Origin of the sequence: Celeribacter sp. PS-C1, assembly GCF_019429625.1 — a bacterium.
In the GTDB taxonomy this organism is placed as follows: domain Bacteria; phylum Pseudomonadota; class Alphaproteobacteria; order Rhodobacterales; family Rhodobacteraceae; genus Celeribacter.
Genome location: NZ_JAHXRW010000002.1, coordinates 393,470 through 450,620, shown reverse-complemented (window position 1 = coordinate 450,620; position 57,151 = coordinate 393,470). Strand labels below are relative to the sequence as shown.

Below are 57,151 nucleotides of genomic sequence, written 5' to 3'. Positions count from 1 at the left end.
CGCATCGGGCGAAAAACTGTCTTTCGGCCAAGACGACCTGAAGCTGAACGGTCACGCCATCGAGGTTCGGATCAACGCCGAGCGTCTGCCGAATTTCACACCCTGCCCCGGCAAGATCACGCAATATCACGCGCCGGGTGGTCTGGGTGTTCGGATGGATTCCGGACTTTATGACGGCTATTCGATCCCGCCCTACTACGACAGCTTGATCGGCAAGCTGATCGTGCATGGTCGCGACCGGCCCGAAGCCCTAGCGCGTCTCAACCGCGCACTGGGAGAGCTGATCGTTGACGGCGTCGACACCACGATCCCGTTGTTCCACGCACTGTTGCAGGAAGAGGATGTGCTTACGGGCAACTACAACATCCACTGGTTGGAAAAATGGCTTGAGGCCAATCTCGGCTGACCTGACCCGTCTCTAAAGTTTGAAGGGCCGCGTGTGATGCGCGGCCTTTTCTTTTGCGCTCTCCCACGTCACATTCACCGCCATGAACCACGTCGAACTGACCCCGGAATTGATCCTGCAAGCCTATGCCAATGGCGTCTTTCCCATGGCGGAGTCGCGCGAGGATGAGAGCCTGTTCTGGGTCGACCCGCGTGAGCGAGGCATCATTCCTTTGGACGGGTTTCACATCTCGCGCTCACTGGCGCGCCTGATCCGGCAGGACAGCTATTGCATCACCTTCGATCAGGACTTCATAGGCGTGATGCAGGGCTGCGCGGATCGCGACGAGACCTGGATCAACGACATAATTTTCGATCTTTACACCGAACTTCACGAGATGGGTTTCGGCCATTCCGTGGAACTTTGGGACGGAGATCGGCTGGTCGGCGGCACCTATGGCTTGGCCTTAGGCACGGCATTTTTCGGCGAAAGCATGTTTTCGCGGGTGCCCAGTGCCTCAAAGATCGTGTTGGCCTATCTGGTCGCACATCTCAAGCGCTGCGCGTTCACGTTGTTCGACACGCAATTTCTGACAGAGCATCTCGCCAGCCTTGGCGGGCAAGAAATTCCGCGCGCGGAGTACCGAACTCTTTTAAGCAAGGCTTTGACAACACGCGCAGATTTCACGGCTCACGCAGACCCGTTGACGCCTCAGGAGGTGCTACAGCTCAGAGGCCAGATGTCGTAGCGCTGGTGATCCATAGCGTTCAAGGCCGGGCTGGAAGCAACCATCCAACCGGAAAACACCGGCGCATCGCTGCCCTGTGCGCGCACCACGAGGTAGGCATAGGCATCGCCCGAGGGGTTGTCTTCGGGGTAGCGACAATCGCCGAGAAACACTTCGATCCGACCGAAAACCTCGCCACCACCCGTCTCCAGCGTGAGATCGGCCACTTCGCCAGTCAGCTTGTCGAGCGCGCGCACGGTGGCACCTGAGGCCGAGACGACATTCTCCTGCAACTCTGTCGTGATGTCTTTCAGCTCTTGCTGAAAACCCTCATTGGGCAGGTTTTGCAGATCTTCGAGCGACAGACCACCTGCGCCAAAGCCACCAACCTGATCGCTCTCATCCAGCGGAGTGATGATGATCTCATCGAGACCCGTCTCAAGATCGTCGTTGAAACCGCCGTCTTGCGCCCACGCGGGCGCGCTGAGCATCAGGGCGGCCATGAGGGCCGTGCGACGGATCATTCCGAGGCCCCCTCGTCACCGCTTCCGGTCACGAATTTCAGCAAGAGGTTGATCAGGCTCACGGAGCCTTGGGTGTCCGCGATCACTTGGCCGTCCTCGAAATTGAACATCGAACCGCCGGGGACAAGTTCGACGAAATTGCCGCCCAGAAGGCCTTCGGAGGAAATCATCGCCGCCGTGTCATCCGGCAACGCGACATCGCCGTCGAGTGTCAGTCTCGCTTCGGCGCGAAACGTGTCGCGGTTGAGATCGAGCGCGGTGACAGTGCCGATCTTGACGCCCGCCAGGCGCACATCAGTGCCCGTCGAGATGCCTTCGGCGGATCGGAAAGAGGCGGTCAGTTGATAATGTTCGGACGCGCCGCCTCCAAACCCGGTGATCTGGCCCGCATAGACCAGAAACCCCAAGGCCAGCGCCACAACGCCTGCGCCCACCGCAACTTCTGTCGGATTTTCGGCCATTATTCGGGCCGCCACGCCTCGTAATCGCGGCGCTCAATCGGCTTGGCCTGACGGATCGAGCCTGCAGGCGCATAGGCGGCCACGGTGCCGGTCAGGTTTTCGACGTGCTCTTTTTCCCAAGTCTTGTGCTCAAGCGCTTCGTGACCTGGGTGGTTTGCAAAGGTGTGGTGCAGCCAGCCATGCCAATCCGGGCTGATACGGGAGGCTTCGACATCACCGTTATAAATCACCCAACGGCGGCTGTCGTCTTCATTGCGATAAAAGGCATTGCCCTGCGCATCTTCGCCGACTTTGATGCCGTGACGCCATGTGAAAAGCTGCGTGCCAATGGTTTGACCTTTCCACCAGATCAACGCCCGCAGTGCCGTGTTCAAAATCCCCATGACGGTGTCACCTTTCGAATTTCGCTTGGTTCTTTCTATGAACCATCCGGGCGCAGAGGTCCAGAGGGCAGCCGCTCCCCGCCCCGCCTTTTCCTGCTCAAATTCTCGTGGAAAAGCAAAGCCCCGCCGACGGAGACCGCGACGGGGCTTTCAATTCGTTAGAGCGCATTCCTCAGGAGGCGGTCTTTTCCTTGGCGTCGTCCTCGGAATAGATCATCAGCGGCTTCGCTTCGGAGGTCACAGCCTCTTCATTAACGACCACTTCGGTCACATTGTCCATGCCCGGAAGCTCGAACATCGTGTCCAAAAGGATGTCTTCGAGGATCGACCGCAGACCGCGTGCGCCGGTTTTGCGCTCGATAGCGCGTTTAGCGATGGCGGTGAGCGCCTCTTCGGTGAAGGTCAGATCGGTGTCTTCCAGTTCGAACAGACGCTGATACTGTTTCACCAGAGCGTTTTTCGGCTGGGTCAGGATGGTGACAAGCGCGTCCTCATCGAGATCCTCAAGAGTCGCCAGAACCGGCAGACGACCAACAAATTCGGGGATCAAACCGAATTTCAGCAGGTCTTCGGGCTCGAGCTCTTTGAACAGCTCGCCGACACCTCGGTCCTCGTCATTTTTCACATCGGCGCCAAAGCCCATCGCAGTGCCTTTGTTGCGCTGCGCGATGATACGGTCGAGGCCAGCAAAGGCGCCACCACAAATGAACAGGATGTTCGTGGTGTCCACTTGCAGGAATTCCTGCTGCGGATGCTTGCGCCCACCCTGCGGCGGCACGGAGGCGACTGTGCCTTCCATGATCTTGAGCAAAGCCTGCTGCACGCCCTCGCCCGACACGTCGCGGGTGATCGAGGGGTTGTCGGATTTGCGCGTGATCTTGTCGACCTCGTCGATATAGACGATGCCGCGCTGCGCACGCTCGACGTTATACTCGGACGCCTGCAACAGCTTGAGAATGATGTTTTCCACATCCTCGCCCACATAGCCCGCTTCGGTCAGTGTGGTCGCATCAGCCATGGTGAAGGGCACATCAAGAATACGCGCCAGCGTCTGGGCCAAAAGAGTCTTACCGCAACCAGTCGGACCGATCAGGAGGATATTCGACTTGGCAAGCTCAATGTCACCCGATCCTTTGGCCGCATGGTTGAGACGTTTATAATGGTTGTGCACCGCGACAGAGAGCACGCGTTTCGCGGTCGCCTGGCCGATGACGTAATCGTCAAGAACCTGACAAATCTCTTTCGGCGAGGGCACGCCTTCGGAGGATTTCAGACCCGACGTCTTAGTCTCCTCGCGGATAATATCCATGCACAGCTCGACGCATTCGTCACATATGAACACGGTCGGCCCCGCAATCAGTTTGCGCACCTCGTGCTGGCTCTTGCCGCAGAACGAGCAGTAGAGCGTGTTTTTGCTGTCACCACCGGACGAATTGCTCATCACATTCCCCTGAGCCTCAGGCTCTCTTGCGTTGTGCTTTGACCCATAGGCCCATCGGGGGCCAACCGGTCAAAGAGCGATATTTGACAGAGTGTAGGACAGCCGTTTTTCAGGCACAATGGCAAAATCTTTCTGCCTCACGCCCCGAACCTATGGCTCTCCCACTCAAGACGAGAGGGCGCATCGGCCTCACTTGGCCGAAACGCCCATCAGCTTACTCCGCGAGCGGCGCGCGGTTTTCGACGATCTCGTCGATCAGACCAAACTCTTTCGCATCTTCCGGCGACATGAAATTGTCGCGCTCAAGCGCGTCAACGATGGTCTGGAATTCCTGACCCGTGTGTTTCACGTAGATCTGGTTCAGACGATCTTTAAGCTTTTGCGTCTCTTGCGCGTGGATCATGATGTCCGTCGCCTGGCCTTGGTAACCACCGGACGGCTGGTGCACCATGACGCGGGAGTTCGGCAGCGAGAAGCGCATGCCTTTTTCACCAGCGGTCAAGAGAAGCGAGCCCATGGAGGCCGCCTGCCCCATCACCAGGGTCGACACCTTCGGACGGATGTATTGCATCGTGTCGTAGATCGACAAACCGGAGGTGACGACACCGCCCGGGCTGTTGATATACATGGCGATTTCTTTTTTCGGGTTTTCCGCCTCGAGAAACAGAAGCTGGGCGCAGATCAGGGACGACATGCCGTCATGCACCGGGCCGTTGAGGAAGATGATGCGCTCTTTCAGCAGGCGCGAGAAGATGTCGTAGGCGCGTTCGCCACGGCTCGTCTGCTCGACCACCATGGGAACGAGCGTGTTCATGTAGGTATCAATCGGATCTTTCATCGGGCCCTGCCTGTTGTGTCAACTGATGTGTTAGCTCGGAAGTGTTACCCAAGTCTTAGTAGCGGACCGGAGGGGCTGCAAGAGCACCCGGGTCGTGTCGCGAATTTCAGCGCTCACCTTCTTGTCGAAAACCTGTGAACGCAAACCAGAAAAATTAAATAAAATATATAAAAAACATGTACTTAATAAAAACCTGGACTCAAAAAACCGAGTTGGGAAAAGCGGCAACAGCAGAGGTGTTGCCGCTTTGCCTCAAATTTAGACAAAATTTTTGTAAATTTTTATCGACCTGCGATCATCCCACCAAAGACGGCAAAGCCACCAAGTGATTGTCCCAAGCCAGCCCCGGCACAGCGTTCAGCGGCGACATACCCTCTTTGAGCGCCAAAAGCGCTCCAAAGCCATCGGAGCCGAGATAGCCCTCCCCCATGGGCGCAAGCCCGCAAATATCACCGCGCAACACGGCACCAAGGAAGGTGCCATCGGGCGCAAAGCGGTGCATCCGCCCGCCGCGCGGAGAGGTGATCGCCACCTCGGAGCCATCACCGGCGAAAGAAATAGAGCCCGCGTAACCCTTCATCGCATATTGCTCGGCCATATCGGCCTCCGGCAGCTGGATCTCTTCACCACGCCGATGAAGACCGATCAGCGGCACCACCTCTGTCTCATCGCCCTCCCACTGCATGGCAAAGGCAACCTGATCGTCCAGGCCGATCGCAAGGTGACGGATCGAGTTCTGATGCAGCTCGGGCGCCAGCACATGTTTCTCTTCGAGGGCAAAACTCGCCGAAAGATAGGCGAGCGATGGCTCCATCTCATCAATGTTGAGCTTTTGCCGCCCTTCGCCAATCTCAGGATGGGTGAAAATGCCACCATTGGCGACCACCAAAGTGCCATCAGACAGTGCGCGAATGTCATGCGGGCCAACCCCATGCGTCGAGACCTCTCCAACACGCGCATAGTTCTTGGCCCGATCCCAAATGCCCAACACACCCTTCTTCTCGGCGTAATTGTTCTCCGGCGTCACCAAAAGCGCGCCCTCGTTCACGAACAACCCATGCCCCATAAAATGCCGCCCCTCGGGGGCATCCAAGCGATGCGTGATATTGCCAGTGGCGCAATTCACCACGACGGCAAAGGTGCCCGGGCGGCGGGCGAAAGCCACCGCTTCGGGTTTCGTCGGGTGGGCGGCGGCGGCGTGGCCGCGAGCGGGCAAAGGCGCGCGGAACAGGATTTGGGCCGCCTCGTCCAAACCATAGAGGGCGTAATCGCCATTGGTGTCCTTGGCCGCACCAAGGAAAGCCGGCGATCCGGCATCTGCCCAGCTCAGGCGGGGAACGAGAGTCGCGGCCAAAACCGCCTTGAGAAAGTTACGACGTGTGCTCATGTTTCCAGTTTCTTGATTTTATTGCGGAAAAGTTTTTAGCGTGGGCGGGCCTCAATCGCCATCTGAGGCGTTAAACCCCGCGGAAATACCCAGAGGAGACCCGATCTCATTGGCGATAGCCCCCATCAAGGCGGAGATATTCTGACCGATGATCTCAATCTTCAACCGCCCCATCGGATCGCCCGCACCTTCGAAAGACGGATCGTTCAAACCCTCCGTGAGCGCGATGGTTTTCGCGAAAGCATCCTCGGTCTGCGGCATCTCGCCCGGCGCCAGATTGCGCGCCAGATCGCGGGCCGCTTCGAGTTGCAGGAGCACATTGCGGGCAGACCGTCCGGAACGGCGCGCTTCGGCCCGTTCGGGTCGCGGTTTGTCAAAGGTGCCGATGGGGCGCCCGATACGCTGATCCTTGGTGTTTTCCAGCGACGAGGTGAGCATGGTATAAAGCGCCTGAACGCTTTCCTCTTTCGTCAGGTAGAGCGGCTGAGGCGCCTCCCCGGCCATCAAGAGCGTCTGGGCGAACCCGTCAGGCGCGATCCATTCGTCTTTGATCGCGGCAGCCATACGGTGCAGGTCGTGGGTGATGGCTTGGACGAGGTGGCAGGAATAGCTGTCCTCGGCATAGCCGTCGAACTGATCGTCAAAGAGCATATATTCCAGCGCAAAGAGACCGCGCACGGCGATGGAGGCGTCGGCGAAGGCCTCGGGCGTCTCGACCACCGGATCCTGATCCGCGATATAGCCCGAAAGCGTGCGCGGGATCATGCCCTTTTTGTCGGGCCAAAAGGCGATGGCGAGGATGCGGCCGTTCTTCTCAATCGGCCCCATATGCAGATGTTGCAGCCCCATCCAGGCATCAAAAGCCACGTCATAAGCGGGTTTCACATTGCCCGGCAGGCAATTGGCCTCTGTGACATCCGCCAGAAACGCCGTCGCGACATCAAAGCGGTCCACCGCAGGGATGGTGTGCTGGTTCACCGCGCGGCTAAGCGCCATGTCCAGCGGGGCCGGTTCGGGGATGTCCAAGGTTTGCGCTATCGCGGGCGCCATGGGCACAGACAGCGCCAGAGAGAGGCCCAAAGACAGGAAAGGAACCGTGATATGACGCATATGTATCCCCCTAGAGGCTTTCGAGAAAACGAATGAGTGCGGCGCGATCTTCTGCTGGCATCTCCACCACGGCGTTGCGGGCCCTTTGGGCCTCGCCACCATGCCAGAGCACCGCCTCCAAAAGCGTGCGCGCACGTCCGTCATGGAGGTAGGTCGTATGCCCTGAGACGCGCGCCGTCAAACCGATCCCCCACAAAGGTGCAGTGCGCCACTCGGTGCCGGTGGCGCGATGTTCGGGACGATGATCCGCCAACCCCTCGCCCATGTCGTGCAACAATAGGTCGGTATAGGGCCAAATAAGCTGGAACGAACGCGGCGCATCGTCGGTATCGCTGAGCCGGGCGGTGACATGTTTCGGGGTATGGCAGGCCGCGCATCCGGCCTCGAAAAACATCTCTTTGCCGCGCAGGACCTCTGGATCATCCACGTCGCGACGTGCGGGAACCGCCAAGTTTCGGGCGTAAAACGTCACCAAATCCATGCCGGTCTGGTCGATCTCATCGCCGCGCACATCGCCTGCGCCATGGGGGGCTGCGAGGCAGTCCACCTGTTCTGCCGTGCAATCGCCCGAGGGCGAAGGGAAAAGCGGAGAGGAAATGCCGATGTCGCCGTGAAAGGCCGCAGCGGATTGTTCCTCGACCGTCGGCTCGCCCGCTTTCCAGCCGAAGCGTCCCAACATGGGCGCATCAAAATGCCGTGACCAGACCACGTTGGGCCGTCCTGAGATGCCGTCACCGTCACGATCCTCCGGATCGGCACGCGCGAGAATGTCTTCGGAGGGAATCGCCTCCAAAAGCCCCAGACCGATCATCGGGTTGGCGATGCGGGGGGAAAGCTGCAGGTCGTCGGGCAGAGGCCCGTAGCCCGGGTTGCTGATGCTATAGGTCGGTTGGCGCAGGCTCACCACCTCGCCGCCCGACAGCGTGACGGGGATCTCTCGATAGGTGATCTCCAGACGTCCCTCAGGCGCAAAGCCCACAAGCGCCAGATCCTGCAACTGCCCGCCATAGCTCGGCGCGGGACGCGTGCGCGGGGTGGCGCCCAACCCGTCCAATTGGTGTCCGTCGAGTTGCGCCAGATAAGCCTCAAGTTCGCTCAGAGGCGCGTCGCCTGCGGGCACAGAGAGCCGTAGGAACATCGAGGTGCGGGCGTCATCCGCGTGCTCCGGAGGATGGCCGCGCCCGTCGTTGACGTGGCAACGCTGGCAGGAGCGCGCATTGTAGAGCGGCCCTAACCCATCGGAGGCTTTGGTGGAGGACGGCGAGGAGACCCAGAGCTTGGCAAAAAGCGCATTGCCCAGTTCGAAATCCAGTTTCTTCTCAAAGGGCAGTGTCGCAGGCGGCAAGGAAAACGCCGTGTCATCACCCGGGTCGGCGACGGTGCCCGCGCCGCCTTGGTTGGCCTCGAAAGCTTCGGGATTGGTGAAATCCGTCGCAGGCGCGATCACATCGGCAATCCGCGCGCGCTCGGCTTGCGTGCGGGGCACGGTGGAAAGATGCGGATCGGATGTCGGGAGTTGCTCAGCAGGCGCACCCTGCCCCATGAGGGACAGGGCCAAAAGCAAAGAGGCCTTACTCGGCTTCGTCCATGGATGCCGCATTGAGCAGCGCATAGCCTTGCTCGCCAAGACGGGCGTAGAGGTCGAGCTGGGTTTCGAGAAAATCAACATGGCCTTCCTCGTCGGCGATCAGCTCTTCGAAAAGCGCTTTCGACACATGGTCGCCAACAGATTCACAGTAGCTGCGCGCTTCATTGTAGAGTTTCAGCGCGTCATGCTCTCCGGCGAGGTCCGCCTCGAGCGTTTCTTTCGGGGTTTCGCCGATCCGCAAGGGGTCGAGCTTTTGCAAATTCGGGTGGCCTTCGAGAAAGATGATCCGGTCGATCAGCTTGTCGGCGTGGTTCATCTCTTCGATGCTTTCCTCGCGCGACTTCTTCGCCATTTTCGCCAGACCCCAATCCGCCTGAAGCCGGAAATGCAGCCAATATTGGGAAACGGCTGTCAGTTCCGAGCGGAGTGCTGCGTTCAGGTATTCGATGACCTTGGCGTCGCCTTTCATGGGATTATCCTCTCTTGCGATGTTCTTTCAGCCCGCGCAATTCGGCAGGCACTTCAAAGTTAGCATTCTGACGCATCGAGGAAAGGAAAAGCGACATACACCCGCCGCAATCGGGGGTTTTCCCCAAGGCACGGTAGACTTTGCCGGGCGTGATGATCGTCTCAGGGTCAGATGCCCGCATCCAGTCGATGGCCGCGTGGATGTCGCGGTCTGTGATGGCGTTACAGGAACAGACGATCATGATCTCGGCTCTCGTTGGAGTGGAAAAGGCGGCCTTTCAAGAGCCGCCCCGAAAGGTGTGATTACTGAAAAACAGCGTCGGGGTTGTCGAGGCTGTCGGAGCCTTCAACCTCGATCTCGGAGGCCGAGAGCACACTCACGGCGCGCTCGATCTCGCGAGTCTGGGCAACAAGCGCATCGACCGCCGACATAATCAACTCTTCGCCCGCCTCATTGCCGCGTGCCAGCATCTGATCATAGGAGAAGCCGGACTCTGCGGCCGCTTTGATCTCGGCGAGTTCGACCATCGTGTGATCCAGAGCGTGGCCCAGATCATTCGCGAGGCCGGCGTCTTTCTCGGACAAGAGGCTTGCGAGGCTTTCACCCGTCACCAAGGTGCCATCGACGCGCATGTATTTCCCGAAATAGACATTGTGGATGCCCATGCCGTCATAGAAATGCGAGTTGTGGGTGTTGTCGGAGAAGCAATCGTGCTCTTCTTCGGGGTCGTTCAGCATAACGCCAAGCTTCATCCGCTCGCCCGCCTGTTCGCCGTAAGACAGCGAGCCCATACCGGTGAGCATCGCGGTGATGCCCGCCGCCGGATCGTCCACGACAGCTGCACGCGCGTCGCCGCCTTCGGCCCATTGTGCTTCCATATATTCCAGATCGGAAACCAAAAGCTTGGTCGCGGAGACGAGATATTCGGCGCGGCGGTCACAATTGCCGCCGGTGCAGTCGTCGCCGGTCAGGTAATCGGTGTAAGGACGTGCGCCCGCGCCGTGATCGGTGCCGTTCAGGTCCTGCCCCCAGAGCAGGAATTCGATGGCGTGATAGCCGGTCGCCACATTGGCCTCGACCTCATCAGCCTCATGCAGCGTCTCGGCGAGAAACTCGGGCGTGATCGCGGAGGCGTCCACGGTTTCGCCGGAAAGTTCGAAAGACGGCGTGGCGATGACGTTCAGAGCCGCCAGCGGGTTCTCGTCGGTCGCGCCGCCATAAGACCCATCCACATAGTCGATCAGACCCTCATCAAGCGGCCAAGCGTTCACCTTGCCTTCCCAGTCATCGACAATCGGGTTGCCGAAGCGGAAGACTTCGGATTGCTGATAAGGCACGCGAGCCTCAAGCCATGCGGCTTTGGCAGCGGCCAGCGTCACGTCGGAGGGGGCCGCGACGAAATCCGCGATGGCGGCGTCCAATTCCTGCGCCTTGATCAGGCTGTCGCCATAGACGGCATGGGCCATATCGGCGTAGTTGCTCACCACCTCGGCTTCGCCCGCAAAAGCGGCGGCCGGAAGCGTGGCTGCGATCATGGCCGTCATCATACGTTTCATGTGGTCTTGTCCCTTTGTCTCCCCCGCCTTGGTCCTGTCGGCGGGGCCTTCCAATCTGCGTGTTGTGACACGCTTGGCTCTTTATAGGGAGATTAACTGACTTCTTTGGTCGGATATGTCAATCCTGATTATTTTAATAAGAATAAACACAGGCGGGTAAAGACCCCTGCGCCCCACTCCACATCAAAATTTTCGCTTTTCAGTCAAGTGTTTGGCGGTAACGCCGCAACGCAATCGCCACGACCACCACGAGGATGACCGCAATCGCTCCCATATTCCCCGCCACCTCCGGCAGCCCCCCGCCCTTGAGCATCACCTTGCGCACGAGGCGCAGGAAATGCGTCGCGGGAATCGCCGTGCCGAGGCTCTGCGCCCAGCCAGGCATGGCGGAAAACGGGAACATGAAGCCGGAGAGCAGGACCGTCGGAAGGATAGTGAAGAACGACAATTGCATGGCCTGCATCTGGGTCCGTGCCACGGTCGAGACCAGAAATCCGATGGCGAGATTGACGATGATATAGAGGTTAAAGCCCAGGAAGAACGCCAGAAACGAGCCAGAAAACGGCACATTGAACAGCACCCGCGCTGCAATCAGAAACACAAAGGTCTGGACGTATCCCACGAAAACATATGGCAAAATCTTGCCCAGCATCACCTCGGCGGCGGTCACCGGCGTGGCGATCAGGCTTTCCATCGTGCCTTTTTCCGTCTCGCGCACGATGGCCACAGCCGTGATTAAAATCATCGTCATCGACAGGATCACCGCCAAAAGCCCCGGCACGATGTTGATCGAGGTTTCCTCCGACGGATTGAACGCCCGATGCACCACAAGCTCGAACGGCGGCTCGGACCCCGCCGCAAAGGACAGCGGCCCCGACAGGCTTTGCTTCATCGCGGTGTCGACCACGCCATTCATCGCGCCAATCGCCCCGCCCGCCGCCACCGGATCGGAGGCATCGACGGTGAGCAAAATCTCTGGCCTCACGCCCCGGATCATGTCGCGCTCGAACCCGGGCGGCACAGTCAGGATCACCGTCGCGGTGCCGTCTCTCAACGCCTCGGCGCTCTCTATCTCAGAGGTCACGATACCAATGAAATCAAAGTAGTCCGAGGTGTCCATCGCCGCCGTCAGGCTACGGATGACCGGGCTCTCGTCCGCCACCTCGACCAATGTCGGCAGATTGTGCGGATCGGTGTCGATGGCATAGCCAAAGAGCAAAAGCTGCATCACCGGCATGCCGATCATCATCGCAAAGGTCACGCGGTCGCGCTTCATCTGGATGAATTCCTTGATCAGCACGCCCAGAAATCGGGTCCATGAAAACAGACGGCTCATTGGACCTCCTCCAGCGGCGCGCCGAAATTGTCCTTCGCGCCCGCCATGAGATAGATAAACGCCTCTTCAAGACCCGCCTTTTTCGCCTGCCAGTCATACACCCCACCCGCTTCGCGCGCCGCCAAAGCGTCAAGTGCCGCCTTATCCGTCCCCGACACATGCAGCTCCGCGCCGAAACGGATCACCTGCCCGGCGCCGTCCTCATGTTTCAACCGTTCTTCCAAGGCACTCAGGTCAGGACCTTTGACCACATAGGTCGACAGCCCGATGGTCGTCGGAATGTCTTCTGCGGCGCCGTCGATCAGCTTTTTGCCATAGGCGATATAGGCGATGTGATCGCATTGCACCGCCTCGTCCATATAGTGAGTGGACACCAGAACCGTCACACCTTTGGCCGCCAAACGTCTGATTTCATCCCAAAAATCGCGCCGTGCCTTGGGGTCCACCCCGGCAGTCGGCTCGTCCAAGAGCAAGAGATCGGGATTGTGGATCATGCAGGCGGCCAGCGCCAAACGTTGCTTCCAGCCCCCCGACAGCGTGCCCGCCAATTGCCCCGCGCGGCCCTCAAGCCCCAGATCGCGCACCGCCTCTTCGACCAGACGCTTGCGCTCTGGCATCCCGAACATCCGCGCGACGAAATCGAGGTTCTCGGCGATGGTCAGGTCTTCGTAGAGCGAAAACTTCTGCGTCATGTAGCCGACGCGTTTCTTGATCTCGCAGCTGTCTTTGACGATGTCGAGGCCAAGGCACTGCCCCGCGCCGCCATCCGGCGTCAAAAGCCCACACATCATGCGGATTGTCGTGGTTTTGCCCGAGCCGTTCGGCCCGAGAAAGCCGTAAATCGCGCCTCTTTTGACCTCCATATCGAAGTCATCGACAACTTTGCGGTCGCCAAAAATCTTGGTCAGGCCGGTGACGGAAATGGCCACATCGTCCTTCTCTGGCATGGCTCACTCCTCCACAGCGGCGGAGGCATCCACCGTGATCGGCTGCCCCGGCAGCACGCCCTGCGGGTCGATCACCTCGGCCTCGATGCGATAGACGAGACGTCCGCGTTCGGCTTTGGTGTAGAGGATCGGCGGGGTGTATTGCGGGTCAGAGGCGAGCCGCGTGATCCTAGCGCTCAGCCCCGGCGCGCAGCCCTCGCAGGACAGCGCCACAACATCGCCGGGGCTCAGATCGGCGCGCTCGTATTCCGGCACAAAGAACAGCGCGGTCATCTGACCCGGCGGCAAAAGCGACACCACAGGGGCGCCGCTTGCGGCCACTTCGCCCGCTTCGAAGAACACCTTTTCCACCTGCCCCGTGACGGGGGCGTAAACCTTGCGGTCGTCGAGATCGGAGCGCGCCAGATCGACCTGCGCCCGCGCCGCCTCCACCGCGGCCTCGGCCGCCAGCCGCTCTGCATCGCGGGCGGGCAGTTCGGCCACTTTCAATTCGGCCTCAAGCCGCGTCACGGCCGCCTGAGCCTCATCCACGGCGGCCTGTTGATCGTCCACCGTGGCCTGTGTCGTGGCACCTCGTGCCAAAAGCGTTTCCGAGCGCGTCAGCCGCGTTTGCGCGATATCCAGCGCCACGCGCGCTTGATTGAGCGAGGCGCGGATCACATCCGTCTCCGCCTGTCGCGAGCCGGTCGAGAGGTTCTCAAACTGCGCCTCGGCCTGCGCCAGTTGCGCCTCGGCAGAACGGAGTGCTGCGCGGGGTTGATCGTCTTCCAAAGCAAAGATCAGCGCGCCTTTGGCAATGTGATCGCCTTCGGTGACCGCGATGGTCTCGATCCGCCCGCCCGAAGCCGGCGCGGCATAGGTGAAATCTCCCTCGATATAGCCGTCGTAAACATAGGGCGGCGTGTCGAGAAATCCGGGGTAAATCGCCGCGATGACAGAGGCCAGCCAGCTTGGAAGATCAGCCATTTTGCGGCTCCTTTTCGGTATGAGGATCGGTTGGGAGAGGCTCGAGGCCCGCAAAGAGCAGGGTCAGATGGGTGTCGATGAGATCGGCAATGCGCAGGTCTTTGGGTTGGTCGTTGGGCGCCTCACTGTCGGGCCAGATGTCGAACACATCCGCCAAAAGCACATGCATGAGAAATGGTCCAAGCACACAGCGCACGACCATGTCGGGATCAACCTCGCGGATATAGCCGCCCTCCATGCCCTGCCGAAACAGCGCAACCAGCGCGGGCAAGGCGCGGCCGATGACACGCTCGCGATACATCGTGGCAAGCTTCGGGTGCGTTGGTGCCTCCCGGATCACCAGCTTTGGCACGGCCAGAACGCGCGGATCGGACATGCGCGCCATGAACAGAGGCGCAATCTGGCACAGGATGTCGCGCGGGTCGCCTTTAAAGCCGCCGATCTGATCGACCACCTCGCCCACGACCACGCCGACAGCCCGGTCCACCAGCGCCTCGATCACCGCGTCTTTCGAGGAAAAATAGAGATAGACCGCGCCTTTCGAGACGCCCGCCCGCGTGGCGATGTCCTCGACCCTTGTGCGGTCGAACCCCTTCTCAACAAAGAGGTCCAAGGCGGCGTCTAATATTTCATCCGGGCGCGCCTCTTTGCGGCGGCGGAATTTTGGGGCCGCCTCTGGCGTTGTGTCTTCGGACATACGGGCCTCCCGAGTCGTCGCGACATTAAATAACTGACCAGTCATTTATTTATATTCAACACGAAAGTAAAGTCCGAACCCAACGCCCCCACCTCGCGCAACTATCCTGCGCAACGCTCAAAAGATGCACATTCGATGCGACATTTCGTTTCAATAAAAGAGATAAAAAAATCATAGCGTTGCGAGACCGACCTCTCGCATGCAACCCTTGATATATGTCAACGCCCGAGCGGGAAAACACCGCGATGCTGCGTCCAGCCACAGCCCAGCCACATCCACGTGAGGCCTCTCCATGACCCAGTCTGCCGATCCCAAACCCGGCACGAAACGCGCCGATTTCACCCCCCTTGTGGGACAAAGCAAAACCGCCGGCACCGGTCCCGTGCGCAGTCAAATCCCCGCCTATGTTACCCTCACCCCGCCCTGTGCAGCGGCCTGTCCGGCGGGCGAAAACATCCGCGAATGGCTGGCGGCGGCGATGGAGGGAAATTACCGCGAAGCATGGGAAATTTTGACCGCCGAGAACCCGATGCCCGCCGTGCATGGCCGGGTGTGCTATCACCCATGCGAGGGCGGCTGTAACCGGGGCGAGGTGGATGCCTCCGTGTCGATCCATGCGGTCGAGCGGTTTCTGGGCGATATGGCGAATGAACAGGGCTGGCAGTTCACGGCGCTGAACCCGCCCTCCTGCAAGAAGGTTCTGGTGGTCGGCGCGGGGCCTTCTGGACTCTCCGCCGCCTATCATCTGGCGCGGCTGGGTCATGAAGTCGAAATCTTCGAGGCCGGTCCCATCGCGGGCGGCATGATGCATTTCGGCATCCCCGCCTACCGCATGCCGCGCGACGAACTGGCGCAGGATGTGGCGCGGATCGAGGCGCTTGGCGTCAAGATCACTCTGAACCATAAGGTCTCCGATCTGATGTCAGAGAAGGCTGCGGGCGGCTTTGATGCCGTCTACCTCGCCATCGGTGCGGGTGCGGGCAAACACGTCGATATTCCAGCCAAGGAAGCGCCGAAAATCCTCAATGCGGTGAGCCTCTTGTCCGACGCATCCAAAGGAGAAGCCCCCCTGTTAGGCCGCCGCGTCGTGGTCTACGGCGGCGGCAACACGGCGATGGATGCGGCGCGAACGGCAAAACGTCTGGGCGCCACGGAGACGCTGATCGTCTATCGCCGCGACCGCGAGCACATGCCTGCGCATGCCTTCGAGGCCGACGAGGCCATGGCCGAGGGTGTCAAAATCAAATGGCTGACCACGATCAAGGAAATCGACGGCGACGCGTTGAAAGTCGAGCGCATGGAGATCGGCGCGGATGGCAAGGCGCATCCGACCGGCGAATTCGAGACGCTGACAGCCGACGCCGTGGTGCTGGCGCTGGGTCAGGAGACCGACAGTTCGTTTTTGAAATCCGTGCCGGGACTGACGTTTTCGTGGAACGGCACGATTGAGGTGGATGAGAGCCGGATGACCGGCTGTGAGGGCGTTTTTGCCGGCGGCGATATGGTGCCGGATCAGCAATCGGTCACCATCGCCACCGGCCATGGCAAATTGGCCGCGCTCCACATCGACGCCTGGCTCGCGGGACGCGTCTATGTCCCTGCCGATCCGCCCGCTTTGGTGACGGCAGATATGTTGCACCTGCCGGTCTACTCGGATGTGGACCCGAAAGAACAGGCGGCCTTGGCGACCAGCAAACGCGACAGCTTCGACGAGGTGCTGAGCGGATTGTCGGAAAAAGAAGCCCGCTATGAGGCGTCGCGCTGCTACTCCTGCGGGTCCTGCTATGAGTGCGACAACTGCTATGCCGCCTGCCCCGAGGACGCCATCGTCAAGCTGGGCAAAGGCGAAGGCTACGAGATCGACGCCAGCAAATGCACCGGCTGTCAAACCTGTTTCGACCAATGCCCCTGCCACGCGCTAGAAATGATTTCAGAGACTGCGGAGGCCTCCCATGCTTGACCACGACCACATCACACCGCCGTCCAACGAGACCCGCGAAGCGACCCACAGCCATTCCACCATGGATGGCAACGCCGCCGTCGCCCACATAGCTTACCGTGTGAACGAGGTCTGTTCGATCTACCCGATCACGCCATCGTCCCCCATGGCCGAACTCGCGGATGATTGGACCGCGCAAGGCGTTCATAACATCTGGGGCGACGTGCCGGTCATTCAGGAAATGCAATCCGAAGGCGGCGCCGCGGGCACCGTCCACGGCGCGTTGCAAGCGGGTGCCCTGACCACGACTTTCACCGCCTCGCAGGGCCTCATGCTCATGCTGCCCAATATGTTCAAAATCGCGGGCGAATTGACGCCGACCGTGTTTCACGTCGCGGCACGCTCTCTGGCGACGCACGCCCTGTCGATCTTTGGCGATCATGCCGACGTGATGGCCGCGCGGTCCACCGGCTTTGCCATGCTGGCCTCGGCATCTGTGCAAGAATCCCACGACATGGCGCTCGTGGCTCACGCCGCAACGCTGAAAGCCCGCATCCCTTTCATCCATTTCTTTGACGGCTTCCGCACCTCCCACGAGGTCAACACGCTCGATCTCATTCCCGACGATCAAATCCGGGCGATGATCGACGACGATCTGGTGCGCGCACATCGCAAACGTGCTCTGTCGCCGGAAAATCCCTTCATCCGCGGCACCGCCCAGAACCCCGACGTGTTCTTTCAGGGCCGCGAAGCCGCCAACCCGTTTTACGCCGCCGTGCCGGAGATCGTCGCCGAGGAAATGAACACGCTGGGCGCCATGACGGGCCGTTTCTATCAGCCCTTTGACTACACCGGCGCGCCGGACGCGACGCGCGTAGTGATCGCCATGGGCTCTGGCGTCGATGTGATCTCCGCGACCGTCGCGGACCTCGTCTCCAAGGGCGAAAAGATCGGCCTCATCACCGTTCGGCTGTACCGGCCTTTTTCGCCGAAACACCTCTTCGCAGCACTCCCCGAAACGGTCGAGAAAATCGCCGTTCTCGACCGCTCGAAAGAACCCGGCACTACCGGTGAGCCGCTCTATCTTGACGTGGTGTCTGCCCTCGCGGAGGCCGTCGCCACCGGCACACGGGCCACCATGCCGCGCGTGATCGGTGGGCGCTATGGGCTGTCGTCCAAGGACTTTACGCCCGCGCAGGCCAAGGCCGCATTCGACAACCTTTTGAAAGGTCATCCAAAAACCAATTTCACTGTCGGCATCACCGATGACGTGTCTTTCACGTCACTCAAGGTCGATCCAAGCTATGATATCGAGAAAGACAACGTGGTCCGCGCGGTCTTCTACGGCCTCGGCGCGGACGGCACGGTCGGCGCCAACAAGAACTCTGTGAAAATCATCGCCGCCGAAGAGGACCATTTTGCCCAAGGCTATTTCGTCTATGACAGCCACAAATCCGGCGCTGTCACCGAGAGCCATCTGCGCTTTGGCCCGGAGCCTATTGCCGCGCCTTACCTGATTGCATCCGCCAATTTCGTCGCCTGTCATCAGTTCCATTTCCTGATGAAAATGGATGTGCTGAAACTGGCAAAACCCGGCGCGATTTTCCTGTTGAATTCACCCTACGGGGCTGAAGCCACATGGGACCGCCTGCCACGCTCCGTGCAGCAGGCGATCATCGACAAGGGGCTGAAATTCTACGTGATCGACGCCACTTCTGCCGCCCGCGAATTAGGCCTTGGCGGGCGCACCAACACGATTTTGCAGACCTGTTTCTTTGCGCTCTCGGGCGTCTTGCCGCGCGACGAGGCGATTGAAAAGATCAAACATGCGATCGAGAAGACCTACGCAAAAAAAGGCCGCGAAGTGGTGGAGAAAAACTTCGCCGCTGTCGATGGCGCCTTGAAAGGCCTGCATGAAATTGCCGTGCCAGACGCGCCAACCAGCATCCTCCAACGTCCCTCCTTGGTGCCCGAAGATGCGCCCTCTTTCGTGCGCGATGTGACCGCGAAAATGATGGAGGGCTTGGGCGACGACATCCCCGTTTCGGCGCTCCCCGTCGATGGCACTTTCCCCTCGGGCACCGCCGCTTGGGAGAAACGCAATGTCGCCGATGAAGTGCCGGTCTGGATTGCGGAGGACTGCATCCAATGCGGTCAATGTTCCTTCGTCTGCCCGCATTCCGTCATCCGTGCGAAGTATTTCGACGAGGACCTGTTGGCGGGCGCGCCGGAGAGCTTCCAACATGCGCCTGTCAACGCGCGCGGCTATCCGGACGCCGAATATGCCTTGGAATTCTACTTGGAGGACTGCACCGGATGCGGCCTCTGTGTCGAGGCCTGCCCAGCGATTTCCGAAGACGATCCGACACAAAAAGCAATCAACCTACACCTCAAAGAAGACCTGCCAGAGCGCGAACGCGAGAACATCGCTTTCTTCGAGAGCCTGCCGGTGAACGACCGCTCGCGGGTCGATTTCGCCAATGTGCGCGGTGTGCAATTTCTTGAGCCCCTGTTCGAATTCCCCGGCGCCTGTGCGGGCTGCGGCGAGACGCCTTACGTCAAACTGCTCAGCCAGTTGTTCGGCGACCGGCTCATGGTCGCCAATGCCACCGGCTGTTCGTCGATATATGGCGGCAACCTGCCGGTGACGCCCTGGACCAAGAACGCCGAGGGGCGTGGCCCGGCCTGGGCCAATTCGCTGTTTGAGGACAACGCGGAATTCGGTCTCGGCTTCCGTCTCGCGGCCGACAAACAGAATGCTTTGGCGCAGGATCTTTTGCGCAGGTTAGCGCCGGATGTCGGTGACGATCTCGTGCATGACATCCTCACCGCCCCGCAGGTCCGGGAATCCGAAATCCGGAGCCAGCGCGAGCGTGTGGGATTGCTCAAGACCAAGCTTCTCGCCCTGCCCCGGTCCGAAGACATTGAACATTTGTTGTCCCTCTCCGACCATCTCGTCAAACGCGCGATCTGGCTCGTCGGCGGGGATGGCTGGGCCTATGACATCGGCTATGGCGGGCTCGATCACGTTCTCGCTTCGGGTCGCAACGTCAATATTCTGGTGATGGACACCGAAGTCTATTCGAACACCGGCGGTCAGGCCTCCAAAGCCACGCCGTTGGGCGCCATCGCCAAATTCGCCGCTGCTGGCAAGCGAACCAACCGGAAAGACATGGCGCTTCAGGCCATCGCCTATGGCAATGTCTATGTCGCGCAAGTGGCCTTGGGGGCCAATCCTCAGCAAACCCTGCAAGCCTTCCGTGAGGCCGAAGCTTGGGACGGCCCGTCGATCATCCTCGCCTATTCGCATTGCATCGCCCATGGCATCGACATGCGCAAGGGGCTGGACCAACAGCAAAAAGCGGTGAAATCCGGCTACTGGCCCCTGTTGCGCTTTGATCCGGAGCTGCATGGCACGGGCACGCCGCCATTCCGGCTCGACAGCCCGCGACCCACGTTGCCGTTCAAAGACTACGCCTACGGCGAGCTGCGCTATCGTCAGCTGAGCCAAACACGCCCTGAAGAGGCAGCGGAGCTTTTGGAGATGGCGCAATCGGGCATTCTTGACAAATACCGCACCTATGAGGAATTCGCCGAGATGGAAAAAGGCCCGGACCCAAGCCGCGTGATGGGCACGGGGTCGCTTTGAGGCCTCTGACCAAGGTCAGGGAACACTCCTGACCTTGGTCATATATTAAAATTTTCTTTAATATTTAAACCATATAGGGGGCTTTTCTAGAGACAGCCACTGCTCCAAAGCCGCGTCTCATGGCACCTTTTTGCGCCAACTCTCCTTCAGATTTCAGACTCCGCATATCGCGTAAAATCGGTCATCGATCAGGCATAAGCACAGAAAATCTACACGTAAAAGTGACTCCCCCGTGGGAACAGCTTGCGTTTTTATGGGTTTAGCCTAGGAAGATCATAAATGAGGCTGCCACCTCACCCAACACTTCGCTCTGCTCAGTCGTAAAGGATTCCGCCATGTTAACCCGTCGCCATTTCATCCAGACCTCCACCGCGCTGTTTTCCGCGACTGCGCTCGGGACGGTGGCTGGCACACCTGCCATGGCCGCCACGAAAAGCGATTGGGACCGCTGGGACGCTCAGGTGACGCCTGCGAATTTCAACCTTGAGACCACCAACCCTTGGGGCCTTCACAGCCGCTTCCTGCCGCGTCGGGTCGAGGCGAAAGATGGCCTCAGAGCGGGCGACATCCATGTCGATGCCGTCGCGCGCTATCTCTATCTCGTCGAAGAAGGCGGCACCGCAATGCGCTATGGCGTGGCGATCGGGCGGGACGGTCTTTACACCCCCGGCACCTACTCGGTCCGTCGAAAAGCGAAATGGCCGACCTGGACGCCGACGCCCGCGATGATCGAGCGCGAACCGGAAACCTATGCGCAATATGCCGACGGCATGGATCCGGGCCCGCGCAACGCTTTGGGCTCCCGCGCGCTTTATCTCTACGTGGGCAACCGCGACACCTACCTGCGCATCCACGGCACGCCCTACCCGCGGTCCATCGGCACCCGCGCCAGCTCAGGCTGCGTGCGTATGGTAATGGCGCATGTCATTGATCTCTACGAACGCGCGAACACCGGGGTGACCGCACATCTCTATCCAGCGGAGCAATACGTGACCGCAACCAGCTAATCGGACACCGCGCCACACTAGATAGAAAAAAGGCAGGCCCTAGAGCCTGCCTTTCTTAATTACATCGCAGTTTCGAGCGTTGCCGGCGCCCTGGTGCAAATCGGGCGACCGTTGTTCGCCCGCAGCGGCAACATGGTCGTCTCGACCGGCCCGTCATGGCGATACCAGTAGCAGCCATCTTCCGGATTGATCTGCACGGTCGCCAGGTTCTGGTTTGGTGCGACGACCTCCGTCAGGCCTTCGGGAAGTTCCTGAAGATAGCCTTCGGTTGTCACAGGGGTCTCACACCCCGCCAAGGCCAAAAGCCCCCCCACCAAGAGCACATATTTCATCGACCTGCGTCCTTTCGCGTTCTTCTCACACTTACCGGCCACTTAAAGCCCTTTGTGAAACGCTGTGAAACAGGTTTTTGTTCAAATTTCGCACAACAAAGTCGGGGTGTGGGTCTTTTGCCATGGCCCGCCCCTGCATAAATCGCTCAGCGTGAGCCCCTTAATTGACCGGCGTCGGCAGCGGTGCACCGTCGAAATAAGCGGCCAGATTGGCGCATTGTGCGATGGACATATCCCGACGGGTTTCCGCGGTGGACGACGCCTGATGCGGCTGCAAAAGCACATTCGGCAGCGCGATGAGACGCGGGTTCACATGCGGCTCACCATAGAACACATCAAGCCCCGCCCCCGCGATGTCACCCGCTTCGAGCGCCTCGATAAGTGCCTCTTCATCCACGCAAGTGCCACGCGCGATGTTGATCACGACACCACGCGGGCCAAGCGCCTGGATCGCCTCACGCGACAGATAGCCCTTGGTGTGATCGCCGCCCACCACGGCCACGACCATCCAGTCGACCGCCTCGGCCAAGGCCACCACATCCTCGCCGTGATAGGTCCAACCCGCTGGCGTCTCCTTTTCCGTGCGCGAGGTGTAATGCACAGGCATGCCGAAAGCGGCGCAACGGTCCGCGATGGCGCGCCCGATCCGCCCCATGCCCGCAATCCCGACAGGCGCGCCCGACATTTTGCGATTGAGCGGCAATTCCTTGCCCTTGCCCCAAGTGCCATTCCGCACCCAACCATCGCCTTTGACGATCTCGCGTGACCAAGCGAGCATCATCGCCAGCGCCAGATCGGCCACATCTTCGTTCAGCACGTCAGGGGTGTTGGTGACACGAATGCCCCGCTCGGTCGCCGCGGCGACATCAATCGCGTCATAGCCGACGCCAAACTGCGCGATGATCTCGAGGTTCGGGAAAAGATCCATCTGGGCACCGTCGATGGCTTTGTGCCCCTTGTTGGCGATCGCGCGCACGGCGGCACGCACATCTTCGGGCAAAGCGGCACGCTCCGCGGGCGTGCCAGCATAGACCACAGGCCCCACGCTCTCGATCCGGGCACGTTCGTCGTCAGAAAAATAAGGAGCGGAGACGAGGATGGCGGCTTGAGTCATGGTCGGCCTTTCTGAGTTCGGAAAAACTGGGTGCTTTCGTCCTAACCCGTTTCCCGGCCCTGCGGAAACAGGCTTTCCGCCCCAAGGGTATGTTTTTCCGCAAAAAGAACCGACGCACCCGAGGCACCGTTGACAGAGGCGTGCCGCTTTCTGGCCGATGAGGACGCCCCGCAACACGAAGACCTTGAGAAAATCTATGACGAGGTGCTACGCTCGGATGGGGTATGAACCAAGACCAATGTCTTATTGATTTTTTTGGCTCAGTCGCGCAGCCGATTCACACCTCTGTAAGCTGCGAAAAAGACCGGAAAATTTGCGCAGAAAAGCTCTGTGCCGCTCTTGACCCCTGCTTTGAAGCGTATATACGGCGTATAGGCAAAACAGGACGTGAACATGTCGCCAAAGAACAAGAAAGACAGCACCCTGATCATTCGACTGCCCAAGGCGGATCGAGATGATTTCGTGGCGCTTTGCGAGGATATGGACACCTCCGCCTCGCGTGAATTGCGCGACCACATCCGTAAATTCCTCAAGAAGAATTCCAAGAAAGGATCGTAAGCCGTGAAGACGCTACTCGTCGCCAACAGCAAAGGTGGCTCCGGCAAGACGATGACAGCGATCACACTCGCGGCGGCCCTGAAAGCCGCCGGGTGCAAGGTCGCGCTGGCCGATGCCGATCCGCAGCAATCCGCTCGGATGTGGGGCAAACGGCGCTCGGCCTATGCCGCGCATATCCCGGTGCTCAACTGGTCCGGCCAAGGATCAAGCGGTGCGCGGCCTTCGGTGCCGAGAAAGACCGAATGGCTGGTGATCGACAGCGGCGCGGGGCTTGAGGCGGATGACGCCAAACCCTTTCTGAAAGAGGCCGATTTCATGGTCACCCCCGTGATGCCGTCGATGTTCGACGAGCTAGCGGTGAAGGGCTTTCTGAAAACGCTCCGCGATCTGAAACGCATCCGTAAGGAAAAGGTCGACATCCTGCCCATCGGCTCGCGTATCGACCCGCGGCGCAAGGATGGGCGGTTGCTCAAGGAGTTTCTCGAAGCCAACGGGCAGGAGATCGTCACGATGATTTCCGAACGCGCCGCCTATGTCGATCTCGCACGCGAGGGCCTGTCGATTTTCGATCAGTCTCAGGCGAAATACGCGCCGATGAAAGAGCAATGGAAACCCGTGCTGAAACGTATGAGCGTCAAACTCTGACCCCAGTATTTTTGGCCTCTGGCTCCATGACGGATCTCGGCGTTTAGCTACTCTGTCACGGTGATGTCACGCGCGGTGCGTAGACCCTCGCGCATGACCTATGGAGCCAGCCATGATCCCATCCGCCTTCACCGCCCCCGGCCGTTTCTATCGCGGCAATCTACACACACATTCAGACCGCTCGGACGGCGCGCTGGACCCTGCCGAGGTTTGTCGTCGCTATAAGGCGGAAGGCTATGATTTCATCGCCCTGACGGACCATTTCGTCGGCCTCTATGACTATCCTCTGGTGGACACGACGGATTTTCGGGACGAGGATTTTACCACCATTTTCGGCGCCGAACTGCATTCCGGCGCGATGGAGAATGGCGAGTTGTGGCATATTCTCGCGGTCGGGCTGCCTTTAGATTTTGCAGCCTCGCACTCCCCGGCCTTTGTCCCCGTCGAAGGGCAGGAAACTGGTGCGGAACTGGCGCAGCGGGCGCGCGACGCGGGCGCTTTCGTCGCCGTTGCGCACCCGCAATGGTCGGGGATGAGCCTTGCCGACGCGCGCTCGATTGAGGCCGCCCATGCGGTCGAGATTTACAACCACGGCTGTGCCATGGGCTGTGACCGGGCGGATGGGGCGTTTTATGCCGATCTGTTGCTCTCCGAGGGCCGGGATCTGACGGTGATCGCCACGGATGACGCGCATTTCAACGAACCCGATCACTTCGGCGGCTGGGTCATGGTCAAAGCGGAAACACTCACCCCCGAGGCCCTGTTGGAAGCGCTCAAACGCGGCGACTTTTATAGTTCTCAAGGGCCGGAGTTGCGTCAGATCGAAGTGACGGAGAAGGCCGTGACTGTCGAGTGCAGCGCGGTCTCTTCAGTCATCGTGCAAGGCCACGGCTCTGCAGCGGTGGCGGTCCATGGCGAAAGCCTCACCCGCGCCGAGGTGCCTTTGATGCGGTTCCACAAAAGCCCGTGGTTGCGTGTCACCGTGATGGATCGGGCGGGCAAGCGGGCTTGGTCAAATCCGTTCCCGAACCCGGATTTCAAAGGCTGAACTGCGCGAAAGCCGAAAAAACAGGCACGCGCTATGGTTGCAAATTAAGCAGGCGCGACTGCCGTCACCTCGACCTCAACCTTGAACTCCTCGCGGGTGAACCCCGTGACGATCAGAAGCGTCGAGGCAGGTTTGACCGACAGATCTTTCAACCAGGCATCGCGCACCGCCATGTAGGTTGGGAAGTCCTCTCGCCGTGTGACGAAGCCACTCACACGCACCACTGTGTCACGCCCCACGCCCGCCTCCTGCAAAATCGCGTCGATATTGGCGAAACACTGTTCTGCTTGGGCTTTGATGCCCTCTGGACAGGTGCCATCAGGTGCCAGACCCAGTTGACCCGACGTCACGACAACCCGGCCCGCGGGCACTGAGGCGATGCCATGCGAATAGGCGCCAAACGGCGCGGCGATGGAGGATGGGGTCAGGGATTTGTGCATGGAATGCTCCGGGGATGAGTCTCTGTCAGATTCGCCAGAAAGGCCGTTTTGTGATGCCATTCTTCACAGCGATACGCCGCTATTGTGTACAACACCGCATCCGATATTGCCGCCCATCGCCTGAAATTTGACCAATCGGCCAGAAATCTGCCCTCTATTTTGGCATTTGCAGATTGTGCACAAGAACCCGCCCCGCGCCTGCTGCTCTCCGCACAAGAGGCTCACTAACGTGGGTGTCGGAATTTCACCCACGGAGAATTTACATGACCATGACACGCGTCCTCGCGGGCTTGACCCTTGCCGCGACCACGTCCACCGCTGCGCTTGCTTCGGACCTCACGCCCGTTTCCTTCGGCACCAACTGGTTGGCTCAGGCCGAACACGGCGGCTACTACCAAGCTGTGGCCGACGGCACCTATGCGGAATGCGGCCTCGACGTCACCATTCAGCCCGGCGGCCCGCAGGTGAACAACCGCGCGCTGATGATGGCGGATCGCATTCAGTTCCACATGGGCGGCGATCTGTTGCAGGCCTTCAACGCCGCCAAAGAGGGCATTCCGGTCGTGGCCGTGGCCGCCACCTTCCAGAAACACCCGCAGGTGATCATCGCGCATCCCGGCGTGGCAGAGAGCTTTGAAGACCTGAAGAAAACCACGCTTTTGATCGGCGACAACGGCTTTGCCTCCTACTATCAGTGGATGATCGCCGCCTATGGCTTCACCGTCGAGCAACGCGAACCCTACACATTCAACCCGGCGCCCTTCCTCGCCGATGAGCTGAAATCCATGCAGGGCTACCTGTCGTCGGAGCCCTATGTGATCGAGAAAGAGGGCGGGTTTACACCAGACGTCTTCCTGATCGCGGACGCCGGCTATTCCACCTATGCGACCACGATCGAGACCATGCAAAAGACCATCGACGAGAGCCCGGAAGCGGTAAAATGTTTCGTCGATGGCTCGGCTAAGGGTTGGTACAACTACCTCTATAACGACAACTCCGCCGCCAACGAGATGATCATGGCCGACAACCCGGACATGACGCAGGACAAGATTGACTTCGCCATCGAGAAGATGAAATCCGAAGGCATCGTCGACAGCGGCGACGCGCTTGAGCTGGGCATCGGGGCGATGACCGACGAGAAGATCGCGGATTTCTACAACAAAATGGTCGACGCCGGTGTGATCGAAGCAGGTCTGGATTACTCCGCCGCCTACACGCTTGACTTCACCAACCAGAAAGTCGGCATGGACCTGAAATAAGGCCCGTTCCCAAAGACATAGCGAGGGCGGATCACGCTTTTCACCGCCCTCGCCTCCTTTGATTTCGAAAGACGCACATGACCCTCCCTTCCTCCATTCCGCCAATGGGCCAGCGCGACAAACTGTTGGAGATGTCCAATGTGGACAAGGTCTTCGGCGGCAATGTCGTGGCGCTCAAGGATATGAACCTGACCGTGAACCAAGGCGATTTCATTTCGCTTTTGGGGCCGTCGGGTTGTGGCAAATCCACCGCGCTTCGGCTGATTTCTGGTCTCATGCGCCCGACCTCCGGGCATATCAACTGGGAAGGCGGGCAGAAGACCGGTGATCTGGGCGTGGTGTTTCAGGAACCGACGCTGATGCCTTGGGCCACGGTCGAACAGAACGTCTGGCTGCCCTTCCGCCTGCGCGGCAAATCTTTGGCCGATGTGCAGGACGAAATCATGTGGGCGCTCAAAATGGTGGGCTTGGAGAAGTTCCAAAAAAGCTACCCGCGCGAACTGTCCGGCGGCATGAAGATGCGCGTCTCTATCGCACGCTCTCTGGTGACCGAACCGCGGCTGATCCTGATGGACGAACCTTTCGCGGCCTTGGACGAGATCACCCGGCACAAGCTGAACAACGACCTTTTGGAGCTTCGTGACAAATTGAAATGCACGGTGATTTTCGTCACCCACTCGGTGTTTGAGAGCGTCTTCCTGTCCGACCGCATCGTCGTCATGGCAGCGCGTCCCGGGCGGGTGTCGTCCGAAGTCACCGTCGATGCGCCCTACCCGCGCACCGAGGAATTCCGCACCTCCGCAGACTACGCGGAGCTCTGCCGCAAAGCCTCCGACGCGCTGCACGGCGCAATGAACGAACATGGCGCGAGGGCCTCGGCATGAGCACGACCGATATGAACACCGCTGCAATCGTAGACGAAGAAGAACTCCGCTACGCCCGCGCAGAAAAGCGCGAAAAGATCGCCAAATGGCTCTTGCCCGTGGTGGTGATCGCACTGGCGGTTTTCCTCTGGGACCGCATGGTGGTGTGGAACGACATTCCGCATTACATCCTTCCGGGGCCGGGATTGGTGCTTGAGACATTGATTCAGGACTGGGGCATGTTGTCGGACGCGCTGATTGTGACGCTCAAAATCACGCTCGCGGCTTTGGCGGTCGCGGTGGTCGGCGGCGTTGGCCTTGCGATCCTCTTCACCCAGTCGCGCTACTTCGAGATGTCGTTCTACCCCTTCGCCGTCATCTTGCAGGTGACGCCGGTGGTCTCGATTGCGCCCCTGATCTTCATCTATGTCGACAGCCGGATCGCGGGGCTTTTGCTCTGTGCCTGGATCGTGGCGTTTTTCCCGATCCTGTCGAACACCACGCTTGGCCTCAACTCGACCGACCACAACCTGCGCGATCTCTACAAAATCTACGGCGCCACGCGGTGGCAACGGCTGCGCTATTTGCAACTGCCGACCGCTCTACCCTATTTCTTGGGCGGGCTTCGTATTGCCGGTGGTCTGTCCCTGATCGGGGCTGTGGTGGCCGAATATGTCGCCGGCACAGGTGGCATCGGATCGGGGCTCGCGTTCCGCATCCTTGAGGCAGGTTACCGCCTCAACATTCCGCGCATGTTCGCGGCCCTTCTTCTGATCGCGGCGACAGGTGTCGTGATCTTCACCGCAGCCTCTTTGCTATCCCACGCGTTGCTGCACAAATGGCACGAAAGTGCGATCAAACGGGAGTCATAAGGACTTATATGAGCTTTTGCGTTCTGCCCAGCGGCGCGAAGACACTTCGAAATGTCACGGTCCCGGCCAGCCTCATCGGCCAATCCGGGGACCTCATCACCACCGATCTCACGATCACAAATGGAAAGATCACGCAAACGGACGCTGGGCAACCGGTCGAAACCGTGATCGATATGAAAGGCGCGATGGTCTTTCCGGCCTTCGTCGACATGCACACACATCTCGACAAGGGTCACATCTGGCCACGCGCCTCGAACCCTGATGGCTCCTTCATGGGGGCTTTGGAGACCGTCCATGCGGACCACGCCAATTGGACGGCGTCGGACGTCGAAGCGCGGATGGATTTCGCGCTGCGCTGCGCCTATGCCCATGGCACCAAAGCGATCCGCACCCATATCGACAGCCTTGATGCGCTAGCGTCTTCGTCTTTTGGTGTGGTCAAACGGATGCAAGACAAATGGGCCGGAAAGATCGAGCTTCAGGCGTCTTGCCTCGTCGCCGTCGACAAGATTTTCAAGGATCAGGGCGACTTCCCTGCGATTGCGAAAATCGTCGCCGACGCCGGGCAGATCCTCGGCTCTGTCACCTACCCGGTGCCGGATTTGAAAGAGCGGCTGTTGGACTTCTTTTACTTCGCGGTGATGTATGATCTCGACGTCGATTTCCATGTGGACGAGACCGACGATCCGACCTCCGACACGCTGCGCACAATTGCGGAGACCGTGATCGAGCTGGGGTTCAAGAACCGCGTCACCGTAGGCCATTGCTGTTCCATTTCGGTGATGACGGAAGAAACCGCCGACGAGATCATCACGCTCGTCGCCAAGGCCGGTCTCAACGTCGTCTCCCTGCCGATGTGCAACATGTATCTGCAAGACCGATACAAAGGCCGCACGCCGCGCTGGCGCGGTGTGACCATGGCGCATGAGCTGAACGCAGCGGGGGTCAATGTGTCCTTTGCCTCGGACAACACCCGCGATCCGTTCTACGCCTATGGCGATCTGGACATGATCGAGGTGATGCGCGAGGCGACGCGGATTTGCCACCTCGACCACACGGATGTGCCTTGGGTGAACGCCTTTCTGACCAATCCGGCGACGGCCTGTGGGTTTGACACCCCGAGCCTGACGGTGGGCGCGCCTGCCGATCTGGTCATTTGCAACGCACGCGGCTGGACCGAGCTCTTCGCCCGGCCGCAATCCGACAGGGTGGTGCTGAGGGACGGAGATCCCATCGACCGTGCCCTGCCCTCTTATTCCGAACTTGATGACATCGTGAGCTAAGATCATGACAGACAATATCGCCCCCAATATCGCTGCGGCCATGGCCGCCCTGTCCCATCTGGACATCGAAGAAAACCCCGCCACCGTCCGCAACAAATCGCGCGACTTCTTTTGGTATTCGCCGGTCTTGAAGGCCGAGATGGACCACCTTCAGGCTGATTTCGTGGTCAACCCGACCTCCGAGGCCGAGGTGATTGAGGTGCTCAAGACCTGTTACGAACATGACGTCCCCGTCACCTGTCGCGGCGGCGGCACCGGCAACTACGGACAAGCCATGCCGCTCGCGGGCGGCTGTGTCATGCATCTGACAAAGATGAACAAGATCAAAGAGATCGGCGCGGGCTATGTCGTCGCTGAACCCGGCATCATCATCAAGGAGATGGACGCCGAGCTAAAAGAAAAGTCCGGTCAGGAACTGCGCATGTTCCCCTCGACCTATTCGCAGGCCTCGCTTGGCGGTTTCATCGCGGGCGGCTCCGGCGGGGTCGGGTCGGCCAATTGGGGCGCTTTGCGAGATCTCGGCAACATCGACCGCCTGCGGGTGATCACCATGGAGGCCGAGCCCCGCGCGCTGGAGTTCACCGGCGAGGAGCTGCACCGCGTCTCGCATGCTTACGGCACCAACGGCATCATCACCGAGATCGAAATGCCGCTCGCCCCCGCTTACGAGTGGGTTGAAATGTTCGTGCGCTTTGACACCTTCCGCATGGCGACCGAGTTCGCCGGTGCTCTGACCTCCGAGCCGGGTATCCTGATCAAGCTCGCCTCCGTCTACGCCGCCCCCATCGCGCATAAATATTTCCAGCGCGTGAAGGCCCATGTCACCGAGAACGACCACCTCTGCGGCCTCATGGTCGCGCCGCAATCCATGGCGGGCTTCCAGACGCTTCTGGACCGCTACGAGGGCGCCGAAGTGATCTACCGCTCTGATGATGTGCAATGGGATCGCCACCCCGGCCCGGTCTATGAATATGGCTGGAACCACACCACGCTGCGGGCGCTCAAATTCGAGAAAGACCTGACCTATCTTCAGGTCCGCTATGGCGGGGACATCGAAAAAGTCATGCGCGCCTATGACGCGTTCAAAGACGATCTCTACATGCACCTCGAAGTCATGCGCGAGGGCGCCGGGATTTCCTTTGCCGGACTGCCGATTGTCTTCCCGAAAGACAAAGCCCAGCTCGACGATCTGGTCGCCAAACACGAGGCAATGGAGTGCATGATCTTCAACCCGCATCGCTACACCTTGGAAGAAGGCGGGCGTCAGTCCACGGACAAACGCCAGCTCGATTTCAAACGCGAGGCGGACCCGAAGGGCTTGCTCAACCCCGGCAAGATGATTGCTTGGGATGAGCCGGACTTCGACTATGCGGAGATGTATTCCTACGCCAAGATCACCCCGAAGCCCGAGGTGGCAGAATGAGTTCGACCGCCTCGAAGGGCCGCGTCCTCGTCCTCTACGCCCACCCATGCCCGGAAAGCTTTAACGCGGCGGTGCATGAGGTGGTCGTGGAGACGCTCACCAAATCCGGCTGGGAGGTTGATGACTGCGATCTCAACGTCGAGGGCTTTCAACCGGTGCTCACGATGGAGGACCGTCGCGGCTATCACGACGAGCCCGCCAATATCGAACCAGTGCGCGAATACGTCGAGCGGCTTCAGGCCGCCGACGCGCTGGTGATGGTCTTCCCGGTGTGGAATTTCGGCTATCCAGCGATCCTCAAGGGCTTTCTCGACAGGATTTTCCTTCCCGGTGTGTCGTTCAAACTGAAAGACGGCAAGGTGCGTCCGGGGCTCACCAATATCAAAAAGCTCTACGCCTGCACGACCTATGGCGGCACACGCTGGCGCGCGATGATGAACGGCGATCCGCCGCGCAAATGCGTCACACGGCCGGTGTGGTACGCCTGTGGCATGCCGAAGAAGAAATATATCGCCTGCTACGACATGAACCGCAACGAAGAGCCGAAACTCAAAGAGCATCTTGAACGGGTGCGGCGCGAGATGGAGATGATGTGATGCAACGCGCCCTCGTCGTCTATTGTCACCCGCGCGAGACCTCGTTTAACCGCGGCATCCGTGACCTCGTGGTCGCGCGCCTTGAGACCGCAGGCGTCGACTACCGCCTGCGCGATCTCTATGCCGAGGGCTTCGATCCGGTGCTCTCCGCGCACGAACACGAAATATACGAAAACGTGCCGGAAAATCGCGTCCTGGTGGACCGCGACTGCACCGACCTTGAGTGGTGCGACAGCCTGATCTTCGTCTATCCGACTTGGTGGTATGGGTTGCCCGCGATGCTCAAGGGCTGGCTTGACCGCACCATGGTCTCGGGCGTGGCCTTCATAATGCCGCAAAAAGAGGGTGAGGACATCAAGCCTGGTCTGACCCACATCACCAAGCTAGGGGTCTTTACCACCTGCGGTGCCTCGCGCTGGCTGACGTTCTTTGTCGGCGCGCCAGGCAAACGCACGCTGATGCGTGGGCTTCGGGTGATCTTGGCCAAGCGTTGCAAAACCGCCTTTGCTGCGCATTTTCTGATGGACAGCTCGACACCGGAAAGCCGCGCCAAGCACCTCACGCGGGTGCAGAAGCGACTGGATAAATTGATCGCGGCGCCTGCGCCGAAGGAGGGGTAAATGGACATTCCCGTTCTCGACTGGCAACGCTTTGCCACAGGATCCGATGTTGTCGGCTTTGTGCGGGACCTCGGGCGTGCCTGCCGCGACACCGGGTTTTTCCTCGTCTCAAACCACGGCATCCCCGACGACCTGATCGCGGATGTTTTCGCCAAGGGGGACGCATTCTTCGCGCTGCCCGTGGCGAGAAAAGCGAAAATCGACATTCGCAACAACCCGCACAACCGGGGCTGGGCCTGTCAGGGCTCTGAAGCTTTGGACGAAAAATCCGGCCAGATGGACCGTAAAGAGGCCTTCAATGTGGGCTTTGACCTGCCCGCAGACGATCCGCGTGTGCTGGCGGGTGAGCCGTTTCGTGGCGTGAATGTCTGGCCTGACGTGCCGGGCTTTCGCGATACCATGCTCGACTATTATGACGCCGTGCTGCACCTCTCGGTCGCGCTGCACCGTGCGTTCGAGATGGATCTGAACCTGCCCGAAGGCTACTTCCCGCCGCACTTCACCGAACCGATGGCGACGCTCCGTGTTCTCTCCTATCCGGCGGCGCCCGACGGAGAAGGCATCGGCGCGGGGGCGCATACGGATTACGGCTCCGTCACCATGCTCATGACCGACGGTGTCGGCGGCCTGCAAGTCAAACCGCGCGGCGGCGACTGGATCGACGTGCCGCATGTGCCGGGGGCCTATGTGGTCAACATCGGCGACTGTCTGATGCGTTGGTCGAATGACATTTACGTCTCGACCCCGCACCGGGTGCTGCCGCCGAAAACTGCCCGCCGCTCCATCGCCTTTTTCCTCGACCCGAACCCCGACAGCGTGATTGCCGCCCTGCCGGGCACGGGCGAGGCCAAATACCCCGCCGTCACCGGCGCCGATTATCTGCGGTCGCGGCTGGACGCGACCTACACTCCGAAGGACGTAAAATGAGACGCTTTGATTGGGCCGAGTTCCGCACCACGGAATTCGCCGACTTCGACCCCGAAAAAACCATCGTCATTCTGCCCACGGCAGCCGTGGAACAGCATGGGCCACACCTGCCGGTGGGCGTGGACACCTACATCAACGAGGGCATGCTGGCCGAGTTGCGCGCCACCTGCCCCGACGATCTCGACATCCTGATCCTGCCGGTGCAGGCGGTTGGCAAATCGAACGAGCACATCCACGCCAAAGGCACGCTGACCTACACGGCCAAGACCGCGCTCGACGCCTGGACTGAGATCGGGCTTTCGGTCGCTCGCGCCGGCCTCAAGAAGATGGTGATCGTCAACTCCCATGGCGGCAATCTCGACCTGATTTCCATTCTGGGGCGTGAGCTCAGGGTGCAAGCGGGCATGATGGTCGTGAAATGCCAATGGGGCAATTTCGGCAAACCCGAGGGCATGTATAGCGCGCAAGAGAGCACCTACGGCATCCATGGCGGCGATCTTGAGACCTCCTTGATGCTACATTTCAAACCGCATCTGGTGGATATGGAGAAGGCCGAGGATTTCCGCTCAACGGCTGAGACCGCGCCGATTTCTCCGATTGGTCCGGTGAACCTCGCGTGGGTATCGAAGGATTTGAACCCGAAAGGCACGGTGGGCGAGGCGCATTTGGCGACGGCTGAAAAAGGCGCTGCCACCTGTGCGCATCAGGTGGCTGGGTTTGTTGAGATGCTCAAGGAATTGCGCGATTTGTCGACCGAGGGCTACGCGCGGACCATTCCAGATTGAGTGGTTTCACAAAGGGCGAGCGCCAGCGGCGCTCTTCGGGCGAAGAAAAAGGGGGCCATTTGGCCCCCTTTCCTATTCCTCAGGTTTCGGCGCAGTGATCCCACCGAACGCCCCACCAAAGGCCGAGGGGCTTTCGGGCTTCGGAGCGGCTGGCGCCTCAGGCGCAGGTGTCCCACCTCCAAGCCCGCCGAACGCGCCGCCGAAGGCTGAGTTCGATTTCGGCAAGGTAGATTGCTGCTCCGCCTCCTGCGCTTCGATCCGCGCCCGCTGTTCGGCCCGCAGCTCTTCCTGACGATCCAGCTTCTCCTGCAACACAGCCGCCTCACAGACCGAGCTGTCATATTGCGAGCCCGCGTAAGAAATGCCGCCGATCACCGTCACGAGGATCGCAAAGACGATGCCGGGATGGGTCAGTGCCCGCGTCACCGGATTGGCGTAAAGCGGCGAACGTGACGCGCGACCACCGCTCTCGGCCTCTTTGCGGCGCTGATAAGCCTCGTTGGTCAGCGCGCCAACCAACGTGAGCGTGATGATGATCACTGCCAAGGCCGACAAGGATGGGTCCGTGCCGTGGCGCACTTTGGACGCCAGCGCCGTGGTGAAGGTGCTCTCTGAGAGAACCGTGAACACAGTCGTGTTGTAGTTCTCGAAAGAGGCCAAGAGCGTGATAAACGCCGCAGAGCCAATCGCGGGCGCCATGAAGGGCAAGAGGATCTTGCGAAACGCCTGACCGGGAGTGGCGCCCAAATCGAGTGCGGCTTCGGTCTGGGTCGCGTCAAAGCGTTGAAGTCGCGCGATGAACACCAACATGGCGTAGGCGGACACAAAGGTGATCTGACCCACGATGGTCAGGAAATAGCCATTGTAAAGAAACCCCGCGCCCGTGCCACGCGTGATCTGGCCCCAAAGCACAATGGTCGAAATCCCGAGCACAACGCCGGGGATCAGGATCGGCAGGATCAGCACTGTGTAAAGCATCGAGCGCAGCTTTGCAGGCAGTTCGGACAAGGCTAAAGCCCCTGCAAGCCCGATGGGCACAGCCAAGGCGACAACGCCCACCCCGATGATGACGGAGTTCATCAGCCCTTCCATCAAACGCGCGTTGCCGAACAACTCTCCAAACCAGCCCGTGGTGAAACACTCCCACGGCGCCACACGCGGAAACCGCGAGGAGTTGAAAGCGGTGGTCGCCATGATCACGAGCGGACCGAACAGGAAAGAGAAGAAGGCAAGCGCATAAGCGCCTCCGAAAAGCGTATGCCTGTTCATTTGCCAATCTCCCCGACGGAAACCTTGAACACGCGCATCATCAGCAAAACAAAGCTGATACAGGTCACCAAAAGCACCACGGCATAGGCCGAGCCTCTGGGCCAGTTCGAGGACTCGTTAAACCACTGATAGATGAGCTGCGTGAACCACAGGGACGACGGCCCGCCCAAGATCTGCGGCGCGGCCAGCGCACCTGCGGTCAGCATAAAGACCATGGTCGCCCCCGAGACGATGCCGGGTTTGGCCATCGGCAAAACCACCCGCCAATGCACCCGCCACAAAGGCGAGCCCATGTCGCGGGCGGCTTCGACCTGGGTGTGATCCAGCGCTTCGATGGCGTTGTACATCGGGAAAACCATCAGGAGGATATAGGCGTAGGCAAGGCCACAATAGAGCGCAACATCGGCGCGGATGAAATCCACCGGCGCGTCCCAAAGCCCCATTTGCATGCCCCAGGTATTGACCACCCCCGTCGAGCCAAAGAGCACGCGAAAGGCAAAAGCACGCAGGATTTCATTGATCCAATAAGGAATGATCAGCCCGATCACCATGAGCCGCGCGGCGACGCCCTTGGCGCCATGGGCGAGGATATAGGCGATGGGATAGCAGATGAGCACATCAATCACGGTCACGATCAGCGCCGCAATCAACGTGCGGATCAGGATCGTGATGTCGAGCGTGTTAAACGAGCCGTCCGCGTTGAAGAAAAAGCTGCGATATTGCTCGAGCGTATAGTGATCCGCCTCAGTGCCGAGCTGATCGACCGGCAGGTTAAAGCGGAAAGAATAATTCAGCATCGAGAGCTGCGGGAGGGTAATGAAGACCACGACCCAAAGCGTCACCGCGATGGCAATGAACAGCGCGGCGCCCATGCCGTGTTTGGCGAGCAAGGTGGTGTAGGCGAGCTTCAGCTGTTTCATGATTCACTCGCCATATGGCCGACCGGAAGGATCGTCGCGTTCATCGGCTGAAACCCCAGAGAGAGGCTTTCGCCCTGCCCCGGAAGGCTGCCCGCCAGCCCCGCGTTCACCATGGAGATGCGCAGCTCGGTGTCTCCGGCTTTCGCAAAGACATGATTGGTCGCGCCCTCGAATTCCTGCCGCGTGAGCGTGGCAGGAAAGGCGTTTTCACTCGCTCCGGGGATGAGCTGTTCTGGGCGCACAAACAAAAGCGCCTCGTCACCTGCCTTGTATTTGCGCCCGCCACCGACACGCGCCTCGAACGTGCCCATGGGCGTCTCAAGGGCTGCCAAGTCGCCCGACTGCCCCTTAATGACACCTTGCAATGCATTGTTTTCGCCGACGAAAGATGCCACGAAGGCGGAGCGAGGCCGGTTGTAGATGCGATCCGGTTCACCCACCTGTTCGATCACGCCCCGGCTCATGACGGCCACGCGATCAGACATGGTCAGCGCCTCGCCTTGGTCGTGGGTGATGTAGATGAAGGTCACGCCAACCTGCTTTTGAATGGCGCGCAGCTCTGTGCGCATGTGCTGGCGTAGCTTGAGATCGAGCGCCGACAAAGGCTCGTCCAAGAGCAAAATATCCGGCTCAACGGCCAGCGCGCGGGCAATCGCCACGCGCTGTTTCTGGCCGCCTGACAGTTCCGAGACCTTCTTGTCGCCGATCCCCGGCAGGGCAATCATGTCCAACAGCTCGTCCGCCTTTTTACGGCGCTCTTTTTTGGACACGCCCCGAACCTCCAGAGGAAAGGCGATATTCTCCGCCACGGACATCAGCGGGAAGAGCGCCAGATGTTGGAAAATCAACGCGGTCGGACGTTTGTTCGGGCCGACACCGGCCATATCCTTGCCGCCGATCAGCACCTTGCCTTCGGTCGGCTCGGAAAAGCCGGAAATACAGCGCAGCATGGTGGTTTTCCCGCAGCCAGACGGCCCGAGAAAGGAAAAGAATTCGCCGGAATTGATTTTCAGATTGGCATTATCGACGGCGGTGAAATTGCCAAAACGGATGGAGACGTGATCGAGGAGGACGGAGCGGTCCGGGGTCTGGTCGGGCATGTTGCCTCTCTTATGAATTGAACGTGAAAAGGCCCCGCGCATGTCCGCACGGGGCCAGATCTGAATTAGGCGGAGAGGAATTTATTGGTGAATTCGGTGCGCATTTCCGAATACCACGGCGCCTCTGCGGGCCAGGCGTTGAGGTTGCCCAAAGCCTCACCCGGATAGGCGTCGGCGAAGTTTTTGGCATAGATCTCACCGCCAAAGGCATCCGCACCCAGTACGGGCGAGTTGTAGCCATGGGTCTTGATCGCCTCACCAGCCCATTCGGGGTTGTAGCAGGCCTCGATGAAGGCATAGGCCTGTTCGATATTGGTGGCACCCGTCGGCATCGCCATGCCATCAACCCAAGCCATCGCCCCCTCGACCGGCGCACGGTACATCACCGGCTCGCCTTCGTTCTTCAGCGCGATCGGCGGGCCATCCCAGGTCTGGCCGACGATGACACCTTCGTTCAAAAGACCGTTCTTCTGGGTGTCAGCATCGTTCCAGATCAGCTTGATATTGCCTTTCTTTTCAATCGCATGCTCGACCAACATAGTCCAGACCTCGGTCATTTTCTCCGGCGTCTCATAGGCGGCCCACATGGAGCCGGGCTCCATCATGCCGAGGCGTTCCATGCCAAGGCCAAGACCCAAGAGCATGGAGTGACCGCGGCCCATAGTTTTGCCCGCATTGGCGTCGTCCCAGATGTCGTAATAGGACGGGAACTCGCCCGCCGGCGTGAACATGTCAGTGCGCCACGCGACGCCTTCGGTCCCCCAGATATGCGGCACCCAGAAGGTGCCTTCGCCACCGAAGTTCCAGTGTTTCTCCCCCAAAGCCATTGCTGGGTTGACCTTTTCAATGGCGATTTTCGACATGTCGAAGGGCTGCAACAGGCCCAGTTCCGCCCACAAAAGGTTGCGGTTCACGGTCGGCGACACGATGTCGAAGCCTTCGCCGCCAGTCGCTTTGAGCTTGTTGATGATCTCCTCGTTGGAGCCGATGCCGGTGAAGTTGAGCTTGATGCCGGTCGAGCCCTCGAACGCTGTCACAAAGCTTTCCGGCAGGTAATCAGACCACATCATCACATTGATCTCGCCCGAAGACGCGAGCGCAGAGCGGCTCACGATGGCGGGTGCCGCCAGACCGCCGAGCACGGTCGCGGTGCCTTTCAGGAACGAGCGGCGTTTGAGGCCCGTCGCGCCCCCGATCGTGGTAGCACCAGATGTGGTGGATTTGAGTTTTGTCATGTCACTCCCCGTGATGTTTTGATTTTTGTTTGCCCTTCGAGGGTTGCGAGGCTTCGCCCCCTTGAAAACGCCGCGGCCCGACTGTTGTCCTTGAACCGCTCATCGGAAAGCCTATGGGGCCGTCTTCTGCTCAATTTAGAGCCAGAAGGGGCAAACTATAGGACCAGAGGCGCTTTCCCCTCTGGACGGCTCGGCGCTGCACAATAGAGTGGCGTTGACGTTAGGAGAGTGCCTGCCGCACTGGCAGCAACGAAACGGGCGCCGATGCCCCTCAGCAAAAGATCAGACACCATGCTGGACCGGTATTTCGAACAGGGTTTTGACCAAAGCGCCTCGCTTCAGCATCAAATTCAGGAACGCCTCATTCAGGCCATTCTCGACGGCGCGCTCTCGCCCGTCGATCCGCTGCCCTCGTCGCGCGAATTTGCCAAGACCCTCAAGGTCTCGCGCAACACGATCTCGATTGTCTATGACCGGCTGCATCAGGACGGGTTCATCACCGCGAAGCCCCGGCGCGGCTATTTCATCGACGAGAATTTCGTCCGCGAAAAACTCAACGTCGCGCCACCACGCCGACAGAGCGGTGGCGGAACGCCCCCCGATTTCAACCGCTTTCTGCCGCGAAGGTTTTCCGACCAGATGAACATCGACAAGCGCAAAGACTGGCGGCGCTTTCCCTACCCGTTCCTCTATGGTCAAGTCGGACGCGATGAAATCTCAGTCGCGCGCTGGCGCGATTGCCTGCGCCGAGCGGGCACGACGCGCCATGTCGGGTCCTGGGCGGATGACCGCGTTGATGCCGACGATCCGCTTTTGCTCGACCAAGTCTCACGCCGTATCCTGCCCCAGCGCGGGTTTCGCGCCGACGCCGATGAGTTGCTGATCACGGTGGGGGCGCAGAACGCGATCTGGATGGTGGCCAACCTGTTCCTCGCGCCGGGTCGCAGCATTTTCATCGAGGACCCCGGCTATGTCGATGCACGCAACATCTTCGCCGCCCAAGGTGCCCGCGTCGTCCCCGTCCCGGTGGATCGCAAGGGGTTAAAACCGGGGCCGGAGCTGGCCGAGGCCGATCTGGTGTATCTCACGCCGGGGCATCAGAGTCCGACCAATATCACCATGCCGATGGAGCGCCGTCTCGCTATTCTTGAGGCAGCCGCCGCGCAGGATTTCCTAATCTTAGAAGACGATTACGAACACGAGCTGAACTTCGTCGGCGCCCAGCACCCCACGCTCAAGGCGCTTGATGCCACAGGTCGGGTGATCCACATTGGCTCGCTGACGAAACCGCTGTTTCCCGGCATCCGGCTGGGGTTCATCGCCGCTGACCGCGAGGTGATCCGGGAGCTGCGTCACCTGCGGCGCCTGATGTATCGCCACCCCTCTGCGCTGGCACAACGGGCCATGGCGCTGTTTCTGTCCGAAGGCCATTACGATGCCCACATCCGGCGGCATCGCCGGGGCATGGCAGAGAAATGGCGCGAAATGCTGCGTGAGATCGACCGACAACTGCCCGGCTGCGAGGTGACCATGACCACTGGCGGCTCGGGCGTCTGGATCACGCTGCCCGAGGGTGTCGAGGCGGGCATAGTCAAAGAAGAGGCCGAGGCACGTGGGGTCTTGGTCGAAGACGGCACGCCGCATTACCTGCGCTCGGATGCGCCGCGAAACAGGCTACGGCTGGGCTTCGGGGCGATTGACCTCAACAAGATCGCGTCGGGAATTTCAGAGTTGAGTGCGGTGATTGAGGGGCTGGCGTCTTCGTGAATACGAGAGCATGAAGCCCTTAGTCCATCGCGATCACAATCGTCTTGGACCGCGTGAAATGCGCAAGCATAGCCTCCAGCGATGCCTCCTTACCCAACCCCGAACGCCCGAAGCCCCCGTAGGAGACATTGGGCTGGATCGTCAGGTTTTGATTCACCTGTACATAGCCCGCGTTGAGCCGCGATGTGGCATCCAACGCGCGGGACAGGTTTTCGGTCCAGACCGTGGCGGCCAGCCCGTAGCGGCTGTCGTTGGCTTTCGCAATCACATCCTCATAGTCGGACCATTTTTGAATGACCGCGACGGGGCCGAAAATCTCGTTCTGCACACAGGGGTGATCTTCGGGCAAATCGAGCAAAAGCGTCGGTAGAGCAAAGAGATCGGGCGTCAGATCGGCGCTTTCGGGCAGCGTGCCGCAGCGGATCACACGCGCGCCCTCTGTGCCCTCGGCTTGCGCCACATAGCCCGCGACCACGGCGGCCTGTTTGGCGTTGATAATCGTGCCAATATCCGTTGCCTCGTCCAGCGGATCGCCGATTTTGAGCGTGTTCAGCTCTTTGATAAGCGCTGAGAGGAAGGCGTCATAGAGACTTTTATGCACATAAATCCGCGACGATGCGGTGCAGCTTTGCCCCTGCCGCGTGAAGCGCATGCCGGAGATGGCGCCCGCCACCGCCTTGTCCAGATTGGCGTCGTCGCAGATGATCATCGGGGATTTGCCGCCCAATTCCAAAGACACCGGCACGATGCGCTCGGCGCCGGCTTTGTAGACGGTTTCGCCCACGGCCTCTGAGCCGGTGAAGGTGATTTTGGCGACATCCGCATGTGCGGTCAACGCCGCGCCACAGTCCGCGCCCGTGCCATTGATCACGTTCAAAACGCCGTCGGGCAGGAATTGCATAAGGATGTCTGCGGCCAGATAGGTGGCAAAAGGCGCCTCCTCAGACGCCTTCACCACCACCGTATTGCCCGCCACCAAAGCGGGCGCGATCTTGAGCATCATCAGGACCAAAGGCACGTTCCACGGCACGATCGCGGCGACCACACCCAGAGGTTCGCGGGTGGTCATGGTCAACATGTGCGGGCTGAACGGGATGGTTTCGCCTTTGAGCTCGGACCCCAATCCGCCATAGAATTCAAGGATATCTGCGGCGGTCTTCACCTCGCCCCTGCATTCCGTGCGGATGGCTTTTCCGGTCTCGCGGGCCAGAACCTGCGCGACGATTTCGAAATGCTCCAACAGGGCGCGCCCGCCCGCGGCCACCGCCTTGCCACGTTCTCGTGCGGGCATCGCGGCCCAGCCCGAACCCGCCACATTCGCCGCCGCCACCGCCGCCTCGGTCTCCGCCGCGCCCGAGGCCGCCGCTTGCCCCAGAACCGCGCCCGTCGCCGGGTTCAAAACATCAAGACCCTGGCCCACGGCCACCTGCACGCCCCCCACGAGATTGAGGTTGCGATAGGCGGCGATTGCGGCCACAGCGTCGGCGGGAGGGGTAAATGTCTGTGTCATGCCCCCTTCCTTGCCGCAAAATCATCGGCCGCAAAGGTACCAGTGAATGGAAAAAATGAGTCCAGAAGCCCGCTGCCATTGATCTGCCCTTATAATTGCTTTTGACTGAGACTATGACCGCTCGCGCACACCCGATTGGATTGTCGGGTCAAGAATGGAGTTTCCCCAATGCATGACAATGATCTCTCCGCCATCGTCGAGGCCGACCGCGCCCACGTCTGGCACCACATGTTCCAGCACCAGCTTCTGGAAAGCCGTGATCCGCGGATCATTGTCGAGGGCAAAGGTATGTCGGTTTGGGACCAGAACGGGCGCGAGTTTCTAGATGCGGTGTCCGGCGGCGTCTGGACGGTGAACGTCGGTTACGGCCGCGAACGGATCGCCAATGCGGTGCGCGATCAGCTGATTAAGATGAACTATTTCGCGGGCTCTGCGGGCTCTGTTCCCGGCGCGAAATTTGCCGAGGTTCTGACCGCGAAAACGCCGGGCCTCACCCGCATGTATTACTGCAACTCCGGATCGGAAGCCAATGAAAAGGCTTTCAAAATGGTGCGTCAGATTTCTGCGCAACGCTACGGTGGAAAGAAGTCGAAAATCCTCTACCGCGACCGCGATTACCATGGCACAACCGTGGCGACCCTCTCGGCCTGCGGCCAGCAACAGCGCGCCACGCATTACGGTCCCTTCGTGCCGGATTTCGTCGAGGTGCCGCATTGCCTTGAGTACCGCAAACAGTGGGACGTCGAGAATTACGGCGAACGTGCCGCCGAGGCCATCGAGGAGGTGATCCTGCGCGAAGGCCCCGACACCGTGGGCGCGCTCTGTCTTGAGCCGGTGACCGCGGGCGGTGGCGTGATCGTGCCCCCGAAAGGCTATTGGGAGAAGGTGCAGGAGATCTGCAAGAAATACGACATTCTCCTGCACATCGACGAGGTCGTCTGCGGCATGGGACGCACGGGCGAGTGGTTCGGTTATCAGAACTACGGCATCAAACCGGATTTCGTGACCACCGCAAAAGGCGTCGCCTCGGGCTATGCCGCCATCGCCGTGATGCTGACCACCGACGAAGTGTTCGGCATGTTCAAGGACAACGCCGAGGACCCGCTGAACTATTTCCGCGACATCTCGACCTTTGGCGGCTGCACCGGCGGTCCGGCGGCGGCAATTGAAAACGTGGCGATCATTGAGGAAGAGGGGTTGCTCGACAACACCAAAGTGATGGGCCAGCGCCTGATGGACGGCCTCGACGAGCTGATGGACAAACATGCGCTCATTGGCAACACACGCGGCCTTGGCCTGTTCTGTGGCGCGGAACTGGTGGCGGATCGCGAGACCAAAGAACCGCTCTCTGAAAAGCTGGTGCAGGCGGTGGTGGCCGAATGCGACAAGCAAGGCGTGATCATCGGCGCGACCAACCGCTCCGTGCCGGGCTTTAACAACACGCTGTGCTTCTCGCCGGCCTTGATCTCGAAAGCCGATGACATCGACCGCATTCTGGACGCGGTGGACAATGGCCTGACGACTGTTGCAGCGGCGACGTAAGACGTTCGATCAACTAATTGATAAATCTGGATTATGCCCCGTCGATCAACGGGGCATTTTCTGTTTCAACAGCCCCGCTTTCTTCCTTGAGGCCAGTGCCGGTCAACCCGCGCTCAAGTGCCGCGCGGGTCAGCCAGGCGATCTTCGAGGCCGCTTGATCATAGCTCATGCCGCCCTTGCCATGGATATTCGACAGGCAGTTGCGCTGGCTGTCTTTTGTGCCGGGTTTCGGCGCATAAGTCAGATAGGCGCCGAGGCTGTCCGCAACCGTGAGGCCGGGCCGCTCGCCGACCAATAGCACCACGAGACGCGCGCCGAGCGCTGCGCCGATCTCATCCCCGATGGCAACGCGGGCTTGGGTGGCAATCGTGACAGGACCAAGGATGAGGCCGTCGAGTTTCTCGGAGGCCGCATGAACAACAGCCGCAGCATGAGCCTGCACCGCCGCCGAGGACAGGCCATCTGCGATGACGAAGGCCACGTCGCAAGGCGTGCGGGCGTTAAGCTTCTCAGCCTCACCCGCCCCAAGTTTGCGACCAAGGTCAGGACGGCGCAGATAACTCGCACGATCCATAGCTGCGGAGGTGACGCGGATCACCTCGAAGGGCGCAAGTTCCGCCTCCAGAGCCGCCACATCCAAAGCCGAATGCACCGCATCGCGGGCGCGGGCATGGGCAAATTGGAATTCGAGATTTGCCCCCGTTGGCAGTCCCGCGCCTGAACGACCCAACCCGATCCGCGCGGGCGTGGCGGCTCGGAGTTTGGACCAAGCGTCTTTCACGATGTCACTCATTGCGCTGCCTCCAAGAGCCGCGCCGCGCCAAGATCGCTTTGCAACAGATGGCCTGTCTCCGACACCAGCCCCATCGCCTCCAACCACGCCTCAAACTCCGGCGCCGCCCTGAGCCCCAGCGCATTGCGCAGGTAGGCGATGTCGTGGAACGACAGGCTTTGGTAATTCAGCATGATGTCATCGGCACCCGGCACCCCGATCAGGAATTGCGCGCGGGCATTGGCCAAGAGCGTCATCAAGACGTCCATGTCGTTCTGATCCGCCTCCGCGTGATTGGTGTAACAGACATCACAGCCCATCGGCAGGCCAAGGAGCTTGCCGCAGAACACATCCTCCAACCCTGCGCGGATGATCTCCTTGCCATCGTAGAGATACTCCGGCCCGATGAAACCGACGACAGTGTTGACGATCAGCGGATCATAGGCGCGACAGACGGCATAGGCGCGCGCCTCCAAAGTCTGTTGGTCGATGCCGTGATGAGCATCAGCGGACAAAGCACTGCCCTGCCCGGTTTCGAAATACATCACGTTCTGACCGACCGTGCCCCGGTTCAGCGACAGCGCGGCATCATGCGCCTCTTTGAGCATCGACAGCGTGACGCCAAACCCCTCATTCGCGGCCTCGGTGCCCGCGACGGACTGGAACACCAGATCAAGCGGCGCACCGCGCTCGATGATCTCGATGGAGTTGGTGACATGAGTCAACACACAGCTTTGCGTCGGGATGTCGTATCGGCTGCGCAGGTCATCGAGCATCGACAACAAAGTCATCGCGGTCGGAATATTGTCGGTCGCCGGGTTGATGCCAATCACCGCATCACCAACCGCATAAGAGAGACCGTCGAGGGTGGAGGCGACGATGCCCTTCAGGTCGTCCGCCGGATGATTGGGTTGCAGACGCGAGCCGATGCGGCCCTCGAGACCCAACGTGCTGCGAAACGCGGTCACGACGGTGATTTTACGCGCCACGGCAATGAGATCACGGTTGCGCATGAGTTTAGACACAGCGGCGGCCATTTCAGGCATCAGCCCCGGCGCGAGCGCCTTGAGCGCGGAAGGCGTAGCCGCATCGGACAAAAGCCAGTCACGGAATTGACCGACCGTCATATGGGACACGATTGCAAAGGCTTCGGCGTCGTGACTGTCGACAATCAGGCGCGTGACCTCATCCTCCTCATAGGGGATCAGAAGGTCTTCGAGGAAGGCTTTCAACGGAAGATCCGCCAGCACCATCTGGGCGGCGACGCGCTCCACATCACTCTCGGCGATCAGCCCGGCCAACGCATCGCCAGACCGCGCAGGCGTGGCCTTGGCCATGACCTCCGCGAGGGTTTTGAACCGGAAATTTTCGCCGCCAAGCGTGCAGGAATATGCGCTCATGTCGTGTCTCGTCTCTGTCGTCCGTCACGAGACCTTACCGCGCGATACGGCAAAGGCCCGCGATTTCGACACACGCGCCGGATCGCAGCCTCCCCTGCCTCATTTTCAGTCAGACGCGCCCAAGTTTTTCGCACCGCACCCGTGGAGAAACAGCGAAATCGCCAGATCGCGGCGGCGCACCATTTCTTCGGGTGAGGGATCGCACTCGACGCAAAGCAACAGCCGCGGCACCGGGTCCTCGAAAGTCAAATTGACCAACATTTCCGCTGCAAGCGCGGCAGAGTCGGGCGCAAGTTCGATCTCGCCAGCCTTACTGGCGCGGGCCAGCTCTTCGGAGACATGTCCGATCAACCGCCCTCGCCCGTTCTCAAGCAATTGCCGCGACAGGACGGGATAGGTGTGCGCCCGCGCGATCAGCGTGCGCAGGAATTCCAGCTTGCTGTTTTCGGCCCCCGGCGGCTTGTTCAAGGTCAGCAAAATCTGCAGCCGCTCGGTCAGAGAGCGCCCCTGATCTTCGGGCTTCAAAGGGCGGAAAATCCGCTCTCCCATGCGCGAAATCACCCGCCCCAAAAGTGCCTCATGGCCGTCAAAATGCTCATAGAGCGTGCGCTTCGACATGCCCGCCCGGCGCGCAATGGCGGCCATAGTGACATTGTCAAAGCCGCCCTCGGTCAAAAGTGAACTGGCCGCTTCAAGGATCCGCTCCTCGCGCGCCGCCATATCCATTTGCACCGGTCGCCCGCGTCGCCGCGCGGTCGGGGCATCGCTGTCACATGCGTCGGTTTCGTTTGGCGCCCCATTTGGTGCCTGTTTTTTCGCCATCTGCTTCATCCCACAGCCATTGAGCGGTGACGCACAGCCACAAGCCGTCGCGTCGCTTTACAAAACTATCGGGTTTCTTTAATCAAAATTCAAGCATAACTCGTAAATCAAAATATGACGCACGTTTGACATACACAAATGTCATAGAATTCGCCGGGCCGCGCGCCCGCTTCCCTTCCCCCGGTCTGTAAAGGCCGGGCTGTTTTCGTCGGAGACCCTCATGAACAGCCCTCACCTTCCCTTCTTGCGCCAGGCGCTGCCCGCTCTCGCCCTCACTCAGGCCCTCGCAGTGGCCGTGCCGGCGCTGGCACAAGACGGTCCGCCACCGGCCGCCGTGACCGTCGTGACGCTGGAAGCTCAGGATGTGACCCTGTCTGCGCCGCTGCCCGGCCGTGTCGCGGCCTCCTCCGCCGCAGAAGTGCGCCCGCAGGTGAGCGGCATCATCCAATCGCGTCTGTTCCAAGAGGGCAGCACGGTCACCGAAGGCGATCCGCTCTATCAAATCGACGCCGCCACCTATGAAGCACAAAAAGCCGTTGCCGAAGCCAGCTTGGCCCAAGCCAAAGCCGCACTGAAATCGGCAGAGATCGAATACAACCGTCAAGAAGAACTGCGCACCCGCAACGTCGTGGCTCAACAGAACCTCGACAGCGCCATCGCCGCCCGCGATTCCGCCGCAGCCGCGGTGAAAGTGGCCGAAGCGAACCTGTTGTCCGCCGAGATTGATCTGGAACGCACGCAAATTCGCGCGCCGATCTCCGGTGTCACCGGCTTTAGCGAGATCACCCAAGGTGCTCTGGTCACTGCCGGTCAGGCCAATGCCCTGACCACGATCCGCGCCCTGGACCCGATCTATGTTGACGTGACCCAAGCCGCCGCAGACATTCTGCGCTGGCGCCGGAGCGGCTCTGAGATCGACTCGGTCGAGGAGTATGACCAGAGCGTCACCCTGACCCTGTCGGATGGCGAAAGCTATGAATATAGCGGTGAGCTTTCTGCCGCTGAGCCCTATGTGAACGAAGACACCGGCACGACCGTGCTGCGCCTGTCCTTCCCGAACCCGGAGCATTTCCTGTTGCCGGGCATGTATGTTCAGGTCGAAATGCCGCAAGGCGTGGTGCCCAATGCCGTGCTCGTGCCGCAACAGGCGGTCAGCCGCGACCGCCGTGGTCGCCCGATGGCCTTGGTCGTCAATGCCGAGAACGTCGTCGAACAACGCATTCTGAACGTCGAAAGCGATCAGGGCGCGAATTGGGTGGTCACCGAAGGTGTGGCCGCAGGCGACCGCGTGATCGTCGCCGGTCTGCAAAAAGCCGCACCGGGCGCCACCGTGGCGCCGCAGGAACAGGCCTCCTCCGAAAGCGCGGCTGACGCAGCCGACGCCTCGAACAACTGATCCTCGAAAGGACCTCTCATGGCCCGCTTTTTCATCGACCGCCCGGTCTTTGCCTGGGTGATTTCCATCCTGATCATGGGGATCGGCCTGTTGTCGATCTTCACCCTGCCCGTGGCGCAGTATCCGCAGATCGCGCCGCCCTCCGTCTCCGTGCGTGCCACCTATCCCGGTGCCTCGGCGGAAACTGTGGCCAACACCGTCACCCAGATCATCGAACAACAGATGACGGGTCTCGACGGCATGCGCTACATGTCTTCCTCGTCCACATCTTCCGGCTCCTCGCAGATCACGCTGACCTTCGAGACCGGCACCGACCCGGACATCGCTCAGGTGCAGGTGCAAAACAAGCTGTCACAGGCCACGGCCCTGCTGCCCGATGCGGTGCAACGTCAGGGTGTCACCGTGCAGAAGTCCTCAGCCGGCTTCCTGATGGTAATCGGGGTGATTTCCGAGGACGGCAGCATGGATCAGTCCGACCTCTCGGACTATCTGAACTCCAACCTCGTGGATGCGTTCAGCCGGATCGAGGGCGTAGGCGGCACGCAGGTGTTCGGCGCGAAATACGCCATGCGCATCTGGCTTGACCCCTCGAAACTTGCTGCTTTCGACATGACACCGACGGATGTGACGGGTGCAATCTCCGGCTATAACGCCCAGATTTCCGCTGGTTCTTTCGGATCCATGCCTTCGCCTGACGGTCAGGCCTTTACCGCCACGATCACCGCGCAGTCGTTGTTGGAAACCCCGGAAGATTTCCGCAACATCATCCTGCGCTCGGAACAGAACGGCGGGCTCGTCCTGCTCGAAGATGTGGCCCGTGTCGAAGTTGGCGCAGAAAACTATATGGCCATCGCGGAGTATAACGGCAAACCGGCCTCCGGGATGGCAATCCAGCTGGCGCCTGGCGCCAACGCGCTCGATACCTCGCACCGTGTGCGGGAGATGATCGACGAATATGCTGAATATTTCCCAGAGGGCATGACGTATGTGATCCCTTACGACACCACGCCCTTCATCGAAATCTCGATCCATGAGGTGCAGAAAACCCTGATCGAAGCCATCGTTCTGGTGTTCTTCGTGATGCTTCTGTTCCTTCAAAACCTCCGCGCGACGCTCATTCCAACGCTTGCCGTGCCGGTCGTGATCCTCGGCACCTTCGCAATCCTTGCCGCATTCGGGTTCTCGATCAACGTGCTCACGATGCTCGCCATGGTGCTCGCCATCGGCCTCTTGGTTGATGACGCAATCGTGGTGGTGGAGAACGTCGAGCGGATCATGGAAGAAGAGGGCCTTGGCCCCCGTGAAGCCACCAAGAAATCCATGGGCCAGATCACCGGCGCACTTGTGGGCATCGCCCTCGTGCTCTCTGCTGTGTTCATTCCCATGGCCTTCTTCGGCGGCTCCACCGGCGTGATCTATCGCCAGTTCTCGATCACCATCGTCTCTGCGATGATGCTCTCCGTGCTGGTCGCTCTGACCCTGACACCCGCGCTCTGTGCCACGATCCTGCGGGGCAAGGACGTACACCATGAGCCGCGTGGGCCGTTCGGTTGGTTCAACAAAGCCTTCGACAAACTCTCCGGCGGCTACGGCGGCACGGTCGGTTTTATCATCCGTCGTCCGTTGCGCATGATGGCGGTCTATGCCCTCATGGGCGGCGGCATCGTATGGCTTTTCCTGCAGACTCCCACTGGCTTTTTGCCCGATGAGGATCAGGGCATCATGATGGCGCTCGTGCAGGGGCCGTCAGGCTCGACCGCAGAGAACACCCAAGCCGCCACGGATCAGATCCGCGACTACTTCCTCAACGCCGAAGGCGAAAATGTGGAGTCGGTCTTTTCCGTCGTGGGCTTCTCGTTCGCAGGTGTGGGACAAAACAACGGTCTCGCCTTCATCCGTCTCAAAGACTGGGAGGAACGCCCCGAGGCTCAGCAATCCGTGCAAGCCATGGCGGGTCGCGCTTTCCCCGCGATGATGGGCATTCAAGAGGCACAGGCCTTCCCCATCGTACCGCCTGCGGTGATCGAACTGGGCAACGTCTCTGGCTTTGACTTCTATCTTCAAGCCCCGGCCGGTCAGAGCCACGAACAGCTTCTCGAAGCGCGCAACCAGCTTTTGGGCATGGCCTCGCAAAGCCCGCTCATCGCCTCCGTGCGTCCCTCGGGGCTTGAGGATGCGACCCAGTACAAACTCGACATCGACTGGCGCGCTGCCGGTGCCATGGGGGTCAACCCCTCCGAGGTTGGCAACACGCTGTCGATCGCGATGGCTGGCTCCTACGTCAACGACTTCAACGACCAGGGCCGCACCAAGCGCGTCTACGTGCAGGGCGAACCCGATGCCCGCGCCACGCCGAGCGATCTGCAAAAATGGCGCGTGCGCAACACCTCGGGCGAGTTGGTGCCGTTCTCGAACTTCACCTCCGAGCGCTGGATTTACGGTCCGCAGGGTCTGAACCGCTACAACGGCACGCCGTCGATGCAGATTCAGGGCTCCCCTGCTCCGGGTGTCTCCACCGGTGAAGCCATGGCGGAAATCGAAAGCCTTGTGGATCAGATCCCCGGCAACTTTGCCGTGGCCTGGACCGGCCTGTCGCTTGAAGAGCGCGAATCCGGCTCACAAGCGCCGATGCTCTACATGCTCTCTTTGGCTGCGATCTTCTTCTGTCTCGCCGCCCTCTATGAGAGCTGGGCTATCCCCTTCTCCGTCATGCTCGCCATGCCGGTAGGCATCTTGGGCACGCTCTTCACGGCTTGGCATTTCGGCTTCCAGAACGGTGTGTTCTTCCAAGTGGGTCTTTTGACCGTGATCGGTCTGACCGGTAAGAACGCCATTCTGATCGTCGAATTCGCCCGGGAACAGGTCGAGGCAGGCAAGCCGATCCTTGAGGCTGTGCTGACCGCCGCGAAACAGCGTTTCCGCCCGATCGTCATGACCTCGATGGCCTTCTCCTTGGGTGTTGTGCCGCTGGTTCTGTCCACAGGCGCGGGTGCAGGTGGCCGGATGGCCGTGGGCGCCGCCGTGCTCGGCGGGACCATCACAGGGACGGCTCTTGGTATCCTCTTCGTGCCGCTGTTCTTTGTGATCATCTACAAGATCTTCGGCGGCAAGAAAAAAGCGACTGCCTAAAACACACTGCCGGATTGGCTTAACAGAAAAAGGAAAAGGCCGGGCATTTTGCCCGGCCTTTCTCATTTCTGGCCGTCGATTTACTTGCCCTGCAAGAACCGCTCAAAGGCTTTGAGCGTCTGCTCAGAGACATGATGCTCGATCCCTTCGGCATCAAGTTCCGCAACCTCTTCGGGCACCCCTACCGCCCTCAAAAGCGCCACCACCGTCCGGTGCCGCGCCCGCACGCGCTCGGCCAGCGCCGCGCCCTCTTCGGTCAGAAACACGCCGCGGTAGGGCCGCGAGGTGGCAAAGCCTTCACGTTTGAGGCGGGAGACGGCCTTGGTCGCGGTCGGCTGTGCAACGCCCATACGTTCGGCGATGTCCGCCACCCGCGCCTCGCCCAGCTCCGCGATCAGATCGCCGATCATCTCGACGTAATCCTCAATGAGGGCGACAGATTGCGCCTCGCGTGCGCGGGCAAAGCGATCCGCCTGATCCACGTCTGTCATCGCCCTCTCCCCTTATGCTGCGCTTGCGAAAACTTCGATTGATTTAAATATAGCATAGGCTATACATCATCTATAAGGCAATAGATGTGAGTCTGATGCAAAACTCCACACGGCAATCCTCCAGCCGACAGGACCTGACGCGCCGCACCCAAAACGGCATCACCGCCGTCCTCACCGGACAGCGCCACGGCTGGCGCAGCCGGTTTCTCTTTGCCGGCCCCGCGATCATCGCCTCGGTGGCTTATATGGACCCCGGCAATTACGCGACGAACATTCAGGCAGGCGCGGGCTATGGCTATACGCTCCTGTGGGTCGTGCTCTTGGCCAACCTGATCGCCATGCTGTTTCAGGCGCTCTCTGCCCGGTTGGGCATCGTCACCGGCAAGAACCTCGCCGAACTGTCGCGTGATCACCTGCCCCGGCCTTTGGTCTGGGTGATGTGGGCGGTGAGCGAGGTAGCCGCCATGGCGACCGATCTCGCAGAATTCCTGGGCGGTGCCATTGGGCTTGCGCTTTTGTTCAACCTGCCGCTGATCGTCGGCATGGGGATCACCGCGATTGTGACCTATGGCATCCTGATTTTCGAGGGCCGCGGGTTTCGCCCGATGGAGTTGATCATCGGCGCCATGGTGGGCCTCATAGGCCTCTGTTATCTCGCGGAAATCCTCATCGCCCCCATCGATTGGGGTGCCACGGCGACCGGCCTTGTGACGCCCAATCTGCCCGACGCTGCCGCGCTGACCATCGCCGTCGGCATCATCGGTGCGACCGTGATGCCCCATGCGATTTACCTGCACTCCGGCCTGACACAATCGCGCGCCGTGATGCGGGACGACACCGACCGCCGGCGCGTTTTGAGCTATTCCAACACCGAAGTGGTTCTGGCCCTCGCCGTCGCAGGCATGGTCAATATGGCGATGGTCATGATGGCCGCCAGCGCCTTTCACCAAGGTCATTCCGAGGTGGCCGAGATCGAAACCGCCTATCACACGCTCACGCCGCTTTTGGGCGCGGCGGCCGCCGCGATTTTCCTGACCTCGCTGATTGCCTCGGGGATTTCCTCGTCAGTCGTGGGCACCATGGCCGGTCAGATGATCATGCAGGGCTTCCTGCACATCCGCATCCCGATTTGGCTCCGGCGTCTGATCACCATGGTCCCGGCCTTTGCCGTGGTCGCCATGGGGGTAAACGCCACCGAGGCCTTGGTGATGTCGCAGGTCGTGCTGTCGATTGCCCTGCCCGTGCCAATGCTGGCGCTGTTGTATTTCTCAGCTAAGCGCGACGTGATGGGCGCGTTTCGGATCGGGCCGGTCTTGCGCGTGCTGGCCGTCCTGGGCGCCTGCGCCGTCTTGGGCCTCAACTTCGTACTGTTGGCTGAAACCTTCGGCCTGCCGATCCCCTTCCTTGCGCAATAAAAAAAGCCGAGGCAATGCCCCGGCTTTCATCTTCCTCTGAGACAAAGTTCAGGTGATCACGTCGGGCGCATTCCGGCCCGTGCGGCTGCGAATTTCCGCCAGCTTATCCGCCGCCGAAATGATCCCCGACAGCGCGTTCTGCGGATTGTCCTGCAAAGACGCCGCATTGGTTTCGACCTTTTCGAGATAGACTCGGATCGTCGCCCCTTCGGTGCCCGTGCCCGACAGGCGGAACACGATGCGCCCGCCGTCCTTGAACAGGATGCGAACGCCCTGCCCCTCGGAGCGCGAGCCATCGACCGGATCGTCATAGGCAAACTCATCGGCGGCCTCAATGGTCATCCCCTCAATCACCCGCCCCGGCAGGTTCGGCAGACGGGTCCGCAGCGCGTCCATCAAGCCACTGGCAGCATCGCTGTCCACCGCCTCGTAATCGTGGCGCGAATAGTAGTTCCGCCCGAATTTCGCCCAGTGATCCGCCATGATCTCAGCAACACTTTGATCCCGCGCAGCCAACACGTTGAGCCAAAAGAGCACGGCCCAAAGCCCGTCTTTTTCGCGCACGTGATCCGAGCCTGTGCCCGCACTTTCCTCGCCACAAAGCGTCGCACGGCCCGCGTCCAGAAGGTTGCCGAAGAACTTCCACCCCGTAGGTGTCTCATAGCATTCGATCCCGGCGGCATGAGCCACACGGTCCAAGGCCCGCGAGGTCGGCATGGAGCGCGCCACGCCCTTGAGCCCGTCTTTGTAGCCCGGCACCAGAGTGGCATTTGCGGCCAGCACAGCAAGGCTGTCGGAGGGCGTCACATAGGCGTTGCGGCCGACGATCATATTGCGGTCGCCATCACCATCGGAGGCCGCGCCAAAGTCGGGCGCATCCGACGAGAACATCAGATCCATCAACTCCTTGGCCCAGATCGGGTTCGGGTCCGGGTGACCGCCGCCGAAATCCGGCGACGGAACGGCGTTGACAACCGATCCCTCGGGCGCGCCCAGAGAGCCTTCCAGAATGGCTTTCGCATAGGGGCCGGTGACCGCGTGCATGGCATCAAACCGCAGGGTGAACCCAGAGGAGAAAAGATCGCGGATCGCCTCGAAATCAAAGATTTCTTCCATCATAAGATGGTAATCAGCGACCGGATCGATCACTTCGACCTCCATGCCGAACATGGTCGAGGTGCCAAGCGTCGAGAGATCAACATCCTGCGCCTCGCAGATCGCATATTCGCTCAAGCTCTGGGTCTGCTCGTAGATCTTCTGCGTAATATTCTCCGGCGCGGGACCGCCGTTTGCGGTGTTGAACTTGACGCCGAAATCTTCGGTCGGTCCGCCGGGGTTGTGCGAGGCGGACATGATGATGCCGCCATTCGTTTGACGCTTGCGAATGAGGTTCGAGGCCGCCGGTGTGGACAAAAGGGCATTCTGACCGACGATGACCTTTTTCGCACCATTGGCCGCCGCCATACGCAGGATCACCTGTGCGGCGCGTTCGTTGAAATAGCGCCCGTCCCCGCCCAGAACATAGGTCTTGTCTTCCGCGCCGCCCGTGCCGTTGAAGATCGCCTGAACGAAGTTTTCGAGATAATGCGGCTGCATGAAGACAGGCGTTTTCTTGCGCAGCCCGGAGGTGCCGGGTTTCTGTCCTTCGATGGGGGTCGTGGCAACCACTTGGCGAGTCATGGCGTGTTGTTCCTCTCTTCGGTCTTTTGGTCGGTCTTATCGGTCGTTCTGGCGCATGATCTCGGCCACACGATCCAGTTTCTTGTGCGTGGCCAACGCCTTGGCGCCGCCGGGCAGTCTGAGCCGCCAGTTCGGGTATTCACTGGTGGTCCCCGGCAGGTTCTGTTGGTCCACCATATCAAGAATCACTTCGGCTTGCACCGCGACAAGTCGTGAAGGCGTGCGGGCCAGAAAGCCATGGAGCGCGTCCTGCCCCGTACTCAGCTCCACCTCGGGCAAGAGCCGGTCGATGGCGTCCACTTCGCGGGCGCGGTGATCTTGGTCCTTTGAGGTCTGAGCATTGTCGAGACTGCCGATACGGGCGCGTGCCGTGATGTCGGCTCCTTGACGCCAACCCATCCAGGTCGGCAAGTCGTGGGTCGAAAACGAGGCGATCGCGGACTCGTCATAATCTTGCTGCGGTTTGAATTCCGGGTCGTCCCATTGCCAGCGCTCGAACATCGCCACACGACAGCCCAAGACACCCGATCCGGCCAGCGCATCGCGCAGCCCGTCAGGAATATTGCCGAGGTCTTCGCCAATGATGATGCCGCCCGCCCCGCCATTGCCGCGCGCCGCCTCGATCCGGGCAACGGCCAGCATCGAGTCCCGCGGCATGGTCACATAGGAGCCGGGCGCGTTCTGCGGCACCCAGAAGGTGCGCTCGAAGCCAAGGATGTGATCGACACGCAGCATGCCGGAGACGCGGAGCTGCCGCGCGAAGGTTTCCGCCAGAGGCGCATAGGCCTTGTCCCGAAGCGTGATCGGATTGAAAGGTGCCAAGCCCCAATTCTGACCGTCAGCAGAAAAGGCATCGGGCGGCGCGCCCAGCGAGGCGCCAAAGGCAAAGCTGTCGCGATCCTCCCAAGTTTCCGCACCATGCGGATGGGTGCCGACCGCCAGATCGACGTAAAGCCCATGGGTCATCCCTGCCGCTTTGGCCTGCGCCTGCGCCTCCGTCAGAGCCGCTTCGGCCCGCCATTGCAGCCAGCTGTGAAACCCGATCTCGGCTTTCAACTCGGCACGTGCGGTGGTGCATTCCACACTTTCCGGGTCCTGATAGGCCTCCGGCCAACCCGACCAGAACGGACCAAAGCGATCCGAGAGGGCCTGATGCAGGGCAAAGGTTTCAAGCGAACGCCCCTCGGCCTCAAGATAGTCTGTGAACGCTTTGGACCCCTTGTCCTTTTCAAACGCGTCGCGCAGTGCCTGAAGCCGCGCCGGGCCGTCGTTTTCATAGTCCACAAGAGGGTTTGACGCCCCGCCCGAGGTCTTGAGATGCAGCACATTGAGGCGACGACGATGGGACGGCGTATAAGGACTAAAGAGACCCGGATCAGCGGGGAACCCCGCATGCACCGGGTTCATGCCCAGAAAACTGCCACCCCGCGTGCCAAGCCCCTGCACCAGCGGCAGAAGATCGTCGTAAGAGCCGATGCCCTTAGGAGAGAGTGCATACAGCGGCACGGTCATGCCCCATGCGCGTTCCGGCAAGGGAATGGTCGTGGGCGCGGCCAAAAGCGTGATCCGCTGCGCCCCGTGCGGCAGATCGGCCACAAGGTGATGGATGCCCAAAGGCACGACAGGCAGGCTACCAACGCCCCGCCCCTCGGTCTTTGTGCCATCTTCGAACGTCAGCCGCCATGTCGCCTCGCCAATGTCGACCCATGGCTTGGTCCCCGCCTCAAACACGATGTCCCAAGGCAGCCAGGCGTCGCCTGCCTCAAGTTGCGCACGGGCTTCGGCCTCTGTATCGGCCTTGATCCCAAGCGCGGCCAAAAGTGCCACGGCGGTCTCCACGGAGGTCTCGTGATAGGTGCCCATCTGATCGTAGTAATTCGCGTGAATGCCACGGGCGTAGGCCAGTTCGAGGCGCAGATCAGTCATTATAGGCCTCCAGTTCCAGAACCAATGTGCTTTCGGCTGCGGCCTGTATCATCGGTGCATCGACCACTTCGCCGTCGATCTCAGGATGCGCCGTGTCAATCCAAAGCCGCCAGCGCCGCCCATCCGGACAGGCGGGAAGCTGCACCGGCACAGATGGACCGCGGTTGAAGATCAGAAACAACGCCTCTTCGCGCTGCGCGTAGGCTGGCGTGCCAGAAGCAATGCGCATTTCGACGCAAAGCGTTTTCAAATCGGACCAGGCCCAATCCGCATCTGTCATCGGCGCGCCATTTGCCCGCCACCAGAACAGGTCCTCGATGCCATCTACGATGCGCTCGCGGGCGTGCAGAAAGCGTTTCTGACGCAGGATCGGGTGTTCGCGGCGAAAAGCGATCAGGCGGCGCACGAAGTCGAGGAACTCGGGATCGGATTGCGACCAGTCGATCCAGCCGATTTCATTGTCCTGACAATAGGCGTTGTTGTTGCCCTTTTGGCTGTTGCCAAGCTCATCGCCCGCCAAGAGCATCGGCGTGCCCTGCGAAAACATGACGGTTGCCAAAAGGTTGCGCCGCCGTTGCGCGCGGGCAGCTAAGATCGCCGGA

52 protein-coding genes (2 of these 52 cut by a window edge) are annotated in these 57,151 nt (G+C 60.4%); 22 read left to right on the top strand and 30 right to left on the bottom strand.

Annotated features, from left to right (window positions below; genetic code table 11):
* Both accC and aat read left to right on the top strand, forming a co-directional pair.
* Nucleotides 1-406, top strand: the final stretch of a protein-coding gene (gene accC, locus J5Y17_RS04750) for an acetyl-CoA carboxylase biotin carboxylase subunit (protein WP_219784053.1). It extends 941 nt beyond the left edge of the window; only the last 406 of its 1,347 coding nucleotides appear in the window; its start codon lies beyond the left edge, outside the window; the stop codon is at nt 404-406.
* Between the two features lie 82 nt (nt 407-488).
* A complete protein-coding gene (gene aat / locus J5Y17_RS04745; RefSeq protein ID WP_219784052.1) occupies nt 489-1,133 on the top strand; it encodes a leucyl/phenylalanyl-tRNA--protein transferase in 645 nt (214 codons plus the stop codon).
* On the opposite strand, the gene J5Y17_RS04740 is transcribed toward aat, so the two are convergent.
* The 15 genes from J5Y17_RS04740 to J5Y17_RS04670 all read right to left on the bottom strand — a co-directional run bounded on the left by J5Y17_RS04740 (nt 1,097) and on the right by J5Y17_RS04670 (nt 14,815).
* Entirely contained in the window at nt 1,097-1,636 is a 540-nt protein-coding gene (locus J5Y17_RS04740; protein WP_255571853.1) for a DUF2155 domain-containing protein, read from the bottom strand. The genes aat and J5Y17_RS04740 overlap by 37 nt on opposite strands.
* Nucleotides 1,633-2,097 carry an outer membrane lipid asymmetry maintenance protein MlaD gene (gene mlaD / locus J5Y17_RS04735; RefSeq protein ID WP_219784051.1) on the bottom strand — a complete coding sequence of 155 codons (465 nt, stop codon included), beginning with the start codon at nt 2,095-2,097 and terminating at the stop codon, nt 1,633-1,635. The genes J5Y17_RS04740 and mlaD overlap by 4 nt, the downstream gene beginning before the upstream one ends.
* Nucleotides 2,097-2,480 carry an NADH:ubiquinone oxidoreductase subunit NDUFA12 gene (locus tag J5Y17_RS04730; protein WP_219784049.1) on the bottom strand — a complete coding sequence of 128 codons (384 nt, stop codon included), beginning with the start codon at nt 2,478-2,480 and terminating at the stop codon, nt 2,097-2,099. The genes mlaD and J5Y17_RS04730 overlap by 1 nt, the downstream gene beginning before the upstream one ends.
* A 172-nt stretch (nt 2,481-2,652) precedes the next feature.
* Nucleotides 2,653-3,921, bottom strand: a complete 1,269-nt coding sequence (clpX, locus tag J5Y17_RS04725; RefSeq protein WP_219784047.1) for an ATP-dependent Clp protease ATP-binding subunit ClpX — start codon at nt 3,919-3,921, stop codon at nt 2,653-2,655.
* 214 nt (nt 3,922-4,135) lie between these two features.
* Nucleotides 4,136-4,759, bottom strand: a complete 624-nt coding sequence (locus J5Y17_RS04720) for an ATP-dependent Clp protease proteolytic subunit (protein ID WP_219784045.1) — start codon at nt 4,757-4,759, stop codon at nt 4,136-4,138.
* 295 nt (nt 4,760-5,054) lie between these two features.
* Nucleotides 5,055-6,146, bottom strand: coding sequence for a DUF1513 domain-containing protein (locus tag J5Y17_RS04715; RefSeq protein WP_219784044.1), 1,092 nt, complete (start codon nt 6,144-6,146; stop codon nt 5,055-5,057).
* Nucleotides 6,147-6,197: 51 nt separating this feature from the next.
* On the bottom strand, nt 6,198-7,256 hold the full coding sequence (locus J5Y17_RS04710; RefSeq protein WP_219784042.1) for an imelysin family protein: 1,059 nt from the start codon (nt 7,254-7,256) through the stop codon (nt 6,198-6,200).
* A gap of 10 nt (nt 7,257-7,266) precedes the next feature.
* A complete protein-coding gene (locus J5Y17_RS04705) occupies nt 7,267-8,856 on the bottom strand; it encodes a di-heme oxidoredictase family protein (RefSeq protein WP_370628856.1) in 1,590 nt (529 codons plus the stop codon).
* On the bottom strand, nt 8,828-9,313 hold the full coding sequence (gene bfr, locus J5Y17_RS04700; protein WP_219784040.1) for a bacterioferritin: 486 nt from the start codon (nt 9,311-9,313) through the stop codon (nt 8,828-8,830). Before bfr ends, J5Y17_RS04705 begins: the two co-directional genes overlap by 29 nt.
* A gap of 4 nt (nt 9,314-9,317) precedes the next feature.
* Nucleotides 9,318-9,554, bottom strand: a complete 237-nt coding sequence (locus J5Y17_RS04695; protein ID WP_219784038.1) for a bacterioferritin-associated ferredoxin — start codon at nt 9,552-9,554, stop codon at nt 9,318-9,320.
* Nucleotides 9,555-9,615: 61 nt separating this feature from the next.
* Nucleotides 9,616-10,869: an imelysin family protein gene (locus J5Y17_RS04690; RefSeq protein WP_219784037.1), complete on the bottom strand. Its 1,254-nt coding sequence runs from the start codon at nt 10,867-10,869 to the stop codon at nt 9,616-9,618.
* Between the two features lie 199 nt (nt 10,870-11,068).
* Nucleotides 11,069-12,205 (bottom strand): ABC transporter permease, encoded by a 1,137-nt coding sequence (locus J5Y17_RS04685; protein WP_219784036.1) that lies wholly within the window; start codon nt 12,203-12,205, stop codon nt 11,069-11,071.
* The gene (locus J5Y17_RS04680) at nt 12,202-13,152 is read right to left on the bottom strand and encodes an ABC transporter ATP-binding protein (protein ID WP_219784035.1); all 951 of its coding nucleotides are present in this window, start codon (nt 13,150-13,152) and stop codon (nt 12,202-12,204) included. The genes J5Y17_RS04685 and J5Y17_RS04680 overlap by 4 nt, the downstream gene beginning before the upstream one ends.
* 3 nt (nt 13,153-13,155) lie before the next feature.
* A complete protein-coding gene (locus J5Y17_RS04675; RefSeq protein ID WP_219784034.1) occupies nt 13,156-14,118 on the bottom strand; it encodes an HlyD family secretion protein in 963 nt (320 codons plus the stop codon).
* Nucleotides 14,111-14,815, bottom strand: a complete 705-nt coding sequence (locus tag J5Y17_RS04670; protein WP_219784033.1) for a TetR/AcrR family transcriptional regulator — start codon at nt 14,813-14,815, stop codon at nt 14,111-14,113. Before J5Y17_RS04670 ends, J5Y17_RS04675 begins: the two co-directional genes overlap by 8 nt.
* Nucleotides 14,816-15,107: 292 nt before the next feature.
* Between J5Y17_RS04670 and J5Y17_RS04665 the strand changes: the two genes are divergently transcribed.
* From J5Y17_RS04665 to J5Y17_RS04655, 3 genes are all read left to right on the top strand, one after another.
* A complete protein-coding gene (locus J5Y17_RS04665) occupies nt 15,108-16,775 on the top strand; it encodes an NAD(P)-binding protein (protein ID WP_219784032.1) in 1,668 nt (555 codons plus the stop codon).
* A complete protein-coding gene (gene nifJ, locus J5Y17_RS04660; RefSeq protein WP_219784031.1) occupies nt 16,768-20,403 on the top strand; it encodes a pyruvate:ferredoxin (flavodoxin) oxidoreductase in 3,636 nt (1,211 codons plus the stop codon). Before J5Y17_RS04665 ends, nifJ begins: the two co-directional genes overlap by 8 nt.
* 335 nt (nt 20,404-20,738) lie before the next feature.
* The gene (locus J5Y17_RS04655; protein WP_219784030.1) at nt 20,739-21,410 is read left to right on the top strand and encodes a L,D-transpeptidase; all 672 of its coding nucleotides are present in this window, start codon (nt 20,739-20,741) and stop codon (nt 21,408-21,410) included.
* 59 nt (nt 21,411-21,469) lie between these two features.
* Here the strand turns inward: J5Y17_RS04655 and J5Y17_RS04650 are convergent, their stop codons facing one another.
* The gene (locus tag J5Y17_RS04650; protein WP_219784029.1) at nt 21,470-21,742 is read right to left on the bottom strand and encodes a hypothetical protein; all 273 of its coding nucleotides are present in this window, start codon (nt 21,740-21,742) and stop codon (nt 21,470-21,472) included.
* A gap of 160 nt (nt 21,743-21,902) precedes the next feature.
* Complete coding sequence (locus J5Y17_RS04645) at nt 21,903-22,856, bottom strand: 2-hydroxyacid dehydrogenase (protein WP_219784028.1); 954 nt, start codon at nt 22,854-22,856, stop codon at nt 21,903-21,905.
* A gap of 393 nt (nt 22,857-23,249) precedes the next feature.
* Between J5Y17_RS04645 and J5Y17_RS04640 the strand changes: the two genes are divergently transcribed.
* The 3 genes from J5Y17_RS04640 (at nt 23,250) to J5Y17_RS04630 (ending at nt 25,107) form a co-directional block, all read left to right on the top strand.
* Entirely contained in the window at nt 23,250-23,414 is a 165-nt protein-coding gene (locus J5Y17_RS04640) for a hypothetical protein (RefSeq protein WP_219784027.1), read from the top strand.
* Between the two features lie 3 nt (nt 23,415-23,417).
* Entirely contained in the window at nt 23,418-24,059 is a 642-nt protein-coding gene (locus tag J5Y17_RS04635) for a ParA family protein (protein ID WP_219784026.1), read from the top strand.
* 112 nt (nt 24,060-24,171) lie between these two features.
* Nucleotides 24,172-25,107, top strand: coding sequence for a PHP domain-containing protein (locus tag J5Y17_RS04630; RefSeq protein WP_219784025.1), 936 nt, complete (start codon nt 24,172-24,174; stop codon nt 25,105-25,107).
* 44 nt (nt 25,108-25,151) lie between these two features.
* On the opposite strand, the gene J5Y17_RS04625 is transcribed toward J5Y17_RS04630, so the two are convergent.
* Nucleotides 25,152-25,547, bottom strand: coding sequence for a RidA family protein (locus J5Y17_RS04625; protein WP_219784024.1), 396 nt, complete (start codon nt 25,545-25,547; stop codon nt 25,152-25,154).
* 263 nt (nt 25,548-25,810) lie between these two features.
* Here J5Y17_RS04625 and J5Y17_RS04620 point away from each other — a divergent pair, with 263 nt between their 5' ends.
* The 9 genes from J5Y17_RS04620 (at nt 25,811) to J5Y17_RS04580 (ending at nt 34,175) form a co-directional block, all read left to right on the top strand.
* Nucleotides 25,811-26,806: an ABC transporter substrate-binding protein gene (locus tag J5Y17_RS04620; protein WP_219784023.1), complete on the top strand. Its 996-nt coding sequence runs from the start codon at nt 25,811-25,813 to the stop codon at nt 26,804-26,806.
* A gap of 77 nt (nt 26,807-26,883) precedes the next feature.
* Nucleotides 26,884-27,690, top strand: a complete 807-nt coding sequence (locus J5Y17_RS04615; protein WP_255571852.1) for an ABC transporter ATP-binding protein — start codon at nt 26,884-26,886, stop codon at nt 27,688-27,690.
* Nucleotides 27,687-28,541, top strand: a complete 855-nt coding sequence (locus J5Y17_RS04610; RefSeq protein ID WP_219784022.1) for an ABC transporter permease — start codon at nt 27,687-27,689, stop codon at nt 28,539-28,541. The genes J5Y17_RS04615 and J5Y17_RS04610 overlap by 4 nt, the downstream gene beginning before the upstream one ends.
* An 8-nt stretch (nt 28,542-28,549) precedes the next feature.
* Complete coding sequence (locus J5Y17_RS04605; RefSeq protein ID WP_219784021.1) at nt 28,550-29,824, top strand: cytosine deaminase; 1,275 nt, start codon at nt 28,550-28,552, stop codon at nt 29,822-29,824.
* Nucleotides 29,825-29,828: 4 nt separating this feature from the next.
* Nucleotides 29,829-31,247, top strand: a complete 1,419-nt coding sequence (locus J5Y17_RS04600) for an FAD-binding oxidoreductase (RefSeq protein ID WP_219784020.1) — start codon at nt 29,829-29,831, stop codon at nt 31,245-31,247.
* On the top strand, nt 31,244-31,843 hold the full coding sequence (locus tag J5Y17_RS04595; protein ID WP_219784019.1) for an NAD(P)H-dependent oxidoreductase: 600 nt from the start codon (nt 31,244-31,246) through the stop codon (nt 31,841-31,843). Before J5Y17_RS04600 ends, J5Y17_RS04595 begins: the two co-directional genes overlap by 4 nt.
* Nucleotides 31,843-32,463, top strand: a complete 621-nt coding sequence (locus J5Y17_RS04590) for an NAD(P)H-dependent oxidoreductase (protein WP_219784018.1) — start codon at nt 31,843-31,845, stop codon at nt 32,461-32,463. The genes J5Y17_RS04595 and J5Y17_RS04590 overlap by 1 nt, the downstream gene beginning before the upstream one ends.
* A complete protein-coding gene (locus J5Y17_RS04585; RefSeq protein WP_219784017.1) occupies nt 32,464-33,390 on the top strand; it encodes an isopenicillin N synthase family oxygenase in 927 nt (308 codons plus the stop codon). It abuts the gene before it with no gap.
* Nucleotides 33,387-34,175 (top strand): creatininase family protein, encoded by a 789-nt coding sequence (locus tag J5Y17_RS04580; protein ID WP_219784016.1) that lies wholly within the window; start codon nt 33,387-33,389, stop codon nt 34,173-34,175. The genes J5Y17_RS04585 and J5Y17_RS04580 overlap by 4 nt, the downstream gene beginning before the upstream one ends.
* A 72-nt stretch (nt 34,176-34,247) precedes the next feature.
* On the opposite strand, the gene J5Y17_RS04575 is transcribed toward J5Y17_RS04580, so the two are convergent.
* The 4 genes from J5Y17_RS04575 to J5Y17_RS04560 form a co-directional block, all read right to left on the bottom strand.
* Nucleotides 34,248-35,444: an ABC transporter permease gene (locus tag J5Y17_RS04575; protein WP_219784015.1), complete on the bottom strand. Its 1,197-nt coding sequence runs from the start codon at nt 35,442-35,444 to the stop codon at nt 34,248-34,250.
* Nucleotides 35,441-36,364 (bottom strand): ABC transporter permease, encoded by a 924-nt coding sequence (locus tag J5Y17_RS04570; protein WP_255571851.1) that lies wholly within the window; start codon nt 36,362-36,364, stop codon nt 35,441-35,443. Before J5Y17_RS04570 ends, J5Y17_RS04575 begins: the two co-directional genes overlap by 4 nt.
* Nucleotides 36,361-37,464: an ABC transporter ATP-binding protein gene (locus tag J5Y17_RS04565; protein ID WP_219784014.1), complete on the bottom strand. Its 1,104-nt coding sequence runs from the start codon at nt 37,462-37,464 to the stop codon at nt 36,361-36,363. The genes J5Y17_RS04570 and J5Y17_RS04565 overlap by 4 nt, the downstream gene beginning before the upstream one ends.
* A gap of 65 nt (nt 37,465-37,529) precedes the next feature.
* Entirely contained in the window at nt 37,530-38,699 is a 1,170-nt protein-coding gene (locus J5Y17_RS04560) for an extracellular solute-binding protein (RefSeq protein ID WP_255571850.1), read from the bottom strand.
* A gap of 291 nt (nt 38,700-38,990) precedes the next feature.
* On the opposite strand from J5Y17_RS04560, the gene J5Y17_RS04555 reads away from it, so the two are divergent.
* Entirely contained in the window at nt 38,991-40,466 is a 1,476-nt protein-coding gene (locus J5Y17_RS04555) for a PLP-dependent aminotransferase family protein (protein ID WP_219784013.1), read from the top strand.
* 19 nt (nt 40,467-40,485) lie between these two features.
* On the opposite strand, the gene J5Y17_RS04550 is transcribed toward J5Y17_RS04555, so the two are convergent.
* On the bottom strand, nt 40,486-41,976 hold the full coding sequence (locus tag J5Y17_RS04550) for an aldehyde dehydrogenase family protein (RefSeq protein WP_219784012.1): 1,491 nt from the start codon (nt 41,974-41,976) through the stop codon (nt 40,486-40,488).
* Nucleotides 41,977-42,144: 168 nt separating this feature from the next.
* On the opposite strand from J5Y17_RS04550, the gene J5Y17_RS04545 reads away from it, so the two are divergent.
* Nucleotides 42,145-43,518, top strand: coding sequence for an aspartate aminotransferase family protein (locus tag J5Y17_RS04545; RefSeq protein WP_219784011.1), 1,374 nt, complete (start codon nt 42,145-42,147; stop codon nt 43,516-43,518).
* A 31-nt stretch (nt 43,519-43,549) separates the two neighbouring features.
* On the opposite strand, the gene eutC is transcribed toward J5Y17_RS04545, so the two are convergent.
* The 3 genes from eutC to J5Y17_RS04530 all read right to left on the bottom strand — a co-directional run bounded on the left by eutC (nt 43,550) and on the right by J5Y17_RS04530 (nt 46,512).
* Nucleotides 43,550-44,311, bottom strand: a complete 762-nt coding sequence (gene eutC, locus J5Y17_RS04540) for an ethanolamine ammonia-lyase subunit EutC (protein WP_219784010.1) — start codon at nt 44,309-44,311, stop codon at nt 43,550-43,552.
* Nucleotides 44,308-45,690 (bottom strand): ethanolamine ammonia-lyase subunit EutB, encoded by a 1,383-nt coding sequence (locus J5Y17_RS04535; RefSeq protein WP_219784009.1) that lies wholly within the window; start codon nt 45,688-45,690, stop codon nt 44,308-44,310. The genes eutC and J5Y17_RS04535 overlap by 4 nt, the downstream gene beginning before the upstream one ends.
* A 105-nt stretch (nt 45,691-45,795) precedes the next feature.
* The gene (locus J5Y17_RS04530; RefSeq protein ID WP_219784008.1) at nt 45,796-46,512 is read right to left on the bottom strand and encodes a TetR/AcrR family transcriptional regulator; all 717 of its coding nucleotides are present in this window, start codon (nt 46,510-46,512) and stop codon (nt 45,796-45,798) included.
* A 220-nt stretch (nt 46,513-46,732) separates the two neighbouring features.
* On the opposite strand from J5Y17_RS04530, the gene J5Y17_RS04525 reads away from it, so the two are divergent.
* Nucleotides 46,733-47,908: an efflux RND transporter periplasmic adaptor subunit gene (locus tag J5Y17_RS04525; RefSeq protein WP_219784007.1), complete on the top strand. Its 1,176-nt coding sequence runs from the start codon at nt 46,733-46,735 to the stop codon at nt 47,906-47,908.
* 18 nt (nt 47,909-47,926) lie between these two features.
* Nucleotides 47,927-51,037, top strand: coding sequence for an efflux RND transporter permease subunit (locus J5Y17_RS04520; protein ID WP_219784006.1), 3,111 nt, complete (start codon nt 47,927-47,929; stop codon nt 51,035-51,037).
* 80 nt (nt 51,038-51,117) lie between these two features.
* Here the strand turns inward: J5Y17_RS04520 and mntR are convergent, their stop codons facing one another.
* A complete protein-coding gene (gene mntR, locus J5Y17_RS04515) occupies nt 51,118-51,528 on the bottom strand; it encodes a manganese-binding transcriptional regulator MntR (RefSeq protein WP_219784005.1) in 411 nt (136 codons plus the stop codon).
* Between the two features lie 95 nt (nt 51,529-51,623).
* Between mntR and J5Y17_RS04510 the strand changes: the two genes are divergently transcribed.
* Complete coding sequence (locus tag J5Y17_RS04510; protein WP_219784099.1) at nt 51,624-52,943, top strand: Nramp family divalent metal transporter; 1,320 nt, start codon at nt 51,624-51,626, stop codon at nt 52,941-52,943.
* 48 nt (nt 52,944-52,991) lie between these two features.
* Here J5Y17_RS04510 and J5Y17_RS04505 read toward each other — a convergent pair whose 3' ends face one another.
* The 3 genes in view from J5Y17_RS04505 to glgX are tightly spaced (at most 36 nt apart) and all read right to left on the bottom strand, a layout consistent with a single transcriptional unit that may run on beyond the window.
* On the bottom strand, nt 52,992-54,623 hold the full coding sequence (locus J5Y17_RS04505) for an alpha-D-glucose phosphate-specific phosphoglucomutase (protein WP_219784003.1): 1,632 nt from the start codon (nt 54,621-54,623) through the stop codon (nt 52,992-52,994).
* Nucleotides 54,624-54,659: 36 nt separating this feature from the next.
* On the bottom strand, nt 54,660-56,549 hold the full coding sequence (gene malQ / locus J5Y17_RS04500) for a 4-alpha-glucanotransferase (protein WP_219784002.1): 1,890 nt from the start codon (nt 56,547-56,549) through the stop codon (nt 54,660-54,662).
* On the bottom strand, nt 56,542-57,151 hold the 3' end of the coding sequence (gene glgX / locus J5Y17_RS04495; protein ID WP_219784001.1) for a glycogen debranching protein GlgX. The gene runs 1,481 nt beyond the window's last position; only the last 610 of its 2,091 coding nucleotides appear in the window; its start codon lies off the right edge, out of view; its stop codon occupies nt 56,542-56,544. The genes malQ and glgX overlap by 8 nt, the downstream gene beginning before the upstream one ends.

Bases quoted from the DNA above. Each gene is read 5' to 3' on its own strand.
- aat (WP_219784052.1), top strand. From the start codon at position 489: ATGAACCACGTCGAACTGACCCCGGAATTGATCCTGCAAGCCTATGCC.
- J5Y17_RS04740 (WP_255571853.1), bottom strand. From the start codon at position 1,636: ATGATCCGTCGCACGGCCCTCATGGCCGCCCTGATGCTCAGCGCGCCC.
- mlaD (WP_219784051.1), bottom strand. From the start codon at position 2,097: ATGGCCGAAAATCCGACAGAAGTTGCGGTGGGCGCAGGCGTTGTGGCG.
- J5Y17_RS04730 (WP_219784049.1), bottom strand. From the start codon at position 2,480: ATGGGGATTTTGAACACGGCACTGCGGGCGTTGATCTGGTGGAAAGGT.
- clpX (WP_219784047.1), bottom strand. From the start codon at position 3,921: ATGAGCAATTCGTCCGGTGGTGACAGCAAAAACACGCTCTACTGCTCG.
- J5Y17_RS04720 (WP_219784045.1), bottom strand. From the start codon at position 4,759: ATGAAAGATCCGATTGATACCTACATGAACACGCTCGTTCCCATGGTG.
- J5Y17_RS04715 (WP_219784044.1), bottom strand. From the start codon at position 6,146: ATGAGCACACGTCGTAACTTTCTCAAGGCGGTTTTGGCCGCGACTCTC.
- J5Y17_RS04710 (WP_219784042.1), bottom strand. From the start codon at position 7,256: ATGCGTCATATCACGGTTCCTTTCCTGTCTTTGGGCCTCTCTCTGGCG.
- J5Y17_RS04705 (WP_370628856.1), bottom strand. From the start codon at position 8,856: ATGCGGCATCCATGGACGAAGCCGAGTAAGGCCTCTTTGCTTTTGGCC.
- bfr (WP_219784040.1), bottom strand. From the start codon at position 9,313: ATGAAAGGCGACGCCAAGGTCATCGAATACCTGAACGCAGCACTCCGC.
- J5Y17_RS04695 (WP_219784038.1), bottom strand. From the start codon at position 9,554: ATGATCGTCTGTTCCTGTAACGCCATCACAGACCGCGACATCCACGCG.
- J5Y17_RS04690 (WP_219784037.1), bottom strand. From the start codon at position 10,869: ATGAAACGTATGATGACGGCCATGATCGCAGCCACGCTTCCGGCCGCC.
- J5Y17_RS04685 (WP_219784036.1), bottom strand. From the start codon at position 12,205: ATGAGCCGTCTGTTTTCATGGACCCGATTTCTGGGCGTGCTGATCAAG.
- J5Y17_RS04680 (WP_219784035.1), bottom strand. From the start codon at position 13,152: ATGCCAGAGAAGGACGATGTGGCCATTTCCGTCACCGGCCTGACCAAG.
- J5Y17_RS04675 (WP_219784034.1), bottom strand. From the start codon at position 14,118: ATGGCTGATCTTCCAAGCTGGCTGGCCTCTGTCATCGCGGCGATTTAC.
- J5Y17_RS04670 (WP_219784033.1), bottom strand. From the start codon at position 14,815: ATGTCCGAAGACACAACGCCAGAGGCGGCCCCAAAATTCCGCCGCCGC.
- J5Y17_RS04665 (WP_219784032.1), top strand. From the start codon at position 15,108: ATGACCCAGTCTGCCGATCCCAAACCCGGCACGAAACGCGCCGATTTC.
- nifJ (WP_219784031.1), top strand. From the start codon at position 16,768: ATGCTTGACCACGACCACATCACACCGCCGTCCAACGAGACCCGCGAA.
- J5Y17_RS04655 (WP_219784030.1), top strand. From the start codon at position 20,739: ATGTTAACCCGTCGCCATTTCATCCAGACCTCCACCGCGCTGTTTTCC.
- J5Y17_RS04650 (WP_219784029.1), bottom strand. From the start codon at position 21,742: ATGAAATATGTGCTCTTGGTGGGGGGGCTTTTGGCCTTGGCGGGGTGT.
- J5Y17_RS04645 (WP_219784028.1), bottom strand. From the start codon at position 22,856: ATGACTCAAGCCGCCATCCTCGTCTCCGCTCCTTATTTTTCTGACGAC.
- J5Y17_RS04640 (WP_219784027.1), top strand. From the start codon at position 23,250: ATGTCGCCAAAGAACAAGAAAGACAGCACCCTGATCATTCGACTGCCC.
- J5Y17_RS04630 (WP_219784025.1), top strand. From the start codon at position 24,172: ATGATCCCATCCGCCTTCACCGCCCCCGGCCGTTTCTATCGCGGCAAT.
- J5Y17_RS04625 (WP_219784024.1), bottom strand. From the start codon at position 25,547: ATGCACAAATCCCTGACCCCATCCTCCATCGCCGCGCCGTTTGGCGCC.
- J5Y17_RS04620 (WP_219784023.1), top strand. From the start codon at position 25,811: ATGACCATGACACGCGTCCTCGCGGGCTTGACCCTTGCCGCGACCACG.
- J5Y17_RS04615 (WP_255571852.1), top strand. From the start codon at position 26,884: ATGACCCTCCCTTCCTCCATTCCGCCAATGGGCCAGCGCGACAAACTG.
- J5Y17_RS04610 (WP_219784022.1), top strand. From the start codon at position 27,687: ATGAGCACGACCGATATGAACACCGCTGCAATCGTAGACGAAGAAGAA.
- J5Y17_RS04605 (WP_219784021.1), top strand. From the start codon at position 28,550: ATGAGCTTTTGCGTTCTGCCCAGCGGCGCGAAGACACTTCGAAATGTC.
- J5Y17_RS04600 (WP_219784020.1), top strand. From the start codon at position 29,829: ATGACAGACAATATCGCCCCCAATATCGCTGCGGCCATGGCCGCCCTG.
- J5Y17_RS04595 (WP_219784019.1), top strand. From the start codon at position 31,244: ATGAGTTCGACCGCCTCGAAGGGCCGCGTCCTCGTCCTCTACGCCCAC.
- J5Y17_RS04590 (WP_219784018.1), top strand. From the start codon at position 31,843: ATGCAACGCGCCCTCGTCGTCTATTGTCACCCGCGCGAGACCTCGTTT.
- J5Y17_RS04585 (WP_219784017.1), top strand. From the start codon at position 32,464: ATGGACATTCCCGTTCTCGACTGGCAACGCTTTGCCACAGGATCCGAT.
- J5Y17_RS04580 (WP_219784016.1), top strand. From the start codon at position 33,387: ATGAGACGCTTTGATTGGGCCGAGTTCCGCACCACGGAATTCGCCGAC.
- J5Y17_RS04575 (WP_219784015.1), bottom strand. From the start codon at position 35,444: ATGAACAGGCATACGCTTTTCGGAGGCGCTTATGCGCTTGCCTTCTTC.
- J5Y17_RS04570 (WP_255571851.1), bottom strand. From the start codon at position 36,364: ATGAAACAGCTGAAGCTCGCCTACACCACCTTGCTCGCCAAACACGGC.
- J5Y17_RS04565 (WP_219784014.1), bottom strand. From the start codon at position 37,464: ATGCCCGACCAGACCCCGGACCGCTCCGTCCTCCTCGATCACGTCTCC.
- J5Y17_RS04560 (WP_255571850.1), bottom strand. From the start codon at position 38,699: ATGACAAAACTCAAATCCACCACATCTGGTGCTACCACGATCGGGGGC.
- J5Y17_RS04555 (WP_219784013.1), top strand. From the start codon at position 38,991: ATGCTGGACCGGTATTTCGAACAGGGTTTTGACCAAAGCGCCTCGCTT.
- J5Y17_RS04550 (WP_219784012.1), bottom strand. From the start codon at position 41,976: ATGACACAGACATTTACCCCTCCCGCCGACGCTGTGGCCGCAATCGCC.
- J5Y17_RS04545 (WP_219784011.1), top strand. From the start codon at position 42,145: ATGCATGACAATGATCTCTCCGCCATCGTCGAGGCCGACCGCGCCCAC.
- eutC (WP_219784010.1), bottom strand. From the start codon at position 44,311: ATGAGTGACATCGTGAAAGACGCTTGGTCCAAACTCCGAGCCGCCACG.
- J5Y17_RS04535 (WP_219784009.1), bottom strand. From the start codon at position 45,690: ATGAGCGCATATTCCTGCACGCTTGGCGGCGAAAATTTCCGGTTCAAA.
- J5Y17_RS04530 (WP_219784008.1), bottom strand. From the start codon at position 46,512: ATGGCGAAAAAACAGGCACCAAATGGGGCGCCAAACGAAACCGACGCA.
- J5Y17_RS04525 (WP_219784007.1), top strand. From the start codon at position 46,733: ATGAACAGCCCTCACCTTCCCTTCTTGCGCCAGGCGCTGCCCGCTCTC.
- J5Y17_RS04520 (WP_219784006.1), top strand. From the start codon at position 47,927: ATGGCCCGCTTTTTCATCGACCGCCCGGTCTTTGCCTGGGTGATTTCC.
- mntR (WP_219784005.1), bottom strand. From the start codon at position 51,528: ATGACAGACGTGGATCAGGCGGATCGCTTTGCCCGCGCACGCGAGGCG.
- J5Y17_RS04510 (WP_219784099.1), top strand. From the start codon at position 51,624: ATGCAAAACTCCACACGGCAATCCTCCAGCCGACAGGACCTGACGCGC.
- J5Y17_RS04505 (WP_219784003.1), bottom strand. From the start codon at position 54,623: ATGACTCGCCAAGTGGTTGCCACGACCCCCATCGAAGGACAGAAACCC.
- malQ (WP_219784002.1), bottom strand. From the start codon at position 56,549: ATGACTGATCTGCGCCTCGAACTGGCCTACGCCCGTGGCATTCACGCG.